Raw genomic sequence first — 57,671 nt, forward strand, 5'->3', positions numbered from 1 at the left:
AGGCGCGCTACGGCCTGATGTGCAAGGAAGACGGCATGGTTTTCGACGATGGCGTGACCGCGTGCCTGGGCGACAACCACTTCCTGATGACCACCACTACCGGCGGCGCGGCGCGGGTGCTGCAATGGCTGGAGATCTACCAGCAGACCGAATGGCCGGAGCTGAAGGTGTACTTCACCTCCGTCACCGACCACTGGGCCACGCTGACCCTGTCGGGGCCCAACAGCCGCAAGCTGCTGGCTGAAGTGACCGACATCGACCTGGACAGGGACGCCTTCCCGTTCATGAGCTGGAAGGAGGGCCTGGTGGGCGGGGTGCCGGCGCGGGTGTTCCGAATCTCGTTCACCGGCGAGCTGTCGTATGAAGTGAACGTGCAGGCCAATTACGCGATGGGCGTGCTGGAGCAGATCGTCGCCGCCGGCAAGGCGTACAACCTCACCCCCTATGGCACCGAGACCATGCACGTGCTGCGCGCCGAGAAGGGTTTCATCATTGTCGGCCAGGACACCGACGGCTCGATGACCCCGGACGACCTGAACATGGGTTGGTGCGTGGGGCGCACCAAGCCGTTCTCGTGGATCGGCTGGCGCGGCATGAACCGGGAAGACTGCGTGCGCGAGAACCGCAAGCAGCTGGTGGGGCTCAAGCCGGTGGACCCGAGCCAGTGGTTGCCCGAGGGCGCGCAGCTGGTGCTGGACCCCAAACAGCCGATTCCGATGGACATGGTGGGGCACGTGACCTCGAGCTACGCGAGCAACTCGCTGGGCTATTCGTTTGCCATGGGGGTGGTCAAGGGCGGGCTCAAACGCATGGGCGAGCGGGTGTTTTCGCCGCAGGCCGATGGCAGCGTGATCGAGGCCGAGATCTGCGCCTCGGTGTTCTTTGATCCGAAGGGTGAGCGGCAGAACATCTGATGGTTGCAGGAGCAGCCTTGCTGGCGAAGCGACCACCGCGCACCGGGTTGCAACCGGGTCGCGGGCTTCGCCGGCAAGGCCGGCTCCTACAAAGAGATCACAGCACTACTGAATTCAAGGCAGGTATGTAATGAGCGCAATCAACGTCTACCCGCAACGCCCCGAGACTGACGGCAGGGCCGAATCACCCCTGCATCACGCCGACCTGCCCAGCCTGGTCGGCAAGGGCCGCAAGAACCCCGGCGTGACCCTGCGCGAGAAGAAGTTCCTCGGCCACCTGACCCTGCGCGGCAACGCCCACGACCCGGCTTTCGTCAGCGGCGTGCAACAAGCGCTGGGCCTGGAACTGCCGGTCGCACTCACCGTGGTCGCCAGCGGCGAGGCCTCGCTGCAGTGGATGGGCCCCGACGAGTGGCTGCTGATCGTGCCCGGTGGCGAGGAGCTGGCCGCCGAGCAGAAGCTGCGCGAAGCCCTCGACGGGCAACACATCCAGGTGGTCAACGTCAGCGGCGGGCAGACCCTGCTCGAACTGAGCGGGCCCAGGGTGCGCGAGGTGCTGATGAAGTCCACCAGCTACGACGTGCACCCCAACAACTTCCCGGTGGGCAAGGCGGTGGGCACGGTGTTCGCCAAGTCCCAGCTGGTGATCCGGCGCACCGGCGAGGACACCTGGGAGTTGCTGATCCGGCGCAGCTTCAGCGACTACTGGTGGCTGTGGCTGCAGGATGCCTGCGCCGAACATGGCCTGAGCATCGCCTCATGAGCCGTGCGCCGGACACCTGGATCCTTACCGCCGACTGCCCCAGCCTGCTGGGTACGGTGGACGCGGTGACGCGCTACCTGTACGAGCAGCAGTGCTACGTCACCGAGCATCATTCGTTCGATGACCGGCTGTCGGCGCGGTTCTTCATACGGGTGGAGTTTCGCCAGCCCGAGGCATTCGACGAGCAGGCCTTTCGCGCAGGCCTGGCCGCCCGTGGCGAAGCGTTCGGCATGACCTTCGAGCTGACTGCGCCCAGACACCGGCCCAAGGTGGTGATCATGGTGTCCAAGGCCGATCATTGCCTCAACGACCTGCTGTACCGCCAGCGCATCGGCCAGTTGGCGATGGACGTGGTGGCGGTGATTTCCAACCACCCGGACCTGGAGCCGCTGGCGCACTGGCACCGCATCCCCTATTACCACTTTGCCCTCGACCCGCAGGACAAGCCGGCGCAGGAGCGCAAGGTGCTGCAGGTGATCGAGGCGTCCGGCGCCGAGCTGGTGATCCTTGCGCGCTACATGCAGGTGCTGTCGCCGGAGCTGTGCCGACGCCTGGATGGCTGGGCGATCAACATCCATCACTCGCTGCTGCCGGGGTTCAAGGGCGCCAAGCCGTATCACCAGGCCTACAACAAGGGCGTGAAGCTGGTGGGGGCCACGGCGCATTACATCAACAACGACCTGGACGAGGGCCCGATCATTGCCCAGGGCGTGGAAGCCGTGGATCACAGCCACTACCCTGAAGACCTGATTGCCCGCGGGCGCGATATCGAATGCCTGACGTTGGCGCGGGCGGTGGGGTATCACATCGAGCGGCGGGTGTTTTTGAACGCCAATCGCACGGTGGTGCTGTAGCGGGCGTATCGCGGGTCAAGCCCGCACCCACAGGGACTGTGGGAGCGGGCTTGACCCGCGATGAGGCCCGAAAGACGGACAGAACATTCAGCGCGACATAACAACAATCGAGCGAGGTGAAAGCATGTCTGGCAATCGTGGTGTGGTGTACCTGGGCGCAGGCAAGGTCGAGGTGCAAACAATCCCCTATCCCAAAATGCAGGACCCACGTGGGCGCAAGATCGAACACGGCGTGATCCTGCGGGTGGTCTCCACCAATATCTGCGGCTCCGACCAGCACATGGTGCGCGGTCGTACCACCGCCCAGACCGGCCTGGTGCTGGGGCACGAAATCACCGGCGAGGTCATCGAGAAAGGCCGTGACGTCGAGAACCTGCAACTGGGCGACCTGGTCTCGGTGCCGTTCAACGTGGCCTGCGGGCGCTGCCGCTCGTGCAAGGAACAACACACCGGCGTGTGCCTGAGCGTCAACCCGGCCCGCGCCGGCGGCGCCTACGGCTATGTCGACATGGGCGACTGGACCGGCGGGCAGGCCGAGTATGTGCTGGTGCCCTACGCCGACTTCAACCTGCTCAAGCTGCCCGACCGCGACAAGGCCATGGAGAAGATCCGCGACCTGACCTGCCTCTCCGACATCCTGCCCACCGGCTACCACGGTGCGGTCACCGCAGGTGTCGGCCCCGGCAGCACGGTGTACGTGGCCGGTGCCGGCCCGGTCGGCCTGGCCGCTGCCGCCTCGGCGCGGCTGCTGGGCGCGGCGGTGGTGATCATCGGTGATGTGAACCCGGTACGTCTGGCCCATGCCAAGGCCCAGGGCTTCGAGGTCGCCGACCTGTCCCAGGACACCCCGCTGCACGAACAGATCGCCAACCTGCTGGGCGAGCCGGAGGTGGACTGCGCGGTCGATGCGGTGGGCTTCGAGGCCCGTGGCCACGGGCATGCCGGGGCCCAGCACGAGGCGCCGGCCACGGTGCTCAACTCGCTGATGGGGGTGGTGCGGGTCGCCGGCAAGATCGGCATCCCCGGCCTGTACGTGACCGAAGACCCGGGCGCGGTGGATGCCGCAGCCAAGATGGGCAGCCTGAGCATCCGTTTCGGCCTGGGCTGGGCCAAGTCCCACAGCTTCCACACCGGGCAGACCCCGGTGATGAAGTACAACCGCGCCCTGATGCAGGCCATCATGTGGGACCGCATCAACATCGCCGAGGTGGTCGGCGTGCAGGTCATCAGCCTGGATCAGGCGCCCGAGGGCTACGGCGAGTTCGATGCCGGCGTGCCGAAGAAATTCGTGATCGACCCGCACACGCTGTTCAGCGCAGCGTAAGACCAATGTCTACCCGGTTTCAGGCCCCTGAAGCCGGGCTGACAGACAAATTGTCGCAGTAGCCCGCAATTTTTTGTTACCCTTAAACGTACTAACTGGTTAACAAGCAAGCTACCTAAATGCGCCGACTATGCTCGGGATTGGGTCGGCCAACTGTTGACGGTGGTTTTTCACTACGTTTAGGACGGTAATCACATGAACGAACAGGCAGGTGCTCCGGGCACCGCAAAGTGGCTGCTGGGAGGTCTGGGCATCCTGATCGCTCTGATCGGCCTGGTGCTGGCAGGGGGCGGTGCGTACCTGAGCAGCCTCGGTGGTAGCTGGTACTTCCTTCTGATGGGCCTGGCGATGCTGGTCAGCGGTGTGCTGATCGCGCGGCGCAAGCCGTCGGGCGCCTGGCTGTACGCGGTGGCCCTGGTACTCACCGCGATCTGGGCGGTGTGGGATGCCGGCCTGGACTTCTGGCCGCTGGTCTCGCGGGTACTGACCTTTGCCGTGATCGGCCTGGTCATCGCGCTGGTGTTCCCGAGCCTGCAACGCGCCGACGGTCGTGCGGCCGGGCGTGGCGCGTTCGCGGTGGCCGGTGTGCTGGCCGTTGGCGTGGTCGCCACCCTGGGCTACATGTTCGTGCCCACCCACGTGGTCACCGCCAGCAGCGAGCCTGCGGTGCAGCCGGTCAAGCCGGGCACCGAGCAGAAGGACTGGGCGCACTGGGGCAACACCACCGCCGGCAACCGCTTTGCCGCGCTGGACCAGATCAACAAGGGCAACGTCGACAAGCTGCAGGTGGCCTGGACCTTCCATACCGGTGACGTGCCGCAAAGCACCGGCGCCGGTGCCGAAGACCAGAACACGCCGCTGCAGATCGGCGACACCCTGTATTCCTGCACCGCCTACGGCAAGGTCTTCGCCCTGGACGTGGACACCGGCAAGCAGCGCTGGATGTTCGACCCCAAGGGCAGCGCGCCGAACTGGCAGCGTTGCCGTGGCCTGGGCTACTCCGAAACCCCGCTGGCCGCCGACGCCGGCCCGCAGGCCTGCGCCAAGCGCCTGTTCCTGCCCACCGGCGATGCCCGCCTGATCGCGATCAACGCCGAAAACGGCGAAGCATGTGCCGACTTTGGCGATAACGGCGTGGTCGACCTGAGCGTCGACATGGGCGAGATCAAGCCGGGCTACTACCAGCAGACCTCCACCCCGCTGGTGGCCGGCGATGTGGTGATCGTCGGTGGCCGCGTGGCCGACAACTTCTCCACCGGCGAACCGCCGGGCGTGGTGCGTGCCTATGATGTGCGGACCGGCGAGCTGACCTGGGCCTGGGACCCGGGCAACCCGAACATCACCAAGCGTCCGCCCGAAGGCCAGACCTACACCCGTGGCACGCCCAACGTGTGGTCGGCGATGTCCTATGACGCCAAGCTGGGCCTGGTGTACCTGCCGACCGGCAACGCCACCCCGGACTTCTTCGCCGGCACCCGTACCGAACTGGACGACAAGTACAGCTCCTCGATCGTGGCGCTGGACGTGAAGAACGGCCAGGTGCGCTGGCACTTCCAGACCACCCACCACGACCTGTGGGACTTCGACCTGCCGGCCCAGCCGCTGCTGTACGACATCCCGGATGACAAGGGTGGCGTGCAACCGGCGCTGGCACAGGTGACCAAGCAGGGCGAGATCTTCGTGATCAACCGTGAAACCGGCGTGCCGATTGCCAAGGTCGAAGAGAAGCCGGTGCCCCAGGGCAACGTGCCGGGCGAGCGTTATTCGCCGACCCAGCCGTTCTCGGTAGAGATGCCGTCGATCGGCAACCAGACCCTGAAAGAGTCGGACATGTGGGGCGCGACCCCGTTCGACCAGTTGCTGTGCCGCATCTCGTTCAAGGGCATGCGCCACGAGGGTGTGTACACCCCGCCAGGGCTGGACCCGGCGTTGCAGTTCCCCGGCTCGCTGGGTGGCATGAACTGGGGTAGCGTGTCGGTCGACCCGACCAGCAACTACATGTTCGTCAACGACATGCGTCTGGGCCTGGCCAACTACATGATCCCGCGTGCAGACATTCCCAAAGGTGCCAGCGGCATCGAGATGGGTGTGGTGCCGCAGGACGGTACGCCGTATGGCGCGATGCGCCAGCGCTTCCTGTCCGCGGCCGGTATTCCGTGCCAGAGGCCGCCGTTCGGCACCATGTCGGCCATCGACCTGAAGACCAGAAAACTGATGTGGCAGGTGCCGGTCGGTACCGTGCAGGACACCGGGCCGCTGGGCATCCGCATGCACCTGCCGATCCCGATCGGCATGCCGACCCTGGGCGCTTCGCTGTCGACCCAGTCGGGCCTGCTGTTCTTTGCCGGCACCCAGGACTTCTACCTGCGTGCGTTCGACTCGGGCAACGGCAACGAGATCTGGAAGGCGCGTCTGCCGGTGGGCAGCCAGTCGGGGCCGATGACCTACGTGTCGCCCAAGACCGGCAAGCAATACATCCTGATCAGTGCTGGCGGTGCGCGTCAGTCGCCGGATCGGGGTGATTACGTGATTGCGTACGCCTTGCCGTAGGGCGGGTTGCCATTCTGTTGCAGGAGCCAGCCTTGCTGGCGAAAGCGGCCAGCGCGTATCCCTGGATATCGCGGTGCTGCTTTCGCCGGCAAGGCCGGCTCCTACAGTCGATGACGGCGGAACATTCGCCGCAGATACGGGTCGAAACCTCGCTTTCCTACGAGGTCCGCCCCATGAAACGCTTTGCCCTGCTCTCCCTGCTGGCACTCGCCACCACCTCGGCCCTGGCCTTCAATCTCAACGATGCCGCCAACGCCGTATCTGCCATGCAAGGCAACAAACAGCAGGACGCTGCCGTTCAAGCCCCGGCCCCCTCGGCCAACCTGCTCAATACCCTGGGCGACCAACTCGATATCACCCCCGAACAGGCCATTGGCGGCACCGGCGCGCTGCTGGGCCTGGCCAGGCATCAGCTCAGCAGCAGCGACTACTCGCAACTGAGCAAGGCCGTGCCCGGCCTTGACCTGCTGTCCGGCGACAATGCCCTGGGCGGCCTCAGCGGCCTGGGCGAGCTGCTCGGCAAGAGCGGCAATTCCTCGGCCCTGAGCAACGCACTGGGCAACGTCAAGGACACCGACGACCTGAACAACGCCTTCGGCGCCCTGGGCATGAACACCGGCATGATCGCCCAGTTCGCCCCGCTGATCCTGCAGTACCTGGGCCAGCAGGGCGTGGCCGGTTCGCTGCTGCAGAGCCTGGGCGGCATCTGGGGCACCCCGGCCGCCGTGCCTTCGGTGTAAGCCGGCGGTTTGCCGAGGCGGGGCGGTGTGGTATATGTCCCGCCCCGTTCAAGCAAGGAAGTGCGACCCCGATGTTCATGGATGCCCTGAAGATGTCCCTGCCGGCCGATGCCGTGCTGGGTTTTCTGTTCTACATGGCCGGCGCCGCCGTGCTGTTCGCGCTCTATGCGTTCATCTATACCCGCCTGACCCCCTACAACGAATTTGCCCTGATCCGCGAAGGCAACAGCGCTGCCGCCATCGCCCTGGGCGGTGCGCTGCTGGGTTTCGCCATCCCCGTGTCCGGGGCCATCTCCCATTCGATCTCGCTGCTCGACTTCCTGCTGTGGTCGGTGATCGCCGGCGCCGTGCAGTTGCTCGCGTTCGTGGTGGTCAGCGTGGTGGTCAAGGGCATGGACGAGCGTATCCGCCGTCAGGAAAACGCGGCCGCCATCCTGCTGGCTGCCGTGGCCATCGGCATCGGCATGCTCAATGCCGCGTGCATGACCCCAGCGGCCTGACAGCGGAGCACAGCCATGAAACGCAGCACGAGCATTCGGCTGATTGCCCTGGGCAGCCTGCCGCTGGCGCTGGCCGCCTGTGACAGTGATCGCAGCGCCACCCGCGTGGTCAGCGAGGTCAAGCGTTACCAGGACGTCGACAGCTGCGCCCTGGCCGGGGTAAGCCGTTCGGTGTGCGACAACGCCTGGAACGTCGCCCGCCAGCACCACGATGCCAACGCCCCACGCTTCACCCGCCTGGAAGACTGCCTGGCCAGCTTCGAGCAGTGCGAGCCAGGTCAGGGCGCGAGCTTTCACATGCCGCGCATGCAAGGCTTCGCCCTGACCACCGAGCGCCAGGTGTATGACGACGGGCTGAACCAGACCTCCAGCACCACCTCGTCGGCCGTGTATGGCGGCGGCGGTGGCCGCTACGACTACGTCAATGTCGAGCCGCGCTACCTGTCGGAGGCGATCTACCACGAGCGTGAAGGGCGCGAAGGGTTCAGGGCCAGCTCGCTGACCGACCAGGTCAACAGCGGCAACCAGTATGCCGGGCTGGTCGAGGACCACGCGCCGTCCAGCCGTTTCAACGGCGGGGCTGGTGCCGATGCCCATGCGTCGGTGCTGCCGGCGCGCTTCATGGCCTCGGCACGGCCCTGGACGGTGGGCAGCCACCCCGGCTTCGCGGCCCATGTACCAGGCCGTGGCGGCTTCGGTTTCGGTTCCTGAGGGCGGGCGATGAAACGTATTGCCTGCACCCCGCGCGCGGACTGGAAAGCCACCGCCGAACACTACGGCTTCAGGTTCCACACCTTCGGCGACGAGCCGTACTGGGACGAGTCGGCGTGCTACCAGTTCACCCTGCGCCAGATCGAGGACGACCTCGAAGAACCCACCCGCCAGTTGCACGAGCTGTGCATGGACCTGGTGGCGCGGGCGGTGGACAGCGAAGAACTGCTCGACCGCCTGGCCATCCCGCGTGACTACCGCGACCTGATCCGCCGCTCATGGCGCGACGGGCACCCGCATTTCTACGGGCGCATGGACCTGAGCTACGACGGCCATGGCCCGGCCAAGCTGCTGGAAGCCAACTACGACACACCCACCTCGCTGTACGAGGCCGGCTTCTTCCAGTACCTGTGGCTTGAGCAGCAGATGCAGCGCGGTGTACTGCCGGCCGATGCCGACCAGTTCAACAGCCTTGAAGAGAAACTCGGCCAGGTGTTCGGCGCCAACACCTTTGCCACGCCGTTCTACTTTGCCTCGGTCAGGGACTCGCTGGAGGATCGTGGCACGGTGCAGTACCTGTGCGACATTGCCACCGCTGCCGGGCTCGATACACGCCTGATCGATGTGGAAGACATCGGCCTGAACCCGGCCGGGCGTTTCATCGACCGCAGTGGGGCGCTGATCCCCAGCCTGTTCAAGCTCTACCCGTGGGAAGACATGTTCCACGACCGCTACGGCCCGGCGATTGCCGGCAGCGGCACGCTGTTCGTCGAGCCGCCCTGGAAGGCGCTGCTGTCGAACAAGGGCATGCTGGCGCTGCTGTGGGAGCAGCACGAAGGGCACCCGAACCTGCTGCCCGCATTCATCGACGCCACGCCCGAACGGCCGCTGGCGCCGGGGTGGGTGCGCAAGCCGTTCTTCTCGCGGGAGGGGGCGAATGTGGAGATTCATACCCCTGACGGGCAGCGGGTGAAGGAGGAGGGGCCGTATGGCAGTGGCCCCCACGTGATCCAGCAGTTTCATGCCTTGCCACGGTTTGCCGGCAGCCACACGGTGATCGGCAGCTGGGTGGTTGGCGATCAGCCGGCAGGCATCGGCATTCGCGAGGACAACTCGCTGATCACCAAGGACAGCAGCCGCTTCGTGCCCCACGCGATCATCGGCTAGCGGCGCAGCTCCTGGCGCAGTTGCTCGATGCGCGCGTCCTTGTCGTGCCACAGCTGGTTGACCCAGTCCTGTACGCTGCGCCGGAATTGCGGGTCGCTCTCGTAGTCGCCGCGCCACAGGGCCGGGTCCAATGCGCGTACCTGGATGTCCACGATCACCCGCGGCACTGCACCGCTGACCAGGTCCCAGAACCCCGGCGCGGTGTCGCCGGGGTACACCAGGGTCACGTCGAGCAGGGCGTCGAGCTGTTCGCCCAGCGCGGCGAGCACGAACGCCACGCCGCCGGCCTTGGGCTTGAGCAGGTGGCGGAACGGCGAGCCCTGGGCATCGCGCTTGGCCGGGGTGAAGCGGGTGCCTTCGAGGTAGTTGACCACGGTCACCGGCTGGCGCTTGAACAGCTCGCAGGCGGCCTTGGTGATCTCCAGGTCCTGGCCCTTGAGGTGCGGGTGGCGTTCGAGGAAGGCCTTGCTGTAGCGCTTCATGAACGGGTAGTCCAGCGCCCACCAGGCCAGGCCCAGGAACGGCACCCAGATCAGTTCCTTTTTCAGGAAGAACTTGAAGAACGGAATGCGCCGGTTGAACACCTGGATCAGCGCGGGAATATCCACCCAGCTCTGGTGGTTGCTGACCATCAGGTAGGAGGTGTCCAGGCGCAGGTCGGCGGCGCCGCGCACGTCCCAGCGGGTGGGGATGCACAGGGCGAAGATCAGCTTGTCGATCTCGGCCCAGGTCTCGGCGATCCACATCACCGCCCACGAGGCGTAGTCGCGGTAGCGGCCGGGCAGTACCAGCTTGAGCAGGGCGAAGACCAGCAACGGGCCGATCAGCACCAGGGTGTTGAGCAAGAGCAGCAGGGTCACAAGACTGCCGGTAAGCAGGCGGCGCATAAGAAAACTCTGATTTTCGGTTAGGCGGTCGGCCATGATAAGCAGGGATTCGGTTCAGGCCAAACTCTGGGCAGCCCACGGCGCGGACAAATGTTTCACATTGTGTTGAATACCCTGTGGCGACGAACCTATGCTGCTGCGGCAGTCTAAACACAGACTTTTCTCAAGGAAGCTGACCCGGTGAAATCCGTACTTGCACTGCTTTCCCTGCTGGCCTTGCCGGTGATGGCCGCCGAGCCGACCCTGTATGGCCGTTATGAATACATTGGCGTGGCGGACCTCGACCAGACGTTCAAGGCCAAGATGGACACCGGCGCGCTGACCGCGTCGCTGTCGGCCAAGGACATCGAGCGCTTCAAGCGCGATGGTGAGGACTGGGTGCGGTTCCGCCTGGCGACCAAGGATGCCGACGGCAAGGTGTATGAACACAAGGTGGCGCGCATCAGCAAGATCAAGAGCCGCGCCGATGAAGACGAGGACGGCGAAGCACCCGACCCGGCCAAGCGTCCGGTGGTGGAGCTGGAGTTGTGCCTGGGCGACGTCAAGCGCACGGTGGAGGTCAACCTGACCGACCGCAGCAGCTTCAACTACCCGCTGCTGATCGGGGCCAAGGCGCTGCGCGAGTTCGGCGCGGCGGTGAACCCGGCGCGCCGGTTCACGGCGGGCAAGCCTGAATGCTGAGTTGAATCCATCGCGGCTCAAGCCCGCTCCCACAAGGACCGTCGTTCTCCCGTGGGAGCGGGCTTGACCCGCGACAGGGCCTTGTCAGTCGAGGGATAATCCCCTACAAGTGCACCCAAACCTGCCAGGCCTGCACCGCCCATGCCCCACATACTGATTGTCGAAGACGAAGCGGCCATCGCCGACACCCTGATCTTTGCCCTGCAAGGCGACGGTCACAGCACCGAATGGGTGACCCTGGGCAGCGCCGCGCTGGAGCAGCAGCGTCAGCGCCCGGCTGACCTGATCATCCTCGATATCGGCCTGCCGGATATCAACGGCTTCGAAACCTGCCGCCAGCTGCGCCGCTTCAGCGAGGTACCGGTGATGTTCCTCAGCGCCCGCGATGGGGAGATCGACCGCGTGGTGGGCCTGGAGATCGGTGCCGACGACTATGTGGTCAAACCCTTCAGCCCGCGTGAAGTGGCGGCGCGGGTACGCGCCATCCTCAAGCGCATGACCCCGCGCAGCGAACCCGAGGCCCCCGAAACGCCCTTCAGCATCGACTCCCAGCGCCTTCAGATCAGCTATCGCGGTCAATCGCTCACCCTCACCCGGCACGAATTTCGCCTGCTGCAATGCCTGCTCGAACAACCCGAACGGGTGTTCAGCCGCGAGCAACTGCTGGATGCCACCGGCGTGTCGGCCGAGGCCGGCTACGAGCGCAACGTCGACAGCCACATCAAGAGCCTGCGCGCCAAGCTGCGCACCGTGCAGGCCGACGCCGAACCTATCCAGACCCACCGCGGCCTGGGCTACAGCTACAGCCCCGGGCACAGCTGATGCGCCTGGGCATCCGCATCTTCCTGGTGTACTTCCTGTTCGTCGGGCTGACCGGCTACTTCATCCTCAACACCGTGCGCGAACAGGTGCGCCCGGGTGTGCGCCAGTCCACCGAGGAAACCCTGGTGGACACCGCCAACCTGCTGGCCGAGATTCTGCGCGACGAGGTCAAGGCCGGCACCCTCGGCCAGGGCCGGCTGCCCGAGCTGCTCAAGGCTTACGGCAAGCGCCAGCCCAGGGCCGATATCTGGGGCCTGGCCAAGAACGAGGTCAACCACCGCATCTACGTCACCGACGCCAACGGCAAGGTGTTGCTCGACTCCAGCGGCGAAGCACTGGGCCAGGACTACTCGCGCTGGAACGACGTGTACCTGACCCTGCGCGGCGAGTACGGCGCCCGCTCCACCCGCAGCGATCCGGACGACCCGGAGTCGTCGGTGATGCACGTGGCGGCGCCGATCATCGATGCCGGCAAGATCATCGGCGTGGTCACCGTGGCCAAGCCGAACAAGTCGTTGCAGCCGTACATCGATCGCTCCGAGCGGCGCCTGTTCAACCTGGGCCTTGGCCTGATCGTGCTGGGCCTGCTGGTGGGCGCCGGGCTGTCGTGGTGGCTGGCGCGCTCGCTGCGTCGGCTGACGCGCTATGCACAGGCGGTCAGCGAGGGTGAACGCGTGGCCTTGCCGCATTACCGCGGCGGCGAGCTGGCGCAACTGGCCGGTGCGGTGGAGCGCATGCGCACGCAGCTGGAGGGCAGGGCGTATGTGGAGCGCTACGTGCACACCCTGACCCACGAGCTGAAAAGCCCGCTGGCGGCGATTCGCGGGGCCAGCGAGCTGCTGCAGGGGCCGATGAGCGACGAGCAGCGCCAACGCTTTGCCAGCAATATCGAAAGCGAGAGCGCGCGCATGCAGCAGTTGATCGAGCGGCTGCTGGACCTGGCCCAGGTCGAGCAGCGCCAGGGCCTGGAAGACCAGCAGCAGGTGCCACTGGCGGCGCTGGTGGACGAGGTGCTGCTGGCCCAGAGCGCGCGCATCGAAAGCGCCGGCCTGCAGGTGCGCCAGCGGGTACCGGCCAGCGTACGGCTGCTGTGCGAGCCGTTTCTGCTGCGCCAGGCCATCGGCAACCTGCTGGAGAACGCCCTGGACTTCACCCCGCCGGGCGGCCTGCTGGTGGTCGACCTGGAGACACGGGGCCCACGGCTGGCGCTGAGCCTGTACAACCAGGGGGCGGCGATACCGGACTATGCCCTGGGCCGGCTCAGCGAGCGCTTCTACTCGCTGCCGCGCCCGGGCACGGGGCGCAAGAGCACAGGCCTTGGGCTGAACTTCGTCGAGGAAGTGATGCAGCTGCATGGCGGCTCGCTGGAGGTGGCCAACGTCGAGGACGGCGTGCGGGTGCGCCTTTGGCTGCCCAACGAGCGGCTGGGCTGAGCTCCACGCACTCTCCACATAACTCCACACAAGCGCCCAACCCGCTCCATGCACGGCGGGCAGACTGGCTCCATCGAAACCGGAGCCATTGCCCATGAACCGAACCCTGAGCATCAAACTGGGCGCCATCGCCTTTCTGATCGTGTTGCTGCTGATACCCCTGCTGATGATCGGCGGCCTGATCCAGGACCGCCAGCAGCAGCGCGACAGTGTGGTCGAGGACATCGCCCAGAGCTCCAGCTACAGCCAGCAGATCAGCGGGCCGCTGCTGGTGGTGCCGTACCGCAAGATCCAGCGCACCTGGAAAACCGTGGATGGCAGCACCCAGCAGCAGACCAGCACGGTGGCCGGGCATCTGTACTTTCTGCCCGAAACCCTGGAGGTCGACGCCAAGGTCGACACCGAGTTGCGTTCGCGGGGCATCTACCAGGCGCGCCTGTTCCACGCCGACAACCGCATCAGCGGGCAATTCAAGGTGCCGGCGCAGTGGGGCATCACCGAAGACTTCGACGATTACCGCTTCGACCCGGCGTTTCTGGCCGTGGGCATCAGCGATATCCGCGGTATCGAGAAGAGCCTGGAACTGAACGTGAATGGCCAGTCGCTGGCCTTCGCCGCGGGCACGGGGCTGGGCTGGCTGGGCGGCGGTGTGCACGTGGCGCTGCCCGACCTCGACGGCCGCGCCGAGACCCGCCTGGACTACGCCTTCGACCTTAGCCTGCAGGGCACCGGGCGCCTGCATGTGCTGCCGGTAGGGCGCAGCACCACGGTGAACATGGCGGCGAACTGGCCGCATCCAAGCTTCATCGGCAACTACCTGCCCATCAGCCGCGAGATCGACGCCCACGGCTTCAGCGCGCGCTGGCAGACCTCGTTCTTCTCCACCAACCTGGAGGATGCGCTGACCCAGTGTGTGGTCAACAACGCCTGCGACGACTTTCACGGGCGCAGTTTCGGCGTGAGCTTCGTCGACCCGGTGGACCAGTACCTCAAGAGCGAGCGGGCGATCAAGTATGCGCTGTTGTTCATTGCGCTGACCTTTGCCGGGTTCTTCCTGTTCGAGATTCTCAAGAACCTCAGCGTGCACCCGATCCAGTATGCGCTGGTGGGTGTGGCCCTGGCGTTCTTCTACCTGCTGTTGCTGTCGTTGTCGGAGCACCTGGGGTTCGGGTTGGCGTATGCGCTGTCGGCGGGCGGCTGCGTGCTGCTGATCGGCTTCTACCTGTGCCACGTGCTGCGCAGCCTGGCGCGCGGGCTGGGGTTTGCGGCGGGGTTGCTGGTGCTGTACGCGATGCTGTACGGGCTGCTGGGCGCCGAGGACTACGCGCTGCTGATGGGCTCGTTGCTGCTGTTCGGCCTGCTTGGGGTGTTCATGGTGCTGACACGCCGCCTGGACTGGTATCAGGTTGGGCAGGGGATCTTGAAATGAGCGGGTTGAGAGAGGAACGCACGCTGGGGGCTGTGATGGTGGGGGAAATCAGATTGATCTGGGCTGCCGAGATCAGCGTCGACTTCATCGCGGGTCAAGCCCGCTCCCACAGGTCCGGTACAAGCCTCAAGGGCAGCAGCAGATCTGTGGGGGTGAGCTTGACCCGTGATGAGGCCCGATCAGGCCACAGAAGGGGCGGTCGTTAGCATCGATTCGCGCTGACTCACCTCGGCATACCAGGCTGCCAGTTTCGGCTGGCGCTCGCGCCAGCCAAGGTCCGGCAGGCGCAGGTCGATGTAGCCCAGCGCGCAGGCCACCCCGATTGCCGCCACGTCGAACACCGAGGCCAGTTCGGCCAGGTGCTCGTCTTCCAGGTTCGCCAGCGCGCGCCGGATCTTGTCCTGCTGGGCGTCGACCCACGGCGTCCAGCGCTTGTCCTCAGGGCGCAGGAAGGTCTCGTAGCGCGCCACCACCGCCGCGTCCATGATCGCATCGGCCAGCGACGCCAGGGTCAGGCGCCGCCAGCGCGCCGGGCCTTCGCGCGGGATCAGCGGGTTGCCCACATGCTGATGGTCGAGAAACTCGACGATCACGCGGCTGTCATGCAGCACCGTGCCGTCCTCCAGGCGCAACGCCGGGATCTTGCCCGCCGGGTTGCCCAGGTTCAGCTCGGCATCGGTCTTGATCGGGCTCAGGTCGACGGGATGCAGGGCTACCCGCTCGGCCTGCCCGGTTTCGTGCAGCAGCACGCGAACCTTGCGCACGAACGGCGAGGCGGCGGCATGGAACAGGGTCATGCTCGGTGTGCTCATGGCGTGGCCTCAGTTGCCTTGCAGGCTGGGTGGCAGGCACACGCCAGTGCCGCCGATGCCGCAGTAGCCATTCGGGTTCTTGGCCAGGTACTGCTGGTGATAGGCCTCGGCGAAGTACACGGTCGGTGCCTGGGCGATCTCGGTGGTGATCTGGCCGAAACCGGCCTTGTTCAGCTCGGCCTGGTAGGCCTGCCTGCTGGCCTCGGCCAGTTCCAGCTGTTCGGGGCTGGTGCAGTAGATGGCCGAACGGTACTGGGTGCCGACGTCGTTGCCCTGGCGCATGCCCTGGGTGGGGTTGTGCAGCTCCCAGAACATGGTCAGCAGGTCCTGGTAGCTGACCTTGGCCTTGTCGAACACCACCAGCACCACTTCGGTGTGGCCGGTCAGGCCCGAGCAGACTTCTTCGTAGGTGGGGTTGGGGGTGAAACCGCCGGCGTAGCCGACCACGGTGCTGACCACACCTTCACGCTGCCAGAAGCGCCGCTCGGCACCCCAGAAGCAGCCCAGGCCGAAGATCGCGAAATCGACGTCTTCGAAGAACGGGCCCAGCAGCGGGGTGTCTTCGAACACGAAATGCTTCTCGGGCAGCGTCATCGGGGTCTCGCGACCCGGCAGCGCCTGTTCGGCGGCAGGCAGTACGTTTTTGTTCACCAGAATCTCCGAGCGCAGGACCATGGGCGGTTCCTCTTCAAGGCAGGATGTGTAGGGGGTAGACCCGTAGTGTGCCCGAGTGTTTCGCCGCTGTCAGGCGATTGGGCCACGCGGATAGCGCTTGAGTTTTTCGATCAGCTCGCTGCCGGGGATCGGCCGGTCGAACAGGTAGCCCTGGCCGACGTCGCAGCGGTGGCGGCGCAGGAACGCCAGCTGTTCGGCGGTCTCGATGCCTTCGGCCACCACTTTGAGCTTGAGGTTGTGAGCCATGGCCACCACTGCCGAGGTGATTTCCATATCGTCCTGGTTGTCCGGGATCTCGTGGATGAAGCTGCGGTCGATCTTGATGATGTCGATCGGGAATTTCTTCAGGTAGCTGAGCGAGGAGTAGCCGGTGCCGAAGTCGTCCATGGCCAGGGTCAGGCCCAGTTGCTTGAGCTCGTCGAGCTGGCGGTGGGTATCCTCGGTGGCTTCGAGCAGCAGGCCCTCGGTCAGTTCCAGTTCCAGCAGGTGTGGCGGCAGGGCTTCTTCCTTGAGGATGTTGGCGATCGAGCTGACCAGCTCCGGGTCGGAGAACTGCTTGGGCGACAGGTTGATCGCCACCTGCAGGTTGCCCATGCCCTCGGTGCTCAGCAGCTGGCTCATGCGGCAGGCCTGGCGCGCGATCCACTTGCCGATGGGGATGATCAGCCCGGTTTCCTCGGCCACGCTGATGAACTGGTCGGGGCGGATCATGCCCCGCTCCGGGTGGTTCCAGCGTAGCAAGGCCTCCAGGCCGAGCAGGCGGCCGCTGCGCAGGCACAGCTTGGGCTGGTAGAACACGTCCAGTTCGTTCTGGGTCAGGGCGCGGCGCAGGTTGTTTTCCACGAACAGCTTGTAGCTGGCCTCGGCGTTGAGCGCCTCGGTGAACACCTGCACCTGGTGCTTGCCGTTGGCCTTGGCCTTGTGCAGGGCCAGGCCGGCGTTCTTCATCAGGGTCTGCGGGTCGCGCCCGTGCAGCGGCGCACACGCCAGGCCCACCGAGCCGGTCACGCTGATCAGCTGGTTGTCGACGAACATCGGCTTGTCGAGGGTGTTGAGCAACTGCTGGGCCACCTGCTGGCCGGCATCCAGGCTGCTGTCCTCCAGCAGCACGGCGAATTCGTTGCTGGCAAAGCGCGCCAGGCTGCCACCGGGGCTCAGGCTGTTGCGCAGGCGCCGGGCCAGGCTGATCAGCAGCTTGTCGCCGGTCTGGTGCCCGAGGCTGTCGTTGATGCGCTTGAAGTTGTCGATGTCCACCAGCAGCAGGCAGATGGGGCTGTCGCTGTCGCGCTCGAAGCGCTCGTCGAGGCTGCGGATGAACGCCGGGCGGTTGCCCAGGCTGGTGAGGTTGTCGGTGTAGGCCAGGCGCTCGATGCGCTGCTGGGCCAGCTTGCTCTGGGTGATGTCTTCGTAGATGCCGATGTAGTGGGTCAACTCGCGGTTGTCGCCATACACCTTGGAGATCGACAGTTGGCCCCAGTAGGGCTCGAGGTTCTTGCGCCGGCTCTTGAATTCGCCCTGCCAGCTGTTGCCCATGGCCAGGCTCGACGGCGAGTCGAACAGCAGCTCGCTGAGGTTCTCCAGTGCGGTGAGCTCGGACAGGCGGTGGCCATGCACCTCTTCGGGTGTGTACTGGGTGATCTCGGTGAAGCTGGGGTTGACGTATTCCACCACGCCATCGCGGTTGACCAGCAGAAAGGCGTTGGCGCTTTGTTCCACCGCGCGCTGGAACAGGTGCAGGGCGCTGGTGGCGGTGCGCCGGTTGTGGTTGTTGATGACCTGGGCGAACTGGTCGGCCAGCTCGCCGGCAAAAGCGATTTCATCCGATTGCCAGGCCCGGGTCGAGCCGCTGTGTTCCAGGCAGAGCACGCCGACCACCTGGCCGTCGATGCGGATGCTGGCATCGAGCATGGCGTGGATACCGCGCTGGCGCAGGCTCTCGGAGATTTCGCGGGTGCGTGGGTCGCGCGCCGCGTTGTGCGCATCGATGGCGCGGCTGGTGTGCAGCGCCTCGAGGTAGTCGGGAAATCGCCCGGCATCGATCGCCTCGGGCAGGCGGTACTCCTGGGTGGCGCGGTAGAACGCCGAGATCGGTTCCAGTTGCTGGCCTTCCAGGTACCAGATGCTGGCGCAGTCGATGCTGTAGATTTCGCAGGCACTGCGGGTGATCAGCTCGGCGGCTTCCTGCAGCGAGTTGTCGGCGCTGTAGCGCTGGCGCGCCAGGCGCAGGATCAGGTCTTGCTGTGCGCGTACACGCTCCAGGTGCTCGAGCTGTTCCTGCTGCGCCTGCTGGTTGAGCTGCAGGGCGATCTGCAGGCGGTTGTTGCGGGTTTCGAGTTCTGCCGCCGAAAGGTCGGGTGTGTCGTTGGGCTGGGCATCGAGCACCAGCAGATAGCCGCGCAGCAACTGGCGGTTGTGCTGCCGGTAGGCTTCGCCCAGCTCCAGCATATTGAGCGGGCCCAGGCTGGTGTGCAGGGTATAACGCACCAGGTAGTACGGACGCTGCGCCAGTTGCAGCTCGATGGTGTCGTGCAGCTTGTAGCGTGCCTCGGGCTCCATCAGGCTGGCATAGGGCGAGCCGATCAGCGCACACAGGTCGACGGCCGCCTGGCCGAACTGACGCTCGCAGCCCGGGTCGAGGAACAGCATGGCCCAGCTGGCCTCATTCAGCCGCTCGAAACGCAGCATGCCGAGCCGCGAAGGCACCGGCAACTGCGTCACTACCTCGGCCACCGTACGGCTGGCGGCATCAGGTTGGCTTTTCATGGGAAGCTCGCTTCAAGAAGGCTGTTGGCGCGGGCTGGGCGAAGTGCTGCTACGCGTTTGAGCAAGGTTGCATCATGTGCTTGAGGCTGACAAGCAATAGAGTGGCCTGGCTTGATCTGTATCGGCTGACAGGTACAAATTCTTCAGTAATGCCGCGACGGATTGCGTCTGGCGGTGCCGCTCAAGGTGGGACGTTGAGCGGCACGGCATGAATCGCAGGCAAAAAAAGCCCCGCCAGATGGCGGGGTTGAGGTACGAGCGTGGCAGCTCGAAAACAGTGTCCGTGCTCCCCGGCAGGGGAGCACGGCGGGCAGCAGTTACAGCAGCATGGTGCGGATGTCGGTCAGCAGCTCGCCCAGGCGCTTGGTGAAGCGCGCGGCAGCGGCACCGTTGATCACGCGGTGATCGTACGACAGCGACAGCGGCAGCATCAGCTTGGGCTGGAACGCCTTGCCATCCCACACCGGCTGGATGGTGGCCTTGGACACACCCAGGATCGCCACTTCCGGCGCGTTGACGATCGGCGTGAAGCCGGTGCCGCCAATGTGACCGAGGCTGGAGATGGTGAAGCAGGCGCCCTGCATGTCGTCGGCAGAAAGCTTCTTGGTGCGGGCCTTTTCAGCCAGGGCCGCCGCTTCTGCTGCCAGCTGCAGCAGGCTCTTCTGGTCGACGTTCTTGATCACGGGGACCAGCAGGCCGTCTGGCGTATCCACGGCGAAACCGACGTTGACGTACTTCTTGCGAATGATCGCCTTGCCGCTAGGGGCCAGCGACGCGTTGAAGTCCGGCAGTTCCTTGAGCAGGTGCGCACAGGCCTTGAGCAGCAAGGGCAGCACGGTCAGCTTGACGCCGGCTTTCTCGGCCACGGCCTTCTGCGCAACGCGGAAGGCTTCCAGCTCGGTGATGTCGGCGCTGTCGAACTGGGTCACGTGCGGCACGTTCAGCCAGCTGCGGTGCAGGTTGGTGGCGCCAGCCTGCATCAGGCGGGTCATCGGCACTTCTTCGGTTTCACCGAAGCGGCTGAAGTCGACGGCCGGAATCGGCGGGATGCCCGCACCACCGGTCGCGCCGGCAGCCGGTGCTTCCTTGGCCTTCTGCATCATGGCCTTGACGTACACCTGCACGTCTTCCTTGAGCACGCGGCCGTGCGGGCCGCTGGCAGCCACGGCGCTCAGCTCGACGCCGAACTCGCGGGCCAGCTGACGCACGGCAGGGCCGGCGTGAACCTTGGCACCGCTTGGCGCTGGCGCAGCGGCCGGGGCCGGTGCGGCTTCGGCCTTGGCAGCCGGTGCGGCGGCAGGCGCAGCAGCCGGGGCCGCTTCAGCCTTGGCAGCCGGTGCAGCAGCGGCAGGCGCTGCTGGCGCGGCGGCGCCCTGGACCTTGAGCTTGAGGATGAAGTCGCCAGTGCCGACTTCGTCTTCGAGCTTGACGCCGATGCTTTCCACCACGCCGGCAGCCGGCGACGGGATTTCCATCGAGGCCTTGTCGGACTCCAGGGTAATCAGCGACTGGTCGGCTTCGACGCTGTCGCCGACCTTGACCAGCAGCTCGATGATCTTGGCCTTGCCCGACGAGCCGATGTCCGGCACGTGGATGTCCTGCACAGTGGCAGCCGCAGGTGCAGCGGCCGGTGCCGGGGCAGCCTCTGCAGCCGGGGCGGCAGCAGGCTTTTGTTCGGCGGCAGGCGCAGCGTCAGCCGGTGCCTCGGGCGCCGCAGCGGCGCCCTCGACTTCCAGTTCCAGCAGTTCGTCGCCTTCTTTCAGGCGGTCGCCCAGCTTGACCTTCAGGGCCTTGATCACACCGGCCTTGGGGGCCGGGATCTCCATGGAGGCCTTGTCCGACTCCAGGGTCAGCAGGCTCTGGTCGGCTTCGATACGGTCGCCGACTTTGACGAACAGCTCGATGATTTCACCTTCACCGCTGCCGATGTCAGGTACGCGAATGAGTTCGCTCACTTAAAAATACTCCTCAGCAGTCCAGTGGGTTGCGCTTGTCCGGGTCGATGCCGAACTTGGTGATGGCATCGGCCACGACCTTCGGTTCGATCTCGCCACGGTCAGCCAGGGCTTCCAGGGCAGCCAGCACCACGAAGTGACGGTCGACTTCGAAGAAGTGACGCAGCTTCTTGCGGCTGTCGCTGCGACCGAAGCCATCGGTACCCAGGACCTTGAATTCCTTGCTCGGTACCCACTGACGAATCTGCTCGGCGAACAGCTTCATGTAGTCGGTAGAGGCGATGACCGGGCCCTTGCGGCCGCCCAGGCACTCCTCGATGTAGGTCTGCTTGGGCTTCTGGCCAGGGTGCAGGCGGTTGCTGCGCTCCACGGCCAGGCCGTCGCGACGCAGTTCGTTGAAGCTGGTGACGCTCCACACGTCGGCACCGACGTTGAACTCTTCACGCAGGATCTTCGCCGCTTCACGCACTTCGCGCAGGATGGTGCCGGAGCCCATCAGCTGGACGTGGTGCGCTGCGTCCTTGGTATCTTCCTCGAGCAGGTACATGCCCTTGATGATGCCTTCCTCGACACCGGCCGGAATGGCAGGCTGCTGGTAGGACTCGTTCATCACGGTGATGTAGTAGAAGACGTCCTGTTGCTCTTCGGTCATCTTCTTCATGCCGTCCTGGATGATCACCGCCAGCTCGTAGCCGTAGGTCGGATCATAGGTGCGGCAGTTCGGGATGGTCGCGGCCAGCATGTGGCTGTGACCGTCTTCGTGCTGCAGGCCTTCACCGTTGAGGGTGGTACGCCCGGCAGTACCGCCGATCAGGAAGCCACGGGTGCGGCTGTCGCCAGCGGCCCAGGCCAGGTCGCCGATACGCTGGAAGCCGAACATCGAGTAGAAGATGTAGAACGGCAGCATCGGCTGGTTGTGGTTCGAGTACGAGGTACCGGCGGCGATGAACGACGACATGGCGCCGGCTTCGTTGATGCCTTCCTCGAGGATCTGGCCCTTCTTGTCCTCGCGGTAGAACATCACCTGGTCCTTGTCGACGGGCTCGTAGAGCTGACCGACGGACGAGTAGATGCCCAGCTGGCGGAACATGCCTTCCATACCGAAGGTACGCGCTTCGTCCGGGATGATCGGGACGATGCGCTGGCCGATTTCCTTGTCCTTGACCAGCTGCGCGAGGATGCGCACGAAGGCCATGGTGGTGGAGATTTCACGGTCGCCCGAGCCGTCCAGGATCGCCTTGAGGGTTTCCAGTGGCGGGGTCGGGATGCTGAAGCTCTTGGCCCGGCGCTGTGGCACGAAACCGCCCAGGGCAGAACGGCGCTCGCTCAGGTAACGGGCTTCGGCGCTGCCTTCTTCAGGCTTGAAGAACGGCAGGTTCTCCAGGTCTTCGTCCTTGACCGGGATGTCGAAACGATCGCGGAAGTGACGCAGGCTGTCGACGTCGACCTTCTTGGTGTTGTGCGCGGTGTTCTTGGCTTCGCCAGCACCGGTGCCGTAACCCTTGATGGTCTTGGCCAGGATGACCGTAGGCTGGTCCTTGTGGTTGACCGCCTGATGGTAGGCTGCATAGACCTTGTACGGGTCGTGGCCACCACGGTTGAGCTTCCAGATCTCGTCGTCGGACAGGTCGGCGACCATGGCCTTGAGTTCCGGGGTGTTGAAGAAGTGCTCACGGACGAACGCGCCGTCCTTGGCCTTGTAGTTCTGGTACTCGCCGTCGATGACTTCGTCCATGCGGCGCTGCAGGATGCCGTCGACGTCCTTGGCCAGCAGTGGGTCCCAGAAACGGCCCCAGACCACCTTGTTGACGTTCCAGCCACCACCACGGAACACGCCTTCGAGTTCCTGGATGATCTTGCCGTTGCCGCGAACCGGGCCGTCGAGGCGCTGCAGGTTGCAGTTGATGACGAAGATCAGGTTGTCCAGCTTCTCGCGGCCTGCCAGGGAGATCGCGCCCAGGGATTCCGGCTCGTCGCACTCGCCGTCGCCCATGAAGCACCAGATCTTCTGCTTGCCGGCAGGGATGTAGCCGCGGCTTTCCATGTACTTCATGAAACGTGCCTGGTAGATCGCCTGGATCGGGCCCAGACCCATCGACACGGTCGGGAACTGCCAGAAGTCAGGCATCAGCCACGGGTGCGGGTAGGACGACAGGCCTTGACCATCGACTTCCTGACGGAAGTTGTTCATCTGGTCTTCGCTGATGCGGCCTTCCATGAAGGCACGGGCGTAGACGCCCGGTGAGGCATGGCCCTGGAAGTAGATCAGGTCGCCGCCGTGCTCGTCGGTCGGGGCCTGGAAGAAGTAGTTGAAGCCGATGTCGTACAGCGTGGCGCTGGAGGCGAAGCTGGAGATGTGGCCGCCCAGGTCCGAGTCTTTCAGGTTGGTGCGCATTACCATGGCCAGCGCGTTCCAGCGGACCAACGAGCGAATGCGGCGTTCCATGAACAGGTCGCCAGGCATGCGTGCTTCGTGGGTGACGGGAATCGTGTTGCGGTATGGCGTGGTGATGGCATACGGCAGCTGGGAGCCACTACGGGTGGCCAGCTCGCCCATACGGGTCATCAGATAGTGAGCGCGGTCTTCGCCTTCTTTGTCGAGAACCGACTCCAGGGCGTCCAGCCATTCCTGGGTTTCGACGGGATCGAGGTCTTGCATGGCTTGCTCCAGGGCGGAAAGGCTTCCAGAATCGGTTGCCTGAGTTTGCGACTGGCCTTTTGGGCAGACGACATGAAATTCTTGGATTACCGGGCGTTGTACCGGCGGCGTGTAGTTTTACTACAAATCGATCCTCATTACATGCGTTGACAGTAAAAAAGCAGTAGTAAAACTACACGGATAAGGCTCGTGGCCCCTGTTCGGGTTGTGGGATAAAACGATACCGGTGGTTAAAAACTGGTCGGCATGCGGTTGTTTGCGATGATTTCTATCAAAGAATTACGTTTTTCAGCTATTTATGACCTTTGTACGACAGTCGAACCGTACGCCGAGTTCCCTTGCCCAAGTGCCACCAACCCTTTCACGCCGATCAAGGATAGACCATGAGCCTGCCCCTGCTGGCCGAACTGCCCGCTGCCCTGCAACCGCTGGTCAGCCGTAATGCCACCTCTTTGCGCAACGCCGTCGCGGCCGTCGACGGGCTGAGCCTGGACGACTGGAACGAGCAGCGCTGGGCCGAGTTCGCCCGCGTGGCGGCGGCCAGCGATTTCGTGCTTGAGCAGAGCGTGCGCGACCCGGCGATGCTGCTGGCCCTGGCCGCCAGCGGCGAGCTCGACCGCGCCTTCGCCGCCGGCGAGTTGTGTGCCCAGGTGGCCGGTGCGGCGCAGGCCGCCGGCAGCGAAGACGAACTGGCGCGCAACCTGCGCCGCCAGCGCACCCGCCAGCAGGTGCGCATCATCTGGCGCGACCTGACCCGCCAGGCCGACCTGGTGCAGACCTGCCGCGACCTGTCCGACCTGGCCGATGCCGCCATCGACCAGGCGTATCAATGGCTGTACCCGCGCCTGTGCGCGCAGTTCGGGACCCCCACCGGCAATCGCAGCGGCCTGCCCCAGCAGATGGTGGTGCTGGGCATGGGCAAGCTGGGGGCGGTGGAACTGAACCTGTCGTCGGACATCGACCTGATCTTCGCCTACCCCGAGGGCGGCGAAACCGTGGGCGTGAAGCGCCCGCTGGACAACCAGGAGTTCTTCACCCGGCTGGGCCAGCGCCTGATCAAGGCGCTGGACCCGATCACCGTCGACGGCTTCGTGTTCCGCGTCGACATGCGCCTGCGCCCCTACGGCTCGTCCGGCGCGCTGGTGCTCAGCTTCAATGCACTGGAGCAGTACTACCAGGACCAGGGCCGCGACTGGGAACGCTACGCCATGATCAAGGCCCGCGTAGTGGCCGGCGACCAGCAGGCCGGCGCGCAGCTGCAGGACCTGCTGCGCCCGTTCGTGTACCGGCGCTACCTGGACTTCTCGGCGATCGAGGCGCTGCGCACCATGAAGCAGCTGATCCAGCAGGAGGTGCGGCGCAAGGGCATGGCCGAGAACATCAAGCTGGGCGCCGGTGGCATCCGCGAGGTGGAGTTCATCGCCCAGGCGTTCCAGCTGATCCACGGCGGGCGCGACCTGAGCCTGCAGCAGCGACCGTTGCTCAAGGTGCTGGCGACGCTCGAAGGCCAGGGCTACCTGCCGCCGGCGGTGGTGAGCGAGCTGCGTGAAGGGTATGAGTTCCTGCGTTATACCGAACACGCCATCCAGGCCATCGCCGACCGCCAGACCCAGATGCTGCCCGACGACGAACTGGACCGCGCACGTATCGCCTTCATGCTCGGTTTTGCCGACTGGGCGAGCTTCCACGCGCAACTGATGCACTGGCGCGGGCGCATCGACTGGCACTTCCGCCAGGTGATCGCCGACCCCGATGAAGAGGAAGGCGAGGAGGGCGAAGTGGTGGTCGGTGGCGAGTGGCTGCCGCTGTGGGAAGAAGCCCAGGACGAAGAGGCCGCCTGCCGTCAGTTGACCGACGCCGGCTTCGCCGATGCGGCCAGGGCGCTCAAGCAGCTGGCCAGCCTGCGCGCCAGCCCGCAGTTGCGTGCCATGCAGCGCCTGGGCCGCGAACGCCTCGATGCCTTTATACCGCGCCTGCTGGCGCAGGCGGTGGAGCATGCCGACCCGGACCTGGTGCTCGAACGCGTGCTACCGCTGGTGGAGGCCGTGGCGCGGCGCTCGGCCTACCTGGTGCTGCTGACCGAAAACCCCGGTGCGTTGCGCCGCCTGCTGACCCTGTGCGCCGCCAGCCCGTGGATCGCCGAGCAGATCACGCGCTTCCCGCTGCTGCTCGATGAACTGCTCAACGAAGGCCGCCTGTTCAGCCCGCCCCAAGCACCGGAGCTGGCCGCCGAGCTGCGCGAGCGTCTCACGCGCATCCCCGAGGATGACCTTGAACAGCAGATGGAAGCGCTGCGTCACTTCAAGCTGGCCCACAGCCTGCGCGTGGCCGCCTCGGAAATCGCCGGCAACCTGCCGCTGATGAAGGTCAGCGACTACCTGACCTGGCTGGCCGAAGCCATTCTCAACCAGGTGCTGGCCCTGGCCTGGCGCCAGACCGTGGCGCGTCATGGCCAGCCAAAGCGCAGCGATGGCAGCCTGTGCGACCCCGGCTTCATCATCGTCGGCTATGGCAAGGTCGGCGGCATCGAGCTGGGCCACGGCTCGGACCTGGACCTGGTGTTCATCCACGACGGTGACCCCCAGGCCGAGACCGATGGCGCCAAGCCCATCGACAGTGCGCAGTTCTTCACCCGCCTGGGTCAGCGCATCATTCACCTGCTGACCACCCAGACCAACTCCGGCCAGCTGTATGACGTGGACATGCGCCTGCGCCCGTCCGGCGCTTCGGGTTTGCTGGTGAGTTCGCTGGGCGCCTTCGAGCGCTACCAGCGCAACGAGGCCTGGACCTGGGAACACCAGGCACTGGTGCGTGCGCGGGTGCTGGTGGGCTGCCCGCAGGTGGGGGCGGCCTTCGAGGGGGTGCGGGCGCAGGTGCTGGGACAGGCCCGCGACCTGGACAAGCTGCGGGCCGAAGTCAGCGACATGCGCGCCAAGATGCGCGACAACCTCGGCACCCGGGCGACCCAGGCCGGGCTTGGGCCCAACGCCTTCGACCGCGGGGTTGCCTTCGATATCAAGCAGGATGCCGGTGGTATCGTCGATATTGAATTTATGGTGCAATACGCGGCCCTGGCCTGGTCCCACACGCACCCGGCACTGCTGCGCTACACCGACAACATCCGCATTCTCGAAGGGCTGGAGGAGGTCGGGCTGATGCCGGCCAGCGATGCAATTTTGTTGCGTGAAGTGTACAAGGCCTTCCGCTCCGCCGCGCACCGCCAGGCCTTGCAGAAGCAGGCCGGGGTGATCGACGCCGGGCAGTTCGTCGACGAGCGCCGGCAGGTACGGCGCATCTGGGGCGAGCTGGGGTTGACCTGAACGCGGGCTGAACAGCCACCAGGCGATACGGCGCAATGAAGCGGCGGCGACCACGTCCTACACTGAGTGGCGTACACTGGTCGCACCACGCCTGATTATAAAGAGGGGAGGCCAGGCTGTTGGAAAACAGGCTGTAGCCTCCCTGATCGTTTCTGGATAAAGCATGAGAATTTTGATCATTGGGCCCAGTTGGGTGGGCGACATGGTAATGGCGCAGACGCTGTTCCATGTGCTGAAGCAGCGTCACCCTGCGTGCGTGATCGATGTGCTGGCACCCGAATGGAGCCGCCCGATCCTCGAGCGCATGCCCCAAGTGCGCCAGGCCTTGAGCTTCCCGCTCGGCCACGGCGCGCTGGAACTGGCCACGCGCCGGCGCATCGGCAAGTCGCTGGCCGGTCAGTACGACCAGGCGATCCTGCTGCCCAATTCGCTCAAGTCTGCGCTGGTGCCGTTCTTTGCCGGTATCGCGCAGCGCACCGGCTGGCGTGGCGAGCTGCGCTACGGCCTGCTCAACGATGTGCGCACCCTCGACAAGGCGCGCTACCCGCTGATGATCGAGCGCTTCATGGCCCTGGGCTACCCCGCCGGTGCCGAGCTGCCCAAACCCTACCCGCGCCCCAGCCTGCAGATCGAGACCGCCAGCCGCGATGCGGCGCTGGCCAAGTTCGGCCTGAGCCTGGACCGCCCGGTGCTGGCGCTGTGCCCCGGCGCCGAGTTCGGCGAGGCCAAGCGCTGGCCCTCGGAGCATTACGCCAAGGTCGCGGAAATCAAGATTCGCGAAGGCTGGCAGGTGTGGCTGTTCGGCTCCAAAAACGACCATGCGGTGGGTGAATCGATCCGCGAGTGGCTGATCCCGGGCCTGCGTGAAGAGTCGGTGAACCTCAGCGGCGAGACCTCGCTCGCCGAGGCGATCGACCTGCTGTCGTGCAGCGATGCGGTGGTGTCCAACGATTCGGGGCTGATGCACGTGGCTGCAGCGCTCAATCGCCCGCTGGTGGCGGTGTACGGGTCGACCTCGCCGGGCTTCACCCCACCGTTGGCCGACCAGGTCGAGGTGGTGCGCCTGGGGCTGGAATGCAGCCCGTGCTTCGACCGCACCTGCCGCTTCGGCCACTACAATTGCCTGCGTCTGCTGGAACCGGAGGCGGTGGCCTCGGCGTTGCAGCGGCTCAACGGTCCGTCGCTGGTCGACGTCACGGTCGAGGTCGATTAAGTTGCGGGTACTGCTGATCAAGACCTCCTCGCTGGGGGATGTCATCCACGCGCTGCCGGCACTGACCGACGCGGCGCACGCCATTCCCGGCATCCGCTTCGACTGGGTGGTCGAGGAAGGCTTCGCCGAAATCCCCACCTGGCACCCTGCGGTCGATCACGTGATCCCGGTGGCCATCCGTCGCTGGCGCAAGAACCTCTGGCAAACTTTGAAGAACGGCGAATGGCGCCAGTTCAAGAAGCGCCTGCGCGAGCGCAAGTACGACCTGGTGATCGACGCCCAGGGCCTGGTGAAAAGCGCCTGGCTGACCCGCTACGTCAAGGCGCCGGTGGCCGGGCTGGACCGCTACTCGGCACGCGAGGGGCTGGCCAGCCGCTTCTACGACCGGCGCCTGTCGGTGGCCCGCGGGCAGCATGCGGTGGAGCGGGTGCGCCAGCTGTTCGCCCTGGCGCTGGGCTACGACCTGCCCTCGGGGCTGGGTGACTACGGCCTGGATCGCTCGCGCCTGGAAGAGATACCCACCAAGCCCTACGTGGTGTTCCTGCATGGCACCACCTGGGACACCAAGCACTGGCCCGAACTGTACTGGCGCCAGTTGGCCGAACGCCTGGGGCGTGCCGGCCTGCATATCTGCCTGCCATGGGGCAACCCGGCCGAAAAGGCCCGCGCCGAGCGCATCGCCCAGGGCCTGAAGAACGCCCAGGTGCTGCCCAGGCTGAACCTGGCCGGGGTCGCCCGGGTGCTGGCTGCCGCCAAGGCCTGCGTGGCCGTCGACACCGGCCTTGGGCACCTGGCGGCGGCACTCGATGTGCCTACCCTGTCGCTGTTCGGCCCTACCAACCCGGGCCTGACCGGGGCCTACGGCAAGGCCCAGGTGCACCTGGGCAGTGACTTCCCCTGCGCCCCGTGCCTGCAGAAGAAGTGCACCTACAAGCCGAGCGCCGACGACCGGCGCCGGTTCGATCTCAAACGCGAGTGGCCGCTGTGCTTCACTCGCCTGAACCCCGAGCGTGTGGCGAGCCAGTTGAGCGCGTTGCTGCGGGCAGAGGATGTGCGTTGATGCAACTGGCCTTTGTGCTCTACAAGTATTTCCCCTTCGGCGGCCTGCAGCGTGACTTCATGCGCATCGCCCTGGAGTGCCAGCGCCGTGGCCACCAGATCCGGGTGTATACCCTGATCTGGGAGGGCGACGTGCCCGAGGGCTTCGAAGTGCTGGTGGCGCCGGTCAAGGCGCTGTTCAACCATCGGCGCAACGAGAAGCTCACCGACTGGATGCAGGCCGACCTGGCCAGGCGCCCGGTCGACCGCCTGATCGGCTTCAACAAGATGCCGGGGCTGGACGTGTACTACGCCGCCGACGGCTGCTTCGAGGACAAGGCGCAGAACCTGCGCCACTCGCTGTACCGCCGCTGGGGCCGCTACCGCCACTTTGCCGAGTACGAGCGTGCGGTGTTCGGCAAGGACGCCAAGACCCAGATCCTGATGATCTCCGAGGTCCAGCAGCCGCTGTTCGTCAAGCACTACGGCACCCCCGCCGAGCGCTTCCACCTGCTGCCTCCGGGCATCAGCCAGGACCGCCGGGCGCCGGCCAATGCCGCCGAGATCCGCGCCGAGTTTCGCCGCGAGTTCAACCTGGCGGACGACGAGCGCCTGCTGGTGCAGATCGGCTCGGGCTTCAAGACCAAGGGCGTGGACCGCAGCCTCAAGGCGCTGGCCGCCTTGCCCAACAGCCTGCGCAAGCGCACCCGGCTGATGGTCATCGGCCAGGACGACCCCAAGGTGTTCCAGCTGCAGAGCGCGACCCTGGGGCTGACCGAGCAGGTGCAGTTCCTCAAGGGCCGCAGCGATATCCCGCGCTTTCTGCTCGGGGCCGACGCACTGATCCACCCGGCCTACAACGAGAACACCGGCACCGTGCTGCTCGAAGCCGTGGTGGCCGGGTTGCCGGTACTGGTTTCGGCAGTGTGCGGCTATGCCCATTACATCGCTGAGGCCGATGCCGGCCTGGTGCTCGACGAGCCGTTCGAGCAGGAGCAACTCAACCGCTACCTGCAACGTATGCTCGAAGACGATGCGGCGCGTGCCGACTGGGGCCGCAACGGCCTGGCATTCGCCGACACCGCCGACCTGTACAGCATGCCGCAGCATGCGGCCGACGTGATCCTGGCGCAGGAGCGCGCATGAAACTGATACTGGCTGAACCCTTCAAGCGCCTGTGGGCCGGGCGCGATGCCTTCGACGCCGTCGAGGCCCTGCAAGGCGAGGTGTACCGCGAGCTGGAAGGCCGGCGCACGCTGCGCACCGAGGTCGAGGGCAACGGTTATTTCGTCAAGATCCACCGCGGCATCGGCTGGGGCGAGATCTTCAAGAACCTGTTCACCGCCAAGCTGCCGGTGCTCGGTGCCGGCCAGGAATGGCAGGCCATCCAGCGCCTGCACGAAGTCGGGGTGCCGACCATGACCGCGGTGGCCTACGGCGAACGCGGCAGCAACCCGGCGACCCAGCATTCGTTCATCGTCACCGAGGAGCTGGCGCCCACCGTCAGCCTCGAGGACTTCAGCCTCGACTGGGTCAGGACGCCGCCGGCGCCGCGTCTCAAGCGCGCGCTGATCGCCGAGGTGGCGCGCATGACCGGCATGATGCACCGCGCCGGGGTCAACCACCGCGACTGCTACATCTGCCACTTTCTGCTGCACACCGACCGCCCGGTAACCCCGGACGACTTCAGGCTGTCGGTGATCGACCTGCACCGGGCCCAGACCCGCGCCAGCATTTCCCGACGCTGGCGCGACAAGGACCTGGCCGCGCTGTACTTCTCGGCGCTGGACATCGGCCTGACCCGACGCGACAAGCTGCGCTTTCTGCGCGGCTACTTCCAGCAGCCGCTGCGCCAGATCCTGGCCGAGCACGCCACCTTGCTGCGCTGGCTGGAGGGCAAGGCAAACAAGCTCTACGAGCGTAAACAACGGTATGGGGACGCGCTCTGATGGCGGGTTGGACACTGGAGCCGGCCTACGCGGCCCTGGCACAGGATTTCGGCAGCATCGACGCGGTGTTCGCGCTCAAGGGCGAACGCCTCACCCACGACCCGCTCAGCGAAGTGATTCGCGTCGAGCGCGGCGGGGTGAACTACTACGTCAAGCGTTACACCGGCGCCGGCAAGGGCCTGCGCCGCTACCTGGGGCGCCCGCGGATCAAGGCCGAGTGGCAGAACCTCAAGCAGTTCGCCAAGTGGGACATCCCCACCGCCGAGGTGGTGGCCTGCGGCCTGGAACGGCGAGGCTTCGCCTTCCACCGGGGCGCCATGATCACCCGTGAGCTGCCGCGCACCGAGGACCTCTCGGCGCTGGCCAAGCGCAACGACCCGCGCCTGGCAGATGCCGGCTGGGTCGACCATGTCAGCCGACAGCTGGCCCGCCATACGCGGGTGATGCACGACCATCACTTCACCCACAACGACCTCAAGTGGCGCAACCTGCTGGTCGATGACAAGGGCATGCTGTTCTTCATCGACTGCCCGACCGGTGCGTTCTGGGTCGGCTTCATGCTGCGCTATCGCATCACCAAGGACCTGGCCTGCCTGGACAAGGTGGCCAAGTATCACCTGTCGGCCACCCAGCGCCTGCGGTTCTACCTGCAATATCGCCGTCGCGATCGCCTGAACGCGTCGGACAAGCGCCGCGTGCGGCACGTCGTGACGTTTTTCGAGGGGCGCGAATGAGTGATTTCCTGGCCAGTGCCGAAGCTGCACTGCTTGAACGCCACGGCCTGAACAGCTTCGAGGCGCTGTGGGCGCTGCAGTTGGACGCCGTGGACGAGCCCAACACCGGGCGCGGCGGCTGGAGCCGCGTGTACCGCCTGGAGCTGGAGGGCAAGGGGTTCTACCTCAAGCGCCAGAGCGACTACCTCACGCGCACCCTGCACAGCCCCTTCGGCGAGCCGACCTTCGCCCGCGAGTTTCGCAACATCAAGCGCTACCAGAAGCTGCAGATCCCGGCCTTGCAGGCGGTGTTCTACGCCGAGCGCCGGGTCGACGGCGAGCGCCGCGCGATCCTGATGACCCGTGCGCTGGATGACTGGAGCGATCTTGACCACCTGCTCGGGCAGTGGCCGCAACTGGCCCTGGAGCAACGCCAGGGCATCCTGCGCGCCTGTGGCGAACTGGCCCGCACGGTGCACGCGGCGGGGCAGGTGCATGGCTGCTTCTACCCCAAGCACATCTTTTTGCGCGAGCGCAGCGAAGGCTGGCAGGCGCAGTTGATCGACCTGGAGAAAACCCGGCCGCTGCTGCTGGGCCAGCGTGATCGCCTCAAGGACCTGGAGCCGCTGCTGCGTCGTGCTGGCGCATGGAGCGAGAGCGATGTACGGCTGATGCTGGCCGCCTACCTGGAGCAACCGGCCGACAGTACGCTGGTGGATACCTGGCTGCAGCGCCTGCTGCATCGCCGTCGTGAAAAAGAGGCCCGCTGATGCGTTTGTCTGAACTCAAGGACGCCGGGCGCAGCCCGCAACTGCCATTGAGCATTGCCCTGGCCGACGCCGCCGGGCCGGCCGAGCTGCAACTGCTCAGCCTGCTGCGGGTGCTGCCGGGGCAGCGGTATGTCGGTGCCGGGATCTGGCGTGGCAAGCCGGTGCTGGCCAAGCTGCTGGTGGGCAGCAGCGCCGCCCGCCACTTCCAGCGCGAACTGGACGGTGCGCGCCTGCTGGCCAGCCAGGGGCTGACCACGCCGTTGCTGCTGGCCGACGGCCTGCGTGAAGGCGAGGGCGGCTGGCTGCTGTTCGAATTTCTTGAGCACGCCCACAGCCTGGCGGATGCCTGGGCGGCGGTCGAGGGCCTGCCGGTGCTCGCCGATGCCCAGCAGGAAGTGCTGGGCGAAGCCCTGCGCGCCGTGGCGCAGATGCATGCCAAGGGCCTGTGGCAGGCCGACCTGCACCTGGACAACCTGCTGCGCCATGGCGGGGAGCTGTACCTGATCGATGGCGCGGGGGTGAAGGCCGAAACCCCGGGCCAGCCGCTGTCGCGTCAGCAGGTGCTGCAGAACCTGGGGGTGTTCTTTGCGCAGTTGCCCAAGCGCCTGGAGCCCTTCGTCGAGGAACTGCTGGTGCACTACGTGCTGGTCAACGGCGAGCATGCGCTGCCGCTGGAAGCCTTGCAGAAGCAGATCGACAAGGTGCGCAGCTGGCGTCTGAAGGACTACCTGGACAAGGCCGGTCGCGAGTGCACGCTGTTCAGCGTGCAGCGCGGGGCCTCGGGCCTGCGCGCGATCCGTCGATCGGAGGTGGCGGCCATGCTGCCGGTGCTGGAGCAGGCCGACGCGCTGATCGACCAGGGCCACCTGTACAAGACTGGCGGCGCGGCGAGCGTGGCACGGGTCGAGGCGGGCGGTCGCAGCCTGGTGCTCAAGCGCTACAACATCAAGAACACCGCCCACTGGTTCAAGCGCTTCTGGCGCCCCAGCCGGGCCTGGCATTCGTGGATCGAAGGGCATCGCCTGGAGTTCCTCGGCATCGCCACGCCCAGGCCGCTGGCGGTGCTGGAGCAGCGCGTGCTGGGGCTGCGCAGCCGTGCGTACCTGGTGACCGAGTACGCCGACGGGCCGGACCTGATCGAGAGCTTTGCGCCCTACGTCGACAGCGCCGAGGTGCCAGAGGAGCAACTGCAAGCGCTGCAGACCCTGTTGCAGCAGCTGATGGGCGAACGCATCAGCCACGGCGACCTGAAGGGCCACAACCTGTTCTGGCAGGACGGTCAATGGTCGCTGATCGACCTTGATGCGATGTGCCAGCACGCCACCCAGCTCAGTTTCGCCAAGGCCTTCGCCCGCGACCGGGCGCGGTTGTTGCGCAACTGGCCGGCGGACAGTGCGTTGCACCAGCGGCTGGATGAGTGCCTGCCGAAACTGGCTGACTGACCTGCGCCTTCGCCGACAAGGCCGGCTCCTGCAGACGACGTGAAACCTTGCAGGCGCCGGCCTTGCCGACCAAGACTATCGCGCGGCCGGCCAAAAACCTCGCAGGCTGTACCCCACCGGCAGGGCCAGCCCCACCCACGCCAGCACATCCCACGGGCCATCCCCCAGCAGCGCCGCGAACAGCCCCACTGCGCCCAGCAGGGCAATCAGGCCCGGCATGCCGAACACCTTCCAGAACCTCGATTCACGCTTCATCACGTCGCCTGCGTACCCACCACAAATACACGCCGCTGCCGAGCACGATGATCGTCAGCACATCCAGCAGCGCCCATAGAATCTGCATCGGCCGGCCGCCGTAGTCGCCAAAGTGCAGCGGCTGCGACAGGCCCATCGCGTCCATGTACCACGGCCGCTCGCCAATCGCCGTCACCTGCAGGGTGCTGGCATCGATCAGTACCGGGGTCAGCAGGTGAGCGGTCAGGTGGGTGCTGCCCTTCATGAACACCGCATAGTGGTGCTCGCTGGAAAAGCGCGTGCCGGGGAAGGCGATGAAGTCCGGCTGCATGCCCGGCGCCGCCTCGGCGGCAATGTCCAGCAGACGGCTGGCCGGGGCCAGTGCGGTCAGCGGCGGTGCATCGCGGTACGGTGCGATCATCGCGCTGAGGCTGTCGTTGCGCCAGGCGGCGATGACCAGGTCGGACAGCGCGCTGATCACCCCGGTCACGCCCACCACCAGCGCCCAGGTCAGGGTCACGATGCCGATCAGGTTATGAAGGTCGAGCCAGCGCAGGCGCCGCGATTTGTCGTGGCGTACCGTGGCGAACTTCAGCCTGCGCATGAATGGCGCGTACAGCACCACCCCGGAGATGATCGCCACCACGAACAGCAGGCCCATGAAGGCCAGCAGCAGCTTGCCCGGCAAGCCGGCGAACATGTCCACATGCAGGCGCAGCATGGTCAGCATGAAGCCGCCGTTGGCCGAGGGCATCTCCACCACCTCGCCAGTACGCCCGTCGAGCATGAAGGTGTGCGACGAGTTGGGCTCGGTACCGGCGGTGGCGGCCATGATCGCGATCACGCCGTTGCTGTCGTCCTCGTCCCAGCCGAAGTACTGCATCACCTCGCCCGGGCGATGGGCCTGGGCCTTGAGCACCAGGGCCTGCAGGTCGAGTCTGGGTGTGTCGGCGGGCATTACCTTGAGCTCGGGCGCATCGCCCAGCAGGTGGTCGATCTCGTGGTGGAAGATCAGCGGCAGCCCGGTCAGCGCCAGCAACAGCAGAAACAGCGTGCACACCAGGCTGCTCCAGGTATGCACCCACGACCAGCGACGTATGGTTTGGCTCTTCATCGTTGGCCCTAGAACGCGTAGTTCACGCTGGCGACCACGTTGCGCTGGTCGCCGTAGTAGCACCAGAACCCGTCGCAGTTGGCCAGGTAGTCCTTGTTGAACAGGTTCTTGGCTTCCACCGCCACGCTCAGCCCCTTCATGCTGCTGTCCAGGCGACCCAGGTCGTAGTGCACGGCAGCGTCGTACACGGTGTAGGAGCCTACATGCGCCACCTCGGTGTTGGCGGTGTTGCCGTAGGTATCGCCGACATAGCGAACCCCGGCGCCCATGCCGAAGCCGTCCAGCGGGCCGGCGTGCCAGGTGTAGTCGGCCCACAGGGTGGCCTGGTTGCGCGGGATCAGCGCCATGCGGTTGCCGACTTCGCCAGGCACGCCCTTGCGGATCTCGGTATCGGTGTAGGTGTAGGAGCCGACCAGTTTGAGGTTGTCGGTGACGGCGCTGGTGGCTTCCAGCTCGATGCCGCGCACCTGCAATTCACCGACACTGCGAGAGATGCTGCCTTCGGTGACCTTCACGTTGCTCTGGCGCAGGTCGTAGGCGGCTGCGGTCAGCAGGGTGTTGCTGCCCACCGGCTGGAACTTGACGCCCACTTCGTACTGGCGGCCTTCGGTGGGCTTGAACGACTGCGCCGCATCCACGTTGGCGCCGGTGGTCGGCTGGAACGACTCGGTGTAGGACAGGTACGGGGTGAGGCCGTTGTCGAACACGTAGCTCAGGCCCACGTTGCCGGTGAAGGCCTTGTCGCGCTGGGTGCTGGTGGCGTCGCCCTTGTTGTGGAAGGTGGTGCCGGTGTGAATCCAGTCCTCACGCCCGCCCAGGGTCAGGCGCCAGTTGTCCAGGGCGATCTGGTCCTGCACGTAGACGCCGGTCTGGCGGGTTTTCTGGCCGTAGTCCTGCAGTGCGAAGTAGTTCACGTTGGACATGTCGGCGCCATACACCGGCCGGATCACGCTGATTGGCGGCACGTTGATACCGCTGATGTTGCCGTTGGCGTCGTAGTTGTACGAGCCGCCATACAGCCACTGGTAGTTGGTGTTGGAGCGCTGGTGGTCCAGGCCCAGCAGCAGGGTGTGCTCCAGCGCGCCGGTGCTGAAGTTGGCCTGCAGGTTGTTGTCGACAGCGAACTGGCTGATGTCTTCGTTGACGATGCCGGCCTCGCGGTTGACCGTGCCGTCGGGTTCGACGGTGTTGAAGGTGGCCACGTTGACCGCGCGAAACGACAGGTCGCTCTTGGTGTAGCGCAGGTTCTGGCGCAGCTGCCATACGTCGTCGAGGCGGTGCTCGAAGGCGTAGCCCAGGGCGTAGTAGGTGCGGTCGTAGAAGTCCCAGCCCGGCTCACCGAGGTTCTTGTGATGGGAAATCTTCGCCCCGGCAGGCGAGGCCAGCCGGGTGCCCTGCAAGGGCAGGAACTGCCCGGTGATGCCGGTATCGTCGCGGGTGAACTGCGAGATGAAGGTCAGGCTGGTGTCGTCGTCGACGTTCCAGGTCAGGCTGGGGGCGAGGTTGTAGCGCTTGTCGGGAATATGGTCGACCGGTGCGTTGCTGTCGCGTACCACGCCGCTGACGCGGTACAGAAACTGGCCGGCGTCGTCGATCTTGCCGGTGCTGTCGAAGTTGATCTGCCGGTGTTCGTTGCTGCCGACCTGGGCTTCGATCTGGTGCGCGCTTTCGGCCTGCGGGCGTCGGCTGAGCATGTCGAGCATGCCGCCGGGCGGGGTCTGGCCATACACCGAAGAGGCCGGGCCGCGCAGTACGGTGATGCGTTCCAGGTTCCAGGGTTCGACCTTGGGGTTGGCGAACGAACCCTTGGGCAGCGGCAGGCCGTCGAGAAACTGGGTGGGGTCGAAGCCGCGCACGCGCAGCCAGTCGGCGCGCGAGTCCGAGCCGTAGCCGCTGCTTTGCACGCCCGCGGTGTAACGCAGCGCGTCGTTGAGGTTGAGCACCTGGCGCTGGTCGAGCTGTTCGCGGGTGATCACCGACATCGAGCGTGGCGCTTCGACGATCGGAGTGTCGGTCTTGGTGCCGGCGGCGGTGCGGGTGGCGACGTAGCCGGTGGCCGGGCCCCAGGCGCTCTCGTAGTCGCCGGCGGCGTTGATGCTGGTTTCCGGCAGGGCCAGGCTGCCTTCGGGGGCGGCGATCAGGCTGTAGGTGCCGGCGCTGCTCTGCTGCAGTTGCAGGCCGGTGCCGCGCAGGGCGGCCTGCAGGGCGCCGAGGCCGTCGTACTGGCCGCTGACCGGCGCCGAGGTGCGTCCGCTGGCCAGGCTCGGGTCCAGGGTCAGGGCAATGCCGGCCTGGCTGGCGATCAGGTTGAGGGTGGTCGACAACGGCCCGGCGGGCAGGCTGTAGCTGCGCGCGGCGCTCGATTCGGCGGCGATGGCGGCGGTGCTGGTCAGGGCCAGGGTCAGCAGGCAATGACGCAACAGCTTTTCAAGGGGACGGGACATGCAGCGGTTCCTCGGCGCAATAGTGCTAACTAGCTTCCATGCCGAGTGAAAAGGGAAAAGTGTCAGGGGGTGGGTAAAAAATAATGTTGAGGCCTTCGCCGGCAACGCCCGCTCCTGCAGGAGGGCGTTGCAGGCGAAGGCGTTTTACGGGGTCTCGCCCTTGGCCACGATCGTCACCCACCATGGCGTGCGCTTTTGCACCTGCACCGGCAAGGTCGGCAGCAGCGACTGCAGCGCAAGGTCGGTGTCGTGCAGCGGGAAGCTGCCGGTAATGCGCAACCCGGCCACCTCCGGCGACACCCCCAGGTAGCCGCTGCGGTAACGCCCCAGCTCCTGCACCAGCGCATCCAGGCGCACGTTGTCGACCACCAGCATGCCGTGGGTCCAGGCGTCGGCGCCCAGGGCCAGCGGATCGATGCTGCCCAGCTGGTCGTGACTCATCATCACCTGCTGGCCTTCGCGCACGATCTGCTCGTCGCCGCTGTCCTGCGGCTTGGCTGCCACCGCCGACTGCAACACGCTCAGGCGCGTGCCCTGGTCTTCCAGGCGCACCAGGAAGCGTGTGCCCAGTGCGCGCAGGCGCCCGTCGGCCGTGGCGACGATGAACGGACGGTCATCCTTGTGCCCGGTCTCGATGGAAATCTCGCCTTCGCGCAGCACGATCAGGCGCTGCTGGCCATCGAAGCGAACATCCACCGCCGAATGGGTGTTGAGGCTGAGCAGGGTGCCGTCCTCCAGACGCAGGCTGCGCTGCTCGCCGGTGGCCGTGCGCTGGTCGGCCAGCCAGTAGTCCAGGCTCTGGTGGGTACTCAGCCAGCCGAGCAGGCCGCCCACCAGCACGATGCTGGCCAGCCCGCTGCCCAGCTTGCGCACGCGCTGGCGCAGGCCGGCCCGGGTTTCGCCCAGGGCCTTGCGCGCCGGGCCGGCCGCCGCGGCGAAGCGCTGGTTGAGCATGCCCAGCTGCATCCAGGCCCGCGCATGTTCTTCGTCTGCCGCGTGCCAGCGCTCGAAATCGGCACGCTCCTCGGCGCTGCCCGCATCCAGGCACAGCTGCCAGGCGATGGCGGCATCGAGCACCTTGGCCGATACCGGCCTGCTACTGAAGCCGTTCATGTCGGCTCGCCGTACAGCGCCACATAGCACTGGCGCATGCCCTGGGCCAGGTACTGGCGCACCCGCGACACCGACACGCCCAGGCGCTCGGCGATCTCGGCATGGCCCATGCCGTCGAGGCGGTTGTACAGGAACGCGGCGCGCGCCTTGCTCGACAGCTTGCCCAGCAGGCGGTCGATGGCCTTGAGGTCTTCGAGGATCAGGTGCTGTTCTTCCGGTGAGGGCTGCTCGGCTTCGGGGATCAGCATCAGCTCGGCGAGGTACGCCTGCTCCAGTGCCGCCCGGCGAAAGTGGTCGAACAGCAGGCCGCGCGCCACCGCGGCCAGGAACGCCCGCGGCTCGCGTGGTGCGGGCAGCTGCTCGCGCCCGAGCAGGCGCACGAAGGTGTCCTGGCTCAGGTCTTCGGCGCGCTCGGCACAGGCGACGTTGCGCCGCAGCCAGCCCAGCAGCCAGCCGCGATGGTCACGGTACAGCGCACCAACCAGCTCACCGTGTGGGCTTTGCACTGACGACAAGGTGTTCCCCGGAATAGATGCGTTAACTAACGAGAATTATTCGCGATTGTGTCAGAGCCGCTGGCACTGTGCAATTAACGCTCATCGGATGACGTATCCGGGGGCTGGTCAGAAGCCGTGGCTGTGTTGCCGTCGCCGGCGCCAACCTTGCAGGCGATGCTCCAGCAGCAGCGGGCTGTCGATGTGTTGGCGTCGCGCCTGGCTGAACAGGATCAGTGCCAGTTCGGCAGTGACCTGTGCATCGGCGCTGGCGTGGTGGCGTTCACCGGCCTGCAGGCCGAAGTGTGCGGTCCAGTCGTCGAGCCCGGCGTCGCGCAACACCACGTCGGGGTTGAGCAGCGGGGCCAGCTCGGCCACGTCGATGAACGGGTGCTGCAGGCGGTAGCCCAGGCTGTCCTTCAGGGCGCGGCTGAGCATGCGCTGGTCGAAGCCGGCGTGGAACGCCAGAAGCGGGCTGTCGCCGATGAACGCCATGAGGTCGAGCAGTGCATCGGCCGGCACGCAGCCGGCGGCAATCGCACTGGGCCCCAGGCCATGGATCAGCACGCTGGGGCCCGGCTTGTGGTCATGCCGGTGCAGGGTGCGCTCGAACTGCTGGCTGAAGTCGATGGCGCCGTCCTCGATCACCACCGCGCCAATCGACAGCACCTGGTCGCGGTTCAGGTTCAGGCCGGTGGTTTCCAGGTCCAGCACCACCCAGCGCTGGGCGCGCAGGGTGTGGTCCTGCAGCGGGGCGGGGCCGGGCAGTTGGGCCAGACGCTGCTGCTGGGCGGCGTCCAGTGCGGGTTGGCTGGGGCGCAGCCAGGCGAACAGGCTCATGACAGGTCGCTCATAGTTGGTAGCGCAGGGCCAGGCTGCTTTGCAGACGCTGGGCCTGGCGCAGCGATTCGCGCAGGATGCGCCGGTCCAGGTCGTTGAGGCTGTCGGGGTCGACGCGGTTGGAGTAGGGCAGGTTCTGGCGGGTCTGCAACTGGTGCTGCTGCATGCGGGTCTGCTGGATGAAGTGGTAGGCCTCTTCATAGGCGCCGCCATCGAGCGGGTCGATCACTTCCTTGCCTACCAGCTGGCGCAGGCGCTCCAGGGTGTTGTTGGCGTGCACGCCATTGGCCAGCGCCAGCAGGCGCGCGCCGTCGACGAAGGGCGTGAGGCCCTGCACCTTGAGGTCGAGGGTGGCGGCCTTGTCGTTGCCGCTGCGGGTCAGCACGAATTCGCGAAAGCGCCCCACGGGCGGGCGCTGACGCAGGGCGTTGGCGGCCATCATGCGCTGGAACAGGCGGTTGTCGGCGACCTGGTCGAGGATGCCCTGGCGCAGTTGTTCGCACGCCTGTTCGTCGCCCCACACCACGCGCAGGTCGAAATAGATGCTCGAGGCCAGCAGGTTCTCGGGGGTGGCCTCGCGGATGAACGCGGCAAAGCGCCGTGCCCACTCGGCCCTCGACAGACACAGCTCGGGGTTGCCGGCCATGATGTTGCCCTTGCACAGGGTGAAGCCGCACTGCGCCAGGCCCTGGTTGATGTGCTGCGCCAGCGGCAGCAGGCGGGCGCGGATCTCGGCAGCCTGGGCCGCGTCGCGTGCCTCGAACAGGATGCCGTTGTCCTGGTCGGTGTGCAGGGTCTGTTCGCGGCGGCCTTCGCTGCCGAAGCACAGCCAGCTGAACGGCACGCCGGGGTCGCCCTTGTCCTGGATCGCCAGTTCGATCACCCGGCACACGGTGTGGTCGTTGAGCAGGGTGATGATGTGGGTGATCTGGGTGGACGAGGCGCCATGGGCGAGCATGCGCTCGACCAGCTGGCCGATCTCGCCGCGCAGCGACACCAGGTTCTCGACCCGCGCGGCGTGACGGATGGTGCGCGCCAGGTGCACCAGGTCGACCCGCTGCAGCGAGAACAGGTCGCGCTCTGAGACCACCCCGCACAGGCGCTGGTCCTGCACCAGGCACACATGGGCGATATGACGCTCGGTCATCGCGATGGCGGCGTCGAAGGCGCTGGCCTGGGGGCTGAGGTAGAAAGGCGCGGCGGTCATGTGCGCGGCGATCGGCGCGGCGAAGTCGGCACTGGCATCGGCCACCACCTGGCGCAGGTCGCGCAGGGTGAAGATGCCGACCGGTGCGCGCTGCTCGTCGACGATCACGATGCTGCCCACCTGCTGCTCGTGCATCAGGCGTACGGCCTCGCGTACGGGCGTATCTGGGGCGCAGGTGACCGGATGACGCATGGCCAGCTCACCCAGGCGGGTATTGAGCGAATACTGGTTGCCAAGGGTTTCAACCGCGCGGCGCTGGACCTGCTGGTTGACCTGGTCGAGCAGGCTGCTGACACCCCGCAGGGCAAAATCCCGAAACACTTCTGAGAGTGCGAATAGACGGATGAACGCCGCCTTGTTCAGTTGCAGGCAGAAGGTGTCTTCGGCGGCCAGGTGTTCGGTACGGGTGGCGCGCTCGCCCAGCAGGGCGGCCAGCGGGAAGCACTCGCCTCCGGTGATCTCGAAGGTGGTCTCGGTGCCGGTGGCGGCATGGTTGCGCTCGCCCACCACGCGTCCCTGCTTGACGATGTAGAAGTGCTCGACGGGTCCGTCGGCAGGCTTGATGATGCTCTCACCGCTGGCGTAGAAGCGCAGCTGGCATTGTTCCACCAGGTACGCCAGGTGGGCGTTTTCCATCTGGTTGAAGGGAGGAAAGCGTTGCAGGAACTGCATGGTGCCGTGAATATTCTGCAGTACTGCGGTTTTGCCGGCCTGGTCGAAGGCGTCCATCTTGCTCATGAGCTTTACCGCATCTGTGCGTCGGCGCCGAGGGCCGAGCATTTGTTTTTATCGTGCTGCATGGTCGGCCGCGGGGTGCGCAGTGCCCATTGGACGTTTGTCTAAAGCGGGTGGGCGTCAATTATCCGACGAAAGGCGGGTTGCGGCACATGCGTTTGCGGTCTGAACTTGATTCAACGGATATTTTTACGATGGAACAGCCATGCCCGAAGCCGACGACATACTGAGCGAAGCCGAGCGCAAGGCGCTGGCGAGCGTGACTGCGCGCGGGACCGCGCTGCCCAAGGTGCTGATCGTCGAAGACGACAAAGGGTCGCGCGAAGCGCTGGCGAGCTACTTGAAGGCCCACGGCATTCGTTGCCTTGCCGCAGAAAACACCACGGTGGCGTTCGACTACCTCAAGCGCGAACCCAGGATCGGGCTGCTGATTACCGACCTGCGCATGCAGCCGGTGGGGGGCATCGAGTTCATCGAGCAGATTCGTGAGTCGGACCAGGCCGCGTTGCCGATCATCATCGTGTCGGGCGATGCCAAGGTGCAGGACGCGATTGCGGCAATGCACCTGAGCGTGGTCGACTTTCTGCTCAAGCCGCTCGACCAGGAGAAGCTGGAAAAGCTGGTGAAGCTGGTGAGGCATGAGCTGGGCATCGGCTGAACCCCTTCGCTGGCTTGCCAGCGAAGGGGTGCGTCAGGCAGCGCCGTAACGAGCTTACAGCCCGTTGCGCGCCTTGAACTCGCGACGACGGCGATGCAGTACCGGCTCGGTATAACCGTTCGGCTGCTTCGCACCCTCGATCACCAGCTCGACCGCCGCCTGGAAGGCGATGTTGCTGTCGAAGTCCGGTGCCATCGGGCGGTACAGCGGGTCGTTGGCGTTCTGCTTGTCGACCACCGGCGCCATGCGCTTGAGGCCTTCGATCACCTGAGCCTCGCTGATGATGCCGTGACGCAGCCAGTTGGCCAGCAACTGCGCGGAAATCCGCAGGGTGGCGCGGTCTTCCATCAGGCCCACATCGTTGATGTCCGGCACTTTAGAGCAACCCACGCCCTGGTCGATCCAGCGCACTACATAGCCAAGAATGCCCTGGGCATTGTTGTCCAGTTCGTTGCGGATCTCTTCGTCCGACCAGTTGGTGTCGGTGGCCAGCGGAATGGTCAGGATATCGTCGACCGAGGCCGGCGCACGCTTGGCAAGCTCCGCCTGGCGGGCGAAAACGTCGACCTTGTGATAGTGCAGCGCGTGCAGCGCGGCGGCGGTCGGCGACGGCACCCAGGCGGTGTTGGCACCGGCCAGTGGGTGGGCGATCTTCTGCTCGAGCATGTCGGCCATCAGATCAGGCATGGCCCACATGCCCTTGCCGATCTGCGCGCGGCCCTGCAGGCCGGTGGCAAGGCCCACGTCGACGTTGTTGTTCTCGTAGGCACCGATCCACTTCTGGGTTTTCATGGCGCCCTTGCGCACCACGGCGCCCGCTTCCATGGAGGTGTGGATCTCGTCACCGGTACGGTCGAGGAAGCCGGTGTTGATGAACACCACGCGCTCGCTGGCGGCCTGGATGCAAGCCTTGAGGTTGACCGTGGTACGGCGCTCCTCGTCCATGATGCCGACCTTCAGGGTGTTGCGCTTGAGGCCCAGCACGTCTTCGACGCGACCGAACAGCTCGTTGGTGAAGGCGGCTTCTTCAGGGCCGTGCATCTTCGGCTTGACGATGTACACCGAGCCGGTGCGGCTGTTCTTGCGGGTGGTGTTGCCGTTGAGGTTGTGCACCGCAGCCAGGTTGGTGACCAGCGCATCGAGGATGCCTTCGGGCACTTCGTTGCCATCCTTGTCGAGGATCGCGTCGATGGTCATCAGGTGACCGACGTTGCGCACGAACAGCAGCGAACGGCCATGCAGGCTCAGCGAGCCGCCATTGGGCGCGGTGTACTCGCGGTCCGGGTTCATGGTGCGGGTGAAGGTCTGGCCGGCCTTGCTCACGCTTTCGGCCAGGTCGCCCTTCATCAGGCCCAGCCAGTTGCGGTAGATCACCACCTTGTCGTCGGCATCCACCGCGGCCACGGAGTCTTCGCAGTCCATGATGGTGGTCAGGGCGGCTTCCATCAGCACGTCCTTGACTCCGGCGGCGTCGGTCTGGCCGACCGGGGTGCTGGCATCGATCTGGATCTCGAAGTGCAGGCCGTTGTTTTTCAGCAGCACGGCGACAGGGGCCGTGGCATCGCCCTGGTAGCCGACCAGTTGCGCGTCGTCGCGCAGGCCGCTGTTGCTGCCACCCTTGAGGGTGACCACCAGCTTGCCATCGGCAATGCTGTAGCGGGTGGCATCGACGTGGGAGCCGGCCGCCAGTGGCGCAGACTCGTCGAGGAAGGCGCGGGCGAAGGCGATGACCTTGTCGCCGCGTACCTTGTTGTAGCCCTTGCCCTTCTCGGCGCCACCGGCTTCGCTGATGGCGTCGGTGCCGTACAGCGCGTCGTACAGCGAGCCCCAGCGGGCGTTGGAGGCGTTGAGGGCGAAGCGTGCGTTCATCACCGGCACTACCAGCTGCGGGCCGGCCATGCGAGCGATCTCGTCATCGACATTCTGGGTGGAGGCCTGGAAGTCCGCCGCTTCTGGCAGCAGGTAGCCGATCTCCTGGAGGAAGGCCTTGTAAGCCGGAGCATCGTGGGCCTGGCCCTTGCGCGCCTGGTGCCAGGCGTCGATCTGCGCCTGCAGGGTGTCACGCTTGGCCAGCAGGGCTTTGTTCTTTGGAGCGAGGTCGTTGATGATCTTCTCTGCCCCGATCCAGAACTGCTCGGCGTTGACGCCGGTTCCGGGAATGGCTTCGTTGTTCACGAAGTCGAACAGGACTTTGGCGACCTGAAGGCCACCGACTTGAACGTGTTCAGTCATTGCTTGCCTCACTCTGCTCAGCTATTCAGCTCTTGTTTCAACATTTTTGTAGTGCGCGTCGCGGCATACTACATGAAGCGCTGCGCTTGGGAAAATCAGACTAAATACGCCGTTTTGCGACCATTTGGTCGCAAAACGTCGTTCTGGGAGCGGGCATGTTCTCAAAAATCGAGTGAATTGTTCCAGATAAATCTAAAAACAGTACACGATTTGTTGTTCGAGCCCGCTGCGGCAGGTTGCCGCGCCTTGCCTATACTTGATCGGCGCCCCCGGTATTCGGGGGCTGGAGAGAGGACTGGCGCGTGGATCATCTTGTCTTGACCGTGATTGCCCCTGACCGCGCCGGCCAGGTGGAGCGGGTGGCCGAATGCATCGCCGAGCATAACGGCAACTGGCTGGAGAGTCGCATGTCGCGCATGGCAGGGCAATTCGCCGGCATCCTGCGCGTCGCGGTACCGGCCGAATCCTATGACGAACTGGTGGAGGCGTTGCAGGCGCTGGGCAAGCACGGGATTCGCGTGCTGATCGCCGAAAGCGGCATCGAGCCGTCGTGCACCTGGAAGCCGATCGCGATGGAGCTGGTGGGCAACGATCGCCCCGGCATCGTGCGCGACATCACCCGGCTGCTGGCCGAACAGGGGGTGAACCTGGAGCGCTTCAGTACCGACGTGCGGCCCGCGCCGATGAGCAGCGAGCCGCTATTTCACGCCGATGCGCTGCTGGCCCTGCCGCTGACGCTGTCGCTGGATGACCTGCAACAGCGCCTGGAGGCCCTGGCCGACGACCTGATGGTGGAGCTCAAGCTGCGCCCCGAAGAGTCGGCGTAGGGGGTGGCGTAGCGCTCAGGTGCGCCGGCGAATGCTCAGCCAGGCATCCACGCTGTACAGTGCCAGGCCGGCCCAGATGAACATGAACGCCACCAGTGTGCTGCTCGACAGATGTTCGTCGAACAGCAGCACCGCCTGCAGCAGCACCAGGGTCGGCGCCAGGTACTGCAGAAAGCCCAGAGTGGTGTAAGGCAGATGCCGCGCGGCGGCGTTGAAGCACACCAGCGGTATCAGCGTGACGGGCCCGGCGGCGGCCAGCCACAGCGCGTCGCTGGTGCTGTAGAAGCTGGCCTGGGCGCTGTGGGCCATGGGGTTGAGCAGCAGCCAGCCGATGGCCAGCGGTACCAGCATCCAGGTTTCCACCACCAGCCCCGGCAACGCCGCCACTGGCGCCTGCTTGCGGATCAGCCCGTAGAAGCCGAAGCTCAGCGCCAGTACCAGCGACACCCATGGCAGGCTGCCCACCTGCCACACCTGCTGCGCCACCCCCACTGCCGCCAGGCCTACCGCCACCCACTGCAGGCGGCGCAGACGCTCGCCCAGCAGCAACATGCCCAGCAGCACGTTGACCAGCGGGTTGATGTAGTAACCCAGGCTCGCCTCGAGCATGCGCCCGTTGTTCACCGACCACACATAGGTCAGCCAGTTGCCCGCGATCAGCGATCCGCTCAGGGCCAGGATTGCCAGGCGCCGCGGGTTGTCGCGCAGTTCGCGCCACCAGCCCGGGTGCTTCCAGAACAGCAGCAGGATCGAGCCGAACAGGGCCGACCACAGCACCCGATGCACGATGATTTCCACGGCGGGCACGTTCTGCAGGGCTTTGAAATAGATGGGGAACAAGCCCCAGATGATGTAGGCGGTCAGGCCCAGTATGTACCCGCGGCGCGGGTTGGCGGCTTGCATGCTGATTCCTTGCTTAGGCAGCTATCTAAAACCCGGCTATTGTAGACAGACTGGCAGCAGGTTCTAGAACAATTTCAGCGGCTCTTCGGCCAGTGCGGCGGTCTGCTCACGCAGGGCCAGGACCTGGTCGCCCCAGTAGCGTTCGCTGCCAAACCACGGGAAGCTGCGCGGGAACGCCGGGTCGTCCCAGCGGCGCGCCAGCCAGGCGCTGTAGTGCAGCTGGCGCAGGGCGCGCAGCGGTTCGATCAGGGCCAGTTCGCGGGGGTCGAAATCATGGAACTCGTTGTAGCCATCCATCAGTTCGGCCAGCTGGCCCAGGCACTCGTGACGATCGCCGGCGAGCATCATCCACAGGTCCTGCACGGCGGGGCCCATGCGGCAGTCGTCCAGGTCGACGATGTGGAACACCTCATCGCGGCACATCATGTTGCCCGGGTGGCAGTCGCCGTGCAGGCGGATGCTCTTGTACGGGGTGCGGGCGTAGGCGTCCTCCACGCGCTTGAGCAGGTCGCGGGCCACCGACTCGTAGGCCGGCAGCAGGCTGCGCGGCACGAAGTTGCCTTCGAGCAGGGTGGCGAGGGAGGCGTGACCGAAGTTGGCCACGCCCAGCGCTTCACGGTGTTCGAACGGGCGCGTGGCGCCGACCGCGTGCAGGCGACCGAGCAACTGGCCGAGGCGGTACAGCTGGTCGAGGTTGCCCGGCTCCGGCGCGCGGCCGCCACGGCGCGGGAACAGTGTGAAGCGAAAGCCTGCATGCTCGAACAGGCTCTGGCCGTTGTGCACCAGCGGGGCGACCACGGGGACTTCGCAGTCGGCCAGTTCGGCGGTGAAGGCGTGCTCCTCGAGAATCGCCGCGTTGCTCCAGCGGCCGGGGCGATAGAACTTGGCGATCAGCGGTTCGGCGTCTTCGATGCCCACCTGGTAGACACGGTTCTCGTAGCTGTTGAGTGCCAGAACACGAGCGTCGCTGAGAAAGCCGATGCTTTCGACAGCGTCCAGGACCAGGTCGGGGGTAAGGGTATCGAAGGGGTGTGACATGGGAACTCCTGCAGCGCGACGGGTGGCCGGGCGTATGAGAGCCATGGTACAGCACCCCGGGGACGCTGCATGCCCCATCGCGGGTCAAGCCCGCTCCCACAAGGAAATCGCTGAACCTGTGGGAGCGGGCTTGACCCGCGATGGGCTGCGCAGCAGCCCCAATAATCTAGAGCGGCGTACCCAGCAGCACATACGCCGGCGAGAACCGCACTGCCACTTCACTGCCTACCGCCACCCGGTTGTCCAGCAGCCACTGCGGCTCGGCAAATGCGCACAGCGTCTGGCCGTTGCTCAGGCTCAGGCGCACCTCGGTAGTCCCTTGCGGGTCATCGATCAGTTCCTGTACCACGGCGCTCAACTGGTTGACCTGCGCCGGCCCGGGCATCGCCACCTCCAGCCAGCCTGCCTTGATCAGCGCCACCACCGGCGTGCCCGGTTCCAGCTCCAGGCGCAAGGTGCTGTCATGGGTGATCTGCGCCTCGATGCGCAGCCCCCCGGCCAGGGTCAGCTCCACGGTGTCGATGCGGCCCTGCGCGCGAATGGCGCTGACCCGCCCATGCAACTGATTGCGCGCACTGGTGCGCAGCATCAGGCGCCCGAGCAGGTCGAGATCGTCGGAGTCTTCGGCCGCTTCCAGCACCTGCGCCTGCAACAGTTGCAGCTTCTGGTACAGGCGCAACACCCGCTGCCCCTCCAGCGACAGTTTCGCCCCACCGCCCCCGCGCCCGCCCACGCTGCGTTCTACCAGCGGGCTGGCGGCCAGGTTGTTGAGCTCGTCGATGGCATCCCACGCGGCCTTGTAGCTGATGCCGGCGCTCTTGGCCGCCCGGGTGATCGACCCCTGCTCGGCGATGTGGGCAAGCAGGGCGATGCGTTGCGGGCGACGGACGATATGTTGGGTCAACAGGGCAGGCAGGGACATGGGCGGGCACGCAGTCGGGGCAGGGATGGCCCAGAAAGTGCCCGCCGCCCCGGCGCAAGTCAAGCGCCGCCGGGCTTGGGCGTGCGTGCCAGGCAGTATACGTCCACCCGCGTGGCACCCGCCGCCCGCAACAGGCTGGCCAGTGCCTGCGCAGTGGCGCCGGTGGTGAGCACATCGTCGACGATCGCCACATGCTGCCCCCTGATCGCCGCCGAATCGGCCAGGGCAAAGGCGTGGCGCAGGTTGCGCTTGCGCGCCTTGGCCGTCAGCCCCTGCTGGGCCGCCGTTTCTTGCGGGCGTTGGAGCAGACGTGGCTCGCAGGCGATCTCCAACTGCCCGGCCAACCACTGGGCAAGCATCGCAGCCTGGTTGAAGCCGCGTTCGCGCAGGCGCCGGCGCGCCAGCGGTACCGGCAACAGCAGGCCGGGCCGCGGCAGGTCTTCGGCAAAGCGGTAGGCAAGCCAGTTGCCCAGCAGTTGCGCCAGCAATCGGCCCAGCGGCCACTGGCGCTGGTGCTTGAAGCGGGTGATCAGTGCATCCACGGGGAAGCCGTAGTGCCAGGGCGCCTCGACCCGGGTGAAGGCGGGTGGGCGGCGGCTGCACTGGCCGCAGGTCAGGCCCCGCATCGGCAAGGGCAGCGCGCAGGTTCGACAGCATTCTTCCAGCCAGGGCAGTTCGGCCTCGCAGGCCACGCAAATGGGGTGTGACTGCTGGGCAGGTTCATCGCACAGCAAACACGTTTGGTTGATATTTAGCCAGTTGTAAACCAGTTGTTTAGGGTGTGGTTGACAGTGCATGGCGCTTCCTTAACTATGCGAGCTATCCGTGATGCGCTGGCGGGCTTTCCTGTCCCGGCGCCAGTACAAGCCTAAACAAGGAAACACCCATGAGCGCCAGCACAACTGCAACGCTTCGTCACGACTGGTCCCTGGCCGAAGTCAAAGCACTGTTCCAGCTACCGTTCAACGACCTGCTGTTTCAGGCGCAGACCGTTCACCGCGCGCATTTCGACGCCAACCGCGTTCAGGTCTCGACCCTGCTGTCGATCAAGACCGGCGCCTGCCCGGAAGATTGCAAATATTGTCCGCAGTCCGGCCACTACAACACCGGCCTGGAAAAACAGAAGCTGATGGAGGTGCAGAAGGTGCTGGAGGAGGCCGCCCGGGCCAAGGCCATCGGCTCCACGCGATTCTGCATGGGCGCGGCGTGGAAGCACCCGTCGGCCAAGGACATGCCCTACGTGCTGCAGATGGTCAAAGGGGTCAAGGCGCTGGGCCTGGAAACCTGCATGACCCTGGGCAAGCTCGACCAGGAGCAGACCGTGGCCCTGGCCCAGGCCGGCCTGGACTACTACAACCACAACCTGGACACCTCGCCTGAGTTCTACGGCAGCATCATCACCACCCGCACCTACGGCGAGCGCCTGCAGACCCTGGCTTATGTGCGCGATGCCGGGATGAAGATCTGTTCGGGCGGGATCCTGGGCATGGGCGAATCGCTGGATGACCGCGCCGGGCTGCTGATCCAGCTGGCCAACCTCCCGGAGCACCCCGAATCGGTACCGATCAACATGCTGGTGAAGGTGGCGGGCACGCCGCTCGAGAATGCCGAAGACGTCGACCCGTTCGACTTCATCCGCATGCTGGCAGTGGCGCGTATCCTCATGCCGCAGTCCCATGTGCGCCTGTCGGCCGGGCGCGAGGCGATGAACGAACAGATGCAGGCACTGGCCTTCTTCGCCGGGGCCAACTCGATCTTCTACGGCGAGAAGCTGCTGACCACCGCCAACCCGCAGGCCGACAAGGACATGCAACTGTTCGCGCGCCTGGGCATCCAGCCTGAAGCGCGCGAAGAGCACGCCGACGAGGTGCACCAGGCGGCCATCGAGCAGGCGCTGATCGAGCAGAAGAGCAGCGAGCTGTTCTACGACGCCGCCTCCGCCTGAGGTCGCCATGAGCTTTGATCTGAGTGCGCGCCTGGAACAACGGCGCGCTGCGGCGCTGTATCGCCAGCGCCCCCTGCTGCAGAGCCCGCAGGGGCCGCAGGTGATGGTGGACGGCACGCCGTTGCTGGCGTTTTGCAGCAACGACTACCTGGGCCTGGCCAACCACCCCGAGGTGATCGACGCCTGGCGTGCGGGCGCTGAGCGTTGGGGCGTGGGCGGCGGGGCGTCGCACCTGGTGATCGGCCACAGCTCGCCGCACCATGAACTGGAACTGGCCCTGGCCGAGTTTACCGGTCGCCCGCGCGCGCTGCTGTTCACCACCGGCTACCTGGCCAACCTGGGTGCGTTGACCGCGCTGGTGGGGCAGGGCGACAGCGTGCTGCAGGATCGCCTCAACCATGCTTCGCTGCTGGATGGCGGGTTGCTCAGTGGCGCGCGCTTCAGCCGCTACCTGCACAACGATGCCGACAGCCTCGGCAAGCGCCTGGACAAGGCCACCGGCAATGCGCTGGTGGTCACCGATGGCGTGTTCAGCATGGACGGCGACATCGCCGACCTGCCGGCACTGGCTGCCCAGGCGCAGGCCAGGGGCGCCTGGCTGATGGTCGACGATGCCCATGGCTTCGGCACCCTGGGCCGCCACGGCGGTGGCGTGGTGGAGCATTTCGGCCTGGACATGGAGCAGGTACCGGTGCTGGTCGGCACCCTGGGCAAGGCCTTCGGTACCGCCGGTGCGTTCGTCGCCGGCAGTGAGGAACTGATCGAGTGCCTGATCCAGTTCGCCCGCCCGTACATCTATACCACCAGCCAGCCACCGGCCCTGGCCTGCGCCACGCTCAGGAGCCTGCAACTGCTGCGTGACGAGCACTGGCGCCGCGAGCACCTGGCGGCGCTGATCCGCCAGTTCCGTCAGGGTGCCGAGCAGATCGGCCTGCACCTGATGGACAGTTTCACGCCGATCCAGCCGATTCTGATCGGCGATGCCGCAAGGGCCATGCGGCTGTCGGCGATGTTGCGCGAGCGCGGGCTGATGGTCACGGCGATCCGTCCACCGACGGTGCCGGCCGGCAGTGCCCGGCTGCGCGTGACCCTGACCGCCGCCCACAGCGCCGCGCAGGTACAGCTATTGTTGAATGCATTGGCCGAGTGTCATTCGCTGCTGGAGCCTGCTGATGCGTGATCGACTGATTCTGTTGCCGGGCTGGGGCCTGGGTACCGCTGCACTGGAGCCGCTGGCCGCGAGCTTGCGCGCCCTGGATGCCAAGCTGCACGTGGAGCTGGTGCCTCTGCCGGAGCTGGATGGCAGTGACGTGCCTGTATGGCTGGATCACCTGGACCGCACGTTGCCTACCGACACCTGGCTGGGAGGCTGGTCGCTGGGCGGCATGCTCGCCGCCGAGCTGGCGGCGCGACGCGGCGATCACTGCTGCGGGCTGGTGACGCTGGGCAGCAACGCCAGCTTCGTGGCCCGTGCGGACTGGCCCCATGGCATGCCGACCGACACCTTCAATACCTTTCTCGACGGTTGCCGTAGCCATACGCAAGTGACGCTCAAGCGCTTCAAGTCGCTGTGCAGCCAGGGCGCCCAGGCGCCGCGCAGCCTGGCGCGGTTGCTGGAGGTGGGGGTGCCGGCAACCGACCCGCTGTACCTGGCCACGGGCCTGGAGGTATTGCGGAAACTCGATACCCGGGCTGCGCTGAGCAACTTCGGCGGCCCGCAGTTGCACCTGTTCGCAGGCAGCGACGCGCTGGTGCCGGTCGAGGCGGCCAAGGCGCTGTTCGAACTGCTGCAGGACGTCGAGGTGGGCATTGTCGAGGACAGCGCCCACGCCTTCCTGCTGGAGCACGCCCAGGCGTTGGCGACCTTTATCAAGACCTTCCTGCACGAGAGTGGCGATGACTGATCTTTCCCTGCCCAGGCTGCCCGGCGCCTTGCCCGACAAGCGCCAGGTGGCGGCCTCGTTTTCCCGTGCTGCAGCCAGCTACGACAGTGTCGCCGCGTTGCAGCGGGCGGTGGGCGCTCATCTGCTGGCGCAGCTGCCCGCCGATTTGCAACCGCGTTGCTGGATCGATCTGGGCAGTGGCACCGGGCATTTCAGCCGGCACTTGCAGCAACGTTATCCACAAGGGCTGGGTGTAGCGGTGGATATCGCCGAAGGCATGCTGCTGCATGCCCGTGAGCTGGGGGGCGCGCATTACCATGTGGCGGGCGATGCCGAGCGTCTGCCGCTGCGTGATGGCAGCGCCGGGCTGATCTTCTCCAGCCTGGCGGTGCAGTGGTGCGCCGACCTGGCTGCGGTGCTGCGTGAAGCGCAGCGGGTTCTGCAGCCTGGGGGCGTGCTGGCGTTCGCCAGCCTGTGCGTGGGCACGCTGTTCGAGCTGCGTGAAAGCTGGCAGGCGGTGGACGGGCTGGTGCACGTCAATCGCTTCCGCCCTCTGGCGGACTACCAGCGTCTGTGTGCCGACAGCGGGCTGCAGGTGCTCGGGCTGGAGGCCCGGCCCCATGTACTGCATTACCCCGATGTGCGCAGCCTGACCCATGAGCTCAAGGCGCTGGGCGCACACAACCTCAACCCCGGTCGCCCCGCCGGCCTGACCGGCAGGGCACGCATGCAGGGCCTGCTGCAGGCCTACGAGCGCTTTCGCCAGCCGCAGGGACTGCCCGCCACCTATCAGGTAGTCTATGCGGTACTGCACAAGCCGCAGCACCAGGGGGATTGAGATGCATGCTGCCTATTTCATCGCCGGCACCGATACCGATGTGGGCAAGACCACCATTGCCGCCGGCCTGCTGCATGCGGCACGTCTGGCCGGCCTGAGTACCCTTGGGGCCAAGCCGGTAGCGTCGGGCTGCGAGGTGACCCCCAAGGGCCTGCGCAACGCCGATGCACTGGCCCTGATCGCGCAAAGCAGCCTCACGCTGCCCTATGCGCAGCTCAACCCTTTTGCCTTCGAGCCCGCCATCGCCCCGCACCTGGCGGCCCGCGAGGCGGGTGTTGCGCTGAGCGTGCAGGCGTTGCTGGCGCCGATGCGCACGGTGCTGGCGCACAACGCCGATTTCACCCTGATCGAAGGGGCGGGTGGCTGGCGGGTGCCGTTGTCCGATCAGGCCAATCTGTCGGACCTGGCGATTGCGCTCAAGCTGCCGGTGATCCTGGTGGTAGGCGTGCGCCTGGGTTGCATCAACCATGCGCTGCTCAGTGCCGAGGCGATTGCCCGCGATGGCCTGCAACTGGCCGGCTGGGTGGCGAACATCATCGAGCCGCGCACCTCGCGCCTGGAGGAGAACCTGGCTTCGCTTGCCGAACGCCTGCCGGCCCCCTGCCTGGGCCGGGTGCCAAAACTCAAGGTGGCCAGCGCCGAGGCGGTGGCCGCATACCTGCAGCTGGATTTGCTCGACTAGGCTGAGTCTATTGAAGGGCACTGTGCCATTAGTGTTTTTGACGGGCCTTTTGCCGGGTTGTCTGCTTCAATAGGGGCCGTTGATATCATCTGTGCCTTCCGTCACCTGGAGAGTTTGAAATGGAAATCTCGGGCAGTTCCGCATTCTATGCCGGCCTGGGCGCCATTCAGAGCGGCCAGAACCGCGTCGATCAGGCCGCCAGCCAGATCGCCAACACCACTGTCGAACGTGCTGCCACCAGCCAGTCCAGCGACTACCAGGCCGAACGCCTGCGCTCGGTCGACCGCAGCCAGCAGATGGACCTGGCCACCAGCACCGTCGAACTTGCCCTGGGCAAGCATCAGGTCGAGCTGGGTGTCAAAGTGGCCAAGGCCTCCGACGAAATGCTCGGCACGCTGATCGATACCTACGCCTGAGCCAGCCGGCCCTCGCATCTTCCCGGTTTTACCCCTACATCCTGACTCGACGCCCTGGCCCAAGGCCGGGCGCCTTGTCGTGCCTGCGTTCTGGCGAGCGGGGCCGGAGCGTAGCCTGCCATGGCAGAAATGCCCTCATGGGGGTGCTTGACAAGGTTTCGGCGTAAACGTATGTTTCAAACAACTGTTTGACCGAAAGCCGCCTAGAGCTGGTCGGTGTATGTCGCGGTCTCCCTATTCAAGGATCCATCAGCAGAGGTTCATCGCTATGCCTGATTACAAAGCCCCCTTGCGTGATATTCGTTTCGTTCGCGATGAACTGCTGGGCTACGAAGCGCACTATCAGAGCCTGCCGGCTTGCCAGGACGCCACCCCCGACATGGTCGATGCGATCCTCGAGGAAGGCGCCAAGTTTTGTGAACAGGTACTGGCCCCGCTGAACCGTGTGGGCGACCTGGAAGGCTGCACCTGGAGCGAGTCGGGCGTTAAGACCCCCACCGGCTTCAAGGAAGCCTACAAGCAGTTCGTCGAAGGCGGCTGGCCGAGCCTGGCCCATGACGTCGATCACGGCGGCCAGGGTCTGCCCGAGTCGCTGGGCCTGGCGGTCAGCGAAATGGTCGGCGAGTCGAACTGGTCGTGGGGCATGTACCCAGGCCTGTCGCACGGCGCGATGAACACCATCTCCGAGCACGGCACCGCCGAGCAGCAGAACACCTACCTGACCAAGCTGGTATCCGGCGAATGGACCGGCACCATGTGCCTGACCGAACCGCACTGCGGTACCGACCTGGGCATGCTGCGCACCAAGGCCGAACCTCAGGCCGACGGTTCCTACAAGGTCACCGGCACCAAGATCTTCATCTCGGCCGGTGAACACGACATGGCCGACAACATCGTGCACATCGTGCTGGCGCGCCTGCCCGATGCACCGGCCGGCACCAAAGGCATCTCGCTGTTCATCGTGCCCAAGTTCCTGCCGACCGCCGAAGGCAGTGTGGGCGAGCGCAACGCCGTTTCCTGTGGCTCCATCGAACACAAGATGGGCATCCACGGCAACGCCACCTGCGTGATGAACTTCGACGCCGCCACCGGCTACCTGATCGGCCCGGCCAACAAGGGCCTGAACTGCATGTTCACCTTCATGAACACCGCTCGCCTGGGTACCGCGCTGCAAGGCCTGGCCCACGCCGAAGTGGCGTTCCAGGGTGGCCTGAAGTATGCCCGCGACCGCCTGCAGATGCGTTCGCTGACCGGCCCCAAGGCGCCGGACAAGGCGGCTGACCCGATCATCGTCCACCCGGACGTGCGTCGCATGCTGCTGACCATGAAAGCCTTCGCCGAAGGCAACCGCGCGATGGTGTACTTCACCGCCAAGCAGGTCGACATCGTCAAGTACAGCCAGGACGAAGAAGAGAAGAAGAAGGCCGACGCACTGCTGGCCTTCATGACCCCGATCGCCAAGGCGTTCATGACCGAAGTCGGCTTCGAGTCGGCCAACCACGGCGTGCAGATCTACGGCGGCCACGGCTTCATCGCCGAGTGGGGCATGGAGCAGAACGTTCGCGACAGCCGCATCTCGATGCTGTACGAAGGCACCACCGGCATCCAGGCGCTGGACCTGCTGGGCCGCAAGGTGCTGATGACCCAGGGCGAGGCGCTCAAGGGCTTCACCAAGATCGTGCACAAGTTCGTCCAGAACAACGAAGGCAACGAGGCCATCAGCGAGTTCGTCGCGCCATTGGCCAAGTTGAACAAGGAGTGGGGCGAACTGACCATGAAGGTCGGCATGGCCGCTATGAAGGACCGCGAAGAAGTCGGTGCCGCCTCGGTGGACTACCTGATGTACTCCGGTTACGCCTGCCTGGCCTACTTCTGGGCCGACATGGCGCGCCTGGCCGCCGAGAAACTGGCTGCCGGCACCAGCGAAGAGGCGTTCTACACCGCCAAGCTGCAGACCGCTCGCTTCTACTTCCAGCGCATCCTGCCGCGGACCCGCACGCATGTGGAAACCATGCTGTCGGGCGCGAGCAACCTGATGGACATGAACGAAGAGCACTTCGGCCTCTCGTACTGAGTCATCGCCTGAAGCAAGAAAGCCCGCCCTTACCGGCGGGTTTTTTTATGCGCCAGTCAGAACCTGATACGAATACGTGCTAAGCCCTGCTCCCACCCTGCCGTTACAAGTGCTGCCGGCATATTCATCTATTCATGTGCGCTGCCGACACATTAAAGGCACAATGCCATTACTTGATCTGCCGGGTCGGAGATTCCCTTGTTTCGTTTATCCGCTGTACGACTGAGCCATTTTCTGCCGTCACTGTTCCTGCTGGTGTCTGGGCTCGCCGCTGCTTATGTCAGAGACCTCAACGTCTTCTTCACCTCGCTGTTCAACGTGCTGCCAACCCTGGTGCTGCTGCTGGGCGGGGCCTACTGCACGGTCTACCGCCGTCAGCGTGAACTGTTCCTGATGGTCACGGTGTATATCGCCTACTTCCTGCTCGACACCCAGACCGACTACTACCGCGACAATGGCGTGGTACGCCAGGACGCCGCCGTGGTGTTCCACCTGGTGTGCCTGTTGCTACCCATCCTGTTTGCGCTGTACGGCGCCTGGCAGGAGCGCACGCACCTGTTCCAGGACATGGTGGCGCGCTTTGCCGTGCTGCTGGCGGTCGGCAGCACGGCGCTGGGGCTGGAGCAGAGCTACCCGCAGGCGCTGCTCAACTGGCTCGCGGAAATCCGCTGGCCGGCGCTGCACGGTCAGTGGATGAGCCTGATCCAGCTGGCCTACCCGGTGTTTCTGCTCGCCTTCATCCTGCTGGTGGTGCAGTACCTGCGCGAACCGCGCCCGCTGCATGCGGCGCAGGTGATCGGTCTGATGGGGATCTTCTGGATGCTGCCGCAGACCTTCATCCTGCCCTTCACCCTGAACATCATGTGCAGCCAGGTGATGCTGATGATCGCCGCCGCGGTCTCCCACGAGGCCTACCAGATGGCGTTTCGCGACGAGCTCACCGGCCTGCCGGGGCGCCGCGCGCTCAACGAGCGCATGCAGCGTCTGG

Annotated in this window: 49 protein-coding genes (2 of these 49 cut by a window edge); 31 read left to right on the forward strand and 18 right to left on the reverse strand. The window is 65.7% G+C overall.

The window, feature by feature from the left end:
- From CR917_RS20100 to CR917_RS20140, 9 genes are all read left to right on the forward strand, one after another.
- On the forward strand, positions 1–914 hold the end of the coding sequence (locus tag CR917_RS20100) for a sarcosine oxidase subunit alpha (protein WP_104572850.1). It extends 2,104 nt beyond the left edge of the window; the window shows 914 of its 3,018 coding nt (coding positions 2,105–3,018); the start codon falls outside the window, past its left edge; its stop codon occupies positions 912–914.
- A 130-nt stretch (positions 915–1,044) separates the two neighbouring features.
- Complete coding sequence (locus tag CR917_RS20105) at positions 1,045–1,677, forward strand: sarcosine oxidase subunit gamma (protein ID WP_104572851.1); 633 nt, start codon at positions 1,045–1,047, stop codon at positions 1,675–1,677.
- Positions 1,674–2,531, forward strand: coding sequence for a formyltetrahydrofolate deformylase (gene purU / locus CR917_RS20110; RefSeq protein ID WP_043863639.1), 858 nt, complete (start codon positions 1,674–1,676; stop codon positions 2,529–2,531). Before CR917_RS20105 ends, purU begins: the two co-directional genes overlap by 4 nt.
- Positions 2,532–2,655: 124 nt before the next feature.
- Positions 2,656–3,855, forward strand: coding sequence for a formaldehyde dehydrogenase, glutathione-independent (gene fdhA / locus CR917_RS20115; RefSeq protein WP_043863640.1), 1,200 nt, complete (start codon positions 2,656–2,658; stop codon positions 3,853–3,855).
- A 195-nt stretch (positions 3,856–4,050) separates the two neighbouring features.
- Positions 4,051–6,405: a glucose/quinate/shikimate family membrane-bound PQQ-dependent dehydrogenase gene (locus tag CR917_RS20120; protein ID WP_104572852.1), complete on the forward strand. Its 2,355-nt coding sequence runs from the start codon at positions 4,051–4,053 to the stop codon at positions 6,403–6,405.
- A gap of 173 nt (positions 6,406–6,578) precedes the next feature.
- Positions 6,579–7,145, forward strand: a complete 567-nt coding sequence (locus CR917_RS20125; protein ID WP_043863642.1) for a DUF2780 domain-containing protein — start codon at positions 6,579–6,581, stop codon at positions 7,143–7,145.
- 71 nt (positions 7,146–7,216) lie between these two features.
- Positions 7,217–7,645, forward strand: a complete 429-nt coding sequence (locus CR917_RS20130; RefSeq protein WP_043863643.1) for a DUF350 domain-containing protein — start codon at positions 7,217–7,219, stop codon at positions 7,643–7,645.
- Between the two features lie 15 nt (positions 7,646–7,660).
- Positions 7,661–8,356 carry a DUF1190 domain-containing protein gene (locus CR917_RS20135; protein ID WP_058541810.1) on the forward strand — a complete coding sequence of 232 codons (696 nt, stop codon included), beginning with the start codon at positions 7,661–7,663 and terminating at the stop codon, positions 8,354–8,356.
- A 9-nt stretch (positions 8,357–8,365) separates the two neighbouring features.
- On the forward strand, positions 8,366–9,523 hold the full coding sequence (locus tag CR917_RS20140; protein WP_104572853.1) for a glutathionylspermidine synthase family protein: 1,158 nt from the start codon (positions 8,366–8,368) through the stop codon (positions 9,521–9,523).
- On the opposite strand, the gene CR917_RS20145 is transcribed toward CR917_RS20140, so the two are convergent.
- Positions 9,520–10,410 (reverse strand): acyltransferase, encoded by an 891-nt coding sequence (locus tag CR917_RS20145; RefSeq protein ID WP_104572854.1) that lies wholly within the window; start codon positions 10,408–10,410, stop codon positions 9,520–9,522. The genes CR917_RS20140 and CR917_RS20145 overlap by 4 nt on opposite strands.
- Positions 10,411–10,590: 180 nt before the next feature.
- On the opposite strand from CR917_RS20145, the gene CR917_RS20150 reads away from it, so the two are divergent.
- The 4 genes from CR917_RS20150 (at position 10,591) to creD (ending at position 14,775) form a co-directional block, all read left to right on the forward strand.
- Positions 10,591–11,091, forward strand: a complete 501-nt coding sequence (locus CR917_RS20150) for an ATP-dependent zinc protease (protein ID WP_043863647.1) — start codon at positions 10,591–10,593, stop codon at positions 11,089–11,091.
- A gap of 141 nt (positions 11,092–11,232) precedes the next feature.
- A complete protein-coding gene (gene creB / locus CR917_RS20155; protein WP_104572855.1) occupies positions 11,233–11,913 on the forward strand; it encodes a two-component system response regulator CreB in 681 nt (226 codons plus the stop codon).
- Positions 11,913–13,346: a two-component system sensor histidine kinase CreC gene (creC, locus tag CR917_RS20160; RefSeq protein ID WP_043863649.1), complete on the forward strand. Its 1,434-nt coding sequence runs from the start codon at positions 11,913–11,915 to the stop codon at positions 13,344–13,346. Before creB ends, creC begins: the two co-directional genes overlap by 1 nt.
- Positions 13,347–13,440: 94 nt before the next feature.
- On the forward strand, positions 13,441–14,775 hold the full coding sequence (gene creD / locus CR917_RS20165) for a cell envelope integrity protein CreD (RefSeq protein ID WP_054915995.1): 1,335 nt from the start codon (positions 13,441–13,443) through the stop codon (positions 14,773–14,775).
- A 179-nt stretch (positions 14,776–14,954) separates the two neighbouring features.
- On the opposite strand, the gene CR917_RS20170 is transcribed toward creD, so the two are convergent.
- The 5 genes from CR917_RS20170 to aceE all read right to left on the reverse strand — a co-directional run bounded on the left by CR917_RS20170 (position 14,955) and on the right by aceE (position 23,639).
- Complete coding sequence (locus CR917_RS20170) at positions 14,955–15,587, reverse strand: glutathione S-transferase (RefSeq protein ID WP_104572856.1); 633 nt, start codon at positions 15,585–15,587, stop codon at positions 14,955–14,957.
- 9 nt (positions 15,588–15,596) lie between these two features.
- Positions 15,597–16,262 (reverse strand): peptide-methionine (S)-S-oxide reductase MsrA, encoded by a 666-nt coding sequence (gene msrA, locus CR917_RS20175; protein ID WP_043863652.1) that lies wholly within the window; start codon positions 16,260–16,262, stop codon positions 15,597–15,599.
- 69 nt (positions 16,263–16,331) lie between these two features.
- The gene (locus tag CR917_RS20180; protein WP_043863653.1) at positions 16,332–19,025 is read right to left on the reverse strand and encodes a GGDEF and EAL domain-containing protein; all 2,694 of its coding nucleotides are present in this window, start codon (positions 19,023–19,025) and stop codon (positions 16,332–16,334) included.
- 317 nt (positions 19,026–19,342) lie between these two features.
- A complete protein-coding gene (aceF, locus tag CR917_RS20185) occupies positions 19,343–20,980 on the reverse strand; it encodes a dihydrolipoyllysine-residue acetyltransferase (protein WP_058541811.1) in 1,638 nt (545 codons plus the stop codon).
- A 13-nt stretch (positions 20,981–20,993) separates the two neighbouring features.
- Positions 20,994–23,639 (reverse strand): pyruvate dehydrogenase (acetyl-transferring), homodimeric type, encoded by a 2,646-nt coding sequence (gene aceE, locus CR917_RS20190; protein WP_043863655.1) that lies wholly within the window; start codon positions 23,637–23,639, stop codon positions 20,994–20,996.
- A 383-nt stretch (positions 23,640–24,022) separates the two neighbouring features.
- Between aceE and glnE the strand changes: the two genes are divergently transcribed.
- From glnE to CR917_RS20230, 8 genes are all read left to right on the forward strand, one after another.
- Complete coding sequence (glnE, locus tag CR917_RS20195; protein WP_104572857.1) at positions 24,023–26,959, forward strand: bifunctional [glutamate--ammonia ligase]-adenylyl-L-tyrosine phosphorylase/[glutamate--ammonia-ligase] adenylyltransferase; 2,937 nt, start codon at positions 24,023–24,025, stop codon at positions 26,957–26,959.
- A gap of 163 nt (positions 26,960–27,122) precedes the next feature.
- Positions 27,123–28,172, forward strand: a complete 1,050-nt coding sequence (gene waaF / locus CR917_RS20200; RefSeq protein WP_088514277.1) for a lipopolysaccharide heptosyltransferase II — start codon at positions 27,123–27,125, stop codon at positions 28,170–28,172.
- Between the two features lies 1 nt (position 28,173).
- Positions 28,174–29,232 carry a lipopolysaccharide heptosyltransferase I gene (gene waaC, locus CR917_RS20205; RefSeq protein ID WP_054915991.1) on the forward strand — a complete coding sequence of 353 codons (1,059 nt, stop codon included), beginning with the start codon at positions 28,174–28,176 and terminating at the stop codon, positions 29,230–29,232.
- Complete coding sequence (locus CR917_RS20210) at positions 29,232–30,356, forward strand: glycosyltransferase family 4 protein (RefSeq protein WP_058541814.1); 1,125 nt, start codon at positions 29,232–29,234, stop codon at positions 30,354–30,356. The genes waaC and CR917_RS20210 overlap by 1 nt, the downstream gene beginning before the upstream one ends.
- Entirely contained in the window at positions 30,353–31,159 is an 807-nt protein-coding gene (gene rfaP, locus CR917_RS20215) for a lipopolysaccharide core heptose(I) kinase RfaP (RefSeq protein WP_058541815.1), read from the forward strand. The genes CR917_RS20210 and rfaP overlap by 4 nt, the downstream gene beginning before the upstream one ends.
- Entirely contained in the window at positions 31,159–31,893 is a 735-nt protein-coding gene (locus CR917_RS20220) for a lipopolysaccharide kinase InaA family protein (protein ID WP_043863661.1), read from the forward strand. Before rfaP ends, CR917_RS20220 begins: the two co-directional genes overlap by 1 nt.
- Positions 31,890–32,642 carry a lipopolysaccharide kinase InaA family protein gene (locus CR917_RS20225; protein WP_054915989.1) on the forward strand — a complete coding sequence of 251 codons (753 nt, stop codon included), beginning with the start codon at positions 31,890–31,892 and terminating at the stop codon, positions 32,640–32,642. The genes CR917_RS20220 and CR917_RS20225 overlap by 4 nt, the downstream gene beginning before the upstream one ends.
- Positions 32,642–34,084 (forward strand): lipopolysaccharide kinase InaA family protein, encoded by a 1,443-nt coding sequence (locus CR917_RS20230; RefSeq protein WP_043863663.1) that lies wholly within the window; start codon positions 32,642–32,644, stop codon positions 34,082–34,084. Before CR917_RS20225 ends, CR917_RS20230 begins: the two co-directional genes overlap by 1 nt.
- A 75-nt stretch (positions 34,085–34,159) precedes the next feature.
- On the opposite strand, the gene CR917_RS20235 is transcribed toward CR917_RS20230, so the two are convergent.
- From CR917_RS20235 to CR917_RS20265, 7 genes are all read right to left on the reverse strand, one after another.
- Entirely contained in the window at positions 34,160–34,339 is a 180-nt protein-coding gene (locus CR917_RS20235) for a hypothetical protein (protein WP_043863664.1), read from the reverse strand.
- On the reverse strand, positions 34,329–35,432 hold the full coding sequence (locus CR917_RS20240; RefSeq protein ID WP_054915987.1) for a PepSY domain-containing protein: 1,104 nt from the start codon (positions 35,430–35,432) through the stop codon (positions 34,329–34,331). Before CR917_RS20240 ends, CR917_RS20235 begins: the two co-directional genes overlap by 11 nt.
- An 8-nt stretch (positions 35,433–35,440) precedes the next feature.
- A complete protein-coding gene (locus CR917_RS20245) occupies positions 35,441–37,876 on the reverse strand; it encodes a TonB-dependent siderophore receptor (RefSeq protein WP_104572858.1) in 2,436 nt (811 codons plus the stop codon).
- A gap of 144 nt (positions 37,877–38,020) precedes the next feature.
- On the reverse strand, positions 38,021–38,989 hold the full coding sequence (locus CR917_RS20250) for a FecR domain-containing protein (protein ID WP_054915985.1): 969 nt from the start codon (positions 38,987–38,989) through the stop codon (positions 38,021–38,023).
- Positions 38,986–39,504, reverse strand: a complete 519-nt coding sequence (locus CR917_RS20255) for an RNA polymerase sigma factor (RefSeq protein ID WP_043863668.1) — start codon at positions 39,502–39,504, stop codon at positions 38,986–38,988. The genes CR917_RS20250 and CR917_RS20255 overlap by 4 nt, the downstream gene beginning before the upstream one ends.
- 108 nt (positions 39,505–39,612) lie before the next feature.
- Positions 39,613–40,323 carry a PolC-type DNA polymerase III gene (locus tag CR917_RS20260; protein WP_043863669.1) on the reverse strand — a complete coding sequence of 237 codons (711 nt, stop codon included), beginning with the start codon at positions 40,321–40,323 and terminating at the stop codon, positions 39,613–39,615.
- Positions 40,324–40,333: 10 nt separating this feature from the next.
- Positions 40,334–42,268, reverse strand: a complete 1,935-nt coding sequence (locus CR917_RS20265) for a DUF294 nucleotidyltransferase-like domain-containing protein (protein ID WP_043863670.1) — start codon at positions 42,266–42,268, stop codon at positions 40,334–40,336.
- 202 nt (positions 42,269–42,470) lie between these two features.
- On the opposite strand from CR917_RS20265, the gene CR917_RS20270 reads away from it, so the two are divergent.
- Positions 42,471–42,923: a response regulator gene (locus CR917_RS20270; protein WP_054915983.1), complete on the forward strand. Its 453-nt coding sequence runs from the start codon at positions 42,471–42,473 to the stop codon at positions 42,921–42,923.
- Positions 42,924–42,977: 54 nt separating this feature from the next.
- On the opposite strand, the gene CR917_RS20275 is transcribed toward CR917_RS20270, so the two are convergent.
- Positions 42,978–45,155 (reverse strand): malate synthase G, encoded by a 2,178-nt coding sequence (locus CR917_RS20275; protein WP_043863672.1) that lies wholly within the window; start codon positions 45,153–45,155, stop codon positions 42,978–42,980.
- Positions 45,156–45,457: 302 nt separating this feature from the next.
- Between CR917_RS20275 and CR917_RS20280 the strand changes: the two genes are divergently transcribed.
- Positions 45,458–45,982 (forward strand): glycine cleavage system protein R, encoded by a 525-nt coding sequence (locus CR917_RS20280; protein ID WP_043863673.1) that lies wholly within the window; start codon positions 45,458–45,460, stop codon positions 45,980–45,982.
- A gap of 15 nt (positions 45,983–45,997) precedes the next feature.
- Here the strand turns inward: CR917_RS20280 and rarD are convergent, their stop codons facing one another.
- From rarD to CR917_RS20300, 4 genes are all read right to left on the reverse strand, one after another.
- The gene (gene rarD, locus CR917_RS20285) at positions 45,998–46,885 is read right to left on the reverse strand and encodes an EamA family transporter RarD (protein WP_054915981.1); all 888 of its coding nucleotides are present in this window, start codon (positions 46,883–46,885) and stop codon (positions 45,998–46,000) included.
- A 63-nt stretch (positions 46,886–46,948) separates the two neighbouring features.
- Positions 46,949–47,923 carry a serine/threonine protein kinase gene (locus CR917_RS20290; protein ID WP_104572859.1) on the reverse strand — a complete coding sequence of 325 codons (975 nt, stop codon included), beginning with the start codon at positions 47,921–47,923 and terminating at the stop codon, positions 46,949–46,951.
- A gap of 166 nt (positions 47,924–48,089) precedes the next feature.
- Positions 48,090–48,845 carry a TOBE domain-containing protein gene (locus CR917_RS20295; RefSeq protein WP_043863676.1) on the reverse strand — a complete coding sequence of 252 codons (756 nt, stop codon included), beginning with the start codon at positions 48,843–48,845 and terminating at the stop codon, positions 48,090–48,092.
- A 59-nt stretch (positions 48,846–48,904) separates the two neighbouring features.
- Positions 48,905–49,642, reverse strand: coding sequence for a ComF family protein (locus CR917_RS20300; protein ID WP_104572860.1), 738 nt, complete (start codon positions 49,640–49,642; stop codon positions 48,905–48,907).
- 89 nt (positions 49,643–49,731) lie between these two features.
- Between CR917_RS20300 and bioB the strand changes: the two genes are divergently transcribed.
- From bioB to CR917_RS20340, 8 genes are all read left to right on the forward strand, one after another.
- On the forward strand, positions 49,732–50,790 hold the full coding sequence (gene bioB, locus CR917_RS20305) for a biotin synthase BioB (RefSeq protein WP_043863678.1): 1,059 nt from the start codon (positions 49,732–49,734) through the stop codon (positions 50,788–50,790).
- 7 nt (positions 50,791–50,797) lie between these two features.
- Entirely contained in the window at positions 50,798–51,970 is a 1,173-nt protein-coding gene (bioF, locus tag CR917_RS20310; RefSeq protein ID WP_054915978.1) for an 8-amino-7-oxononanoate synthase, read from the forward strand.
- On the forward strand, positions 51,963–52,694 hold the full coding sequence (locus tag CR917_RS20315; protein ID WP_058541820.1) for an alpha/beta fold hydrolase: 732 nt from the start codon (positions 51,963–51,965) through the stop codon (positions 52,692–52,694). The genes bioF and CR917_RS20315 overlap by 8 nt, the downstream gene beginning before the upstream one ends.
- Positions 52,687–53,511 carry a malonyl-ACP O-methyltransferase BioC gene (gene bioC / locus CR917_RS20320; protein ID WP_078480862.1) on the forward strand — a complete coding sequence of 275 codons (825 nt, stop codon included), beginning with the start codon at positions 52,687–52,689 and terminating at the stop codon, positions 53,509–53,511. Before CR917_RS20315 ends, bioC begins: the two co-directional genes overlap by 8 nt.
- Before the next feature lies 1 nt (position 53,512).
- Positions 53,513–54,193 (forward strand): dethiobiotin synthase, encoded by a 681-nt coding sequence (gene bioD / locus CR917_RS20325; RefSeq protein WP_043863682.1) that lies wholly within the window; start codon positions 53,513–53,515, stop codon positions 54,191–54,193.
- A 119-nt stretch (positions 54,194–54,312) separates the two neighbouring features.
- Positions 54,313–54,609 carry a hypothetical protein gene (locus tag CR917_RS20330; RefSeq protein WP_043863683.1) on the forward strand — a complete coding sequence of 99 codons (297 nt, stop codon included), beginning with the start codon at positions 54,313–54,315 and terminating at the stop codon, positions 54,607–54,609.
- Between the two features lie 268 nt (positions 54,610–54,877).
- Positions 54,878–56,683 carry a phenylacyl-CoA dehydrogenase gene (locus tag CR917_RS20335; protein ID WP_104572861.1) on the forward strand — a complete coding sequence of 602 codons (1,806 nt, stop codon included), beginning with the start codon at positions 54,878–54,880 and terminating at the stop codon, positions 56,681–56,683.
- Between the two features lie 198 nt (positions 56,684–56,881).
- A protein-coding gene (locus tag CR917_RS20340) for a GGDEF domain-containing protein (protein WP_043863685.1) crosses the window boundary here: on the forward strand, positions 56,882–57,671 show its 5' portion. Its footprint extends 494 nt past the window's final position; 790 of the gene's 1,284 nt are visible here — the first part of the coding sequence; the start codon lies at positions 56,882–56,884; the stop codon falls past the right edge of the window.

The sequence above is a fragment of the Pseudomonas sp. BRM28 genome (assembly GCF_002939405.1).
Lineage (GTDB): Bacteria > Pseudomonadota > Gammaproteobacteria > Pseudomonadales > Pseudomonadaceae > Aquipseudomonas > Aquipseudomonas palmensis.

Bases quoted from the DNA above. Each gene is read 5' to 3' on its own strand.
- CR917_RS20105 (WP_104572851.1), top strand. From the start codon at position 1,045: ATGAGCGCAATCAACGTCTACCCGCAACGCCCCGAGACTGACGGCAGG.
- purU (WP_043863639.1), top strand. From the start codon at position 1,674: ATGAGCCGTGCGCCGGACACCTGGATCCTTACCGCCGACTGCCCCAGC.
- fdhA (WP_043863640.1), top strand. From the start codon at position 2,656: ATGTCTGGCAATCGTGGTGTGGTGTACCTGGGCGCAGGCAAGGTCGAG.
- CR917_RS20120 (WP_104572852.1), top strand. From the start codon at position 4,051: ATGAACGAACAGGCAGGTGCTCCGGGCACCGCAAAGTGGCTGCTGGGA.
- CR917_RS20125 (WP_043863642.1), top strand. From the start codon at position 6,579: ATGAAACGCTTTGCCCTGCTCTCCCTGCTGGCACTCGCCACCACCTCG.
- CR917_RS20130 (WP_043863643.1), top strand. From the start codon at position 7,217: ATGTTCATGGATGCCCTGAAGATGTCCCTGCCGGCCGATGCCGTGCTG.
- CR917_RS20135 (WP_058541810.1), top strand. From the start codon at position 7,661: ATGAAACGCAGCACGAGCATTCGGCTGATTGCCCTGGGCAGCCTGCCG.
- CR917_RS20140 (WP_104572853.1), top strand. From the start codon at position 8,366: ATGAAACGTATTGCCTGCACCCCGCGCGCGGACTGGAAAGCCACCGCC.
- CR917_RS20145 (WP_104572854.1), bottom strand. From the start codon at position 10,410: ATGCGCCGCCTGCTTACCGGCAGTCTTGTGACCCTGCTGCTCTTGCTC.
- creB (WP_104572855.1), top strand. From the start codon at position 11,233: ATGCCCCACATACTGATTGTCGAAGACGAAGCGGCCATCGCCGACACC.
- creC (WP_043863649.1), top strand. From the start codon at position 11,913: ATGCGCCTGGGCATCCGCATCTTCCTGGTGTACTTCCTGTTCGTCGGG.
- creD (WP_054915995.1), top strand. From the start codon at position 13,441: ATGAACCGAACCCTGAGCATCAAACTGGGCGCCATCGCCTTTCTGATC.
- CR917_RS20170 (WP_104572856.1), bottom strand. From the start codon at position 15,587: ATGAGCACACCGAGCATGACCCTGTTCCATGCCGCCGCCTCGCCGTTC.
- msrA (WP_043863652.1), bottom strand. From the start codon at position 16,262: ATGGTCCTGCGCTCGGAGATTCTGGTGAACAAAAACGTACTGCCTGCC.
- CR917_RS20180 (WP_043863653.1), bottom strand. From the start codon at position 19,025: ATGAAAAGCCAACCTGATGCCGCCAGCCGTACGGTGGCCGAGGTAGTG.
- aceE (WP_043863655.1), bottom strand. From the start codon at position 23,639: ATGCAAGACCTCGATCCCGTCGAAACCCAGGAATGGCTGGACGCCCTG.
- glnE (WP_104572857.1), top strand. From the start codon at position 24,023: ATGAGCCTGCCCCTGCTGGCCGAACTGCCCGCTGCCCTGCAACCGCTG.
- waaF (WP_088514277.1), top strand. From the start codon at position 27,123: ATGAGAATTTTGATCATTGGGCCCAGTTGGGTGGGCGACATGGTAATG.
- CR917_RS20210 (WP_058541814.1), top strand. From the start codon at position 29,232: ATGCAACTGGCCTTTGTGCTCTACAAGTATTTCCCCTTCGGCGGCCTG.
- rfaP (WP_058541815.1), top strand. From the start codon at position 30,353: ATGAAACTGATACTGGCTGAACCCTTCAAGCGCCTGTGGGCCGGGCGC.
- CR917_RS20220 (WP_043863661.1), top strand. From the start codon at position 31,159: ATGGCGGGTTGGACACTGGAGCCGGCCTACGCGGCCCTGGCACAGGAT.
- CR917_RS20225 (WP_054915989.1), top strand. From the start codon at position 31,890: ATGAGTGATTTCCTGGCCAGTGCCGAAGCTGCACTGCTTGAACGCCAC.
- CR917_RS20230 (WP_043863663.1), top strand. From the start codon at position 32,642: ATGCGTTTGTCTGAACTCAAGGACGCCGGGCGCAGCCCGCAACTGCCA.
- CR917_RS20235 (WP_043863664.1), bottom strand. From the start codon at position 34,339: ATGAAGCGTGAATCGAGGTTCTGGAAGGTGTTCGGCATGCCGGGCCTG.
- CR917_RS20240 (WP_054915987.1), bottom strand. From the start codon at position 35,432: ATGAAGAGCCAAACCATACGTCGCTGGTCGTGGGTGCATACCTGGAGC.
- CR917_RS20245 (WP_104572858.1), bottom strand. From the start codon at position 37,876: ATGTCCCGTCCCCTTGAAAAGCTGTTGCGTCATTGCCTGCTGACCCTG.
- CR917_RS20250 (WP_054915985.1), bottom strand. From the start codon at position 38,989: ATGAACGGCTTCAGTAGCAGGCCGGTATCGGCCAAGGTGCTCGATGCC.
- CR917_RS20260 (WP_043863669.1), bottom strand. From the start codon at position 40,323: ATGAGCCTGTTCGCCTGGCTGCGCCCCAGCCAACCCGCACTGGACGCC.
- CR917_RS20265 (WP_043863670.1), bottom strand. From the start codon at position 42,268: ATGAGCAAGATGGACGCCTTCGACCAGGCCGGCAAAACCGCAGTACTG.
- CR917_RS20270 (WP_054915983.1), top strand. From the start codon at position 42,471: ATGCCCGAAGCCGACGACATACTGAGCGAAGCCGAGCGCAAGGCGCTG.
- CR917_RS20275 (WP_043863672.1), bottom strand. From the start codon at position 45,155: ATGACTGAACACGTTCAAGTCGGTGGCCTTCAGGTCGCCAAAGTCCTG.
- rarD (WP_054915981.1), bottom strand. From the start codon at position 46,885: ATGCAAGCCGCCAACCCGCGCCGCGGGTACATACTGGGCCTGACCGCC.
- CR917_RS20290 (WP_104572859.1), bottom strand. From the start codon at position 47,923: ATGTCACACCCCTTCGATACCCTTACCCCCGACCTGGTCCTGGACGCT.
- CR917_RS20295 (WP_043863676.1), bottom strand. From the start codon at position 48,845: ATGTCCCTGCCTGCCCTGTTGACCCAACATATCGTCCGTCGCCCGCAA.
- CR917_RS20300 (WP_104572860.1), bottom strand. From the start codon at position 49,642: ATGCACTGTCAACCACACCCTAAACAACTGGTTTACAACTGGCTAAAT.
- bioB (WP_043863678.1), top strand. From the start codon at position 49,732: ATGAGCGCCAGCACAACTGCAACGCTTCGTCACGACTGGTCCCTGGCC.
- bioF (WP_054915978.1), top strand. From the start codon at position 50,798: ATGAGCTTTGATCTGAGTGCGCGCCTGGAACAACGGCGCGCTGCGGCG.
- CR917_RS20315 (WP_058541820.1), top strand. From the start codon at position 51,963: ATGCGTGATCGACTGATTCTGTTGCCGGGCTGGGGCCTGGGTACCGCT.
- bioC (WP_078480862.1), top strand. From the start codon at position 52,687: ATGACTGATCTTTCCCTGCCCAGGCTGCCCGGCGCCTTGCCCGACAAG.
- bioD (WP_043863682.1), top strand. From the start codon at position 53,513: ATGCATGCTGCCTATTTCATCGCCGGCACCGATACCGATGTGGGCAAG.
- CR917_RS20330 (WP_043863683.1), top strand. From the start codon at position 54,313: ATGGAAATCTCGGGCAGTTCCGCATTCTATGCCGGCCTGGGCGCCATT.
- CR917_RS20335 (WP_104572861.1), top strand. From the start codon at position 54,878: ATGCCTGATTACAAAGCCCCCTTGCGTGATATTCGTTTCGTTCGCGAT.